The organism is Desulfonatronum lacustre DSM 10312 (assembly GCF_000519265.1).
Taxonomy (GTDB): Bacteria; Desulfobacterota; Desulfovibrionia; order Desulfovibrionales; family Desulfonatronaceae; genus Desulfonatronum; species Desulfonatronum lacustre.
On sequence record NZ_KI912608.1, the window covers coordinates 3,697,519 to 3,753,828 of the forward strand.

Here is a 56,310-nt window from a genome sequence, read left to right on the forward strand (position 1 = left end):
GCGCCCTGGTCAACGGGCAGTTGCCGGGCAAGCCGGACTATATCATTTCCGGCATTCCCTTTTCCTATCTCGACCAGCAAACCCGGCAGGAAATCATCCATCAAACCCACCAGATACTGGCCGAGAACGGCAAGTTCCTGGCCTACCAGACGTTCTACCAGAAGGACGACCACCTGTTCGTGCATCTGGAGCATTTTTTCCGGAACGTCAAATCCGAGTTCGAGCTGCTGAACATTCCCCCGATGCGGATTTATGAAGCCGTGAAATAACCCTGTCGAGCAAGGAGGGGCGTCGTGCGCAAGGTCCTGATGGTTGCAATCGGCGCGGTGGTCCTGGCCGCGGCGCTCTTGATCCTCTTCTGGCGTCCCGGAGATGAGCAAGCGCTCGTGGATGTTCCCCCCGCGCGGACGGCTTCTCCCGAGCCGCAAGCTCCCGTGGGCTCGCGGTACGTCGCGCCTCTTGTCGCTCCCGACTCTCCACCTGGTCCCGCAATACATCCGTCCGACGAGGCAACGGATGCTCCCGGCTTGCCGAAAACCCAGCCGGACGCCCAGTCAGAAGCCCAGCCAGACTCCCTGGAAGACTCCCTGGACGCCGGCCCTGACGAGCCCGAGCCGTCCGGCGTGTCGAACATCAGCGGCACTTTTTTCGATGACTTGGCCGGGCAGATCGTGGCTGGATACCATCCGCCCCGGTCCGAGTTCAATTCCGGGTCCCGGGGGCGGTTGCAATTCCATTTTTCGTCCCTGAACCGGCGCTATGGCATGGACTTGGTCGGCCTGGAGCACCAAAGTCCGTCGCTGATCCAGGGCAGGGAGGAGATTTTCCGGAACCTGCTTCAGCCCGAGGCTTTGGAAACCATATGGGCGCTGTTCATGCCGGTCTTCGAGCAGGCCTTGGATGAAGCGCTTCAGACGGGCCGGTGGTCCTTTCCGGCGGCGGGATCGTCGCCCGATGAGCGCGGCCTGACCATCCAGGAGCAGCAGGAGTTCTACCGCTTGTTGTCCGGTTCCGCCGCGGCCCTGGCCCAGGCTGTGCAAAGCTACGCGGACCATGAAGACGCTCCGGCCCTGACGGAGCGGTGGCTCCAAACCCAGACCAAGGCCGATGCCGCCCACTCCCGGTACCAGCAGGCCGATGCCGAACTCTTGGTCGCCCAGGAGGAAACCCCCGACGATGAGGTGCGGATTCTGGCCGAACGACTGGAACGGGACGCCGCGGCCCAGGGAATCATGCAGGCCATCGCCGCCAGGGAACAGGCCCGGCAAGACCTGCTGACCATTTACGTCACCGGGGCCTCCCGCCCCGAACTGAGTGAATCCGAACTGGTCTACCTCGCCGAATGGCTCTTCCGCCGCGTTCAAGCCCACCCCGAGCGCATCCAGGCCATCCGCTTCATGGCCGATAAATTCCGCGAACTGTCCCTGCGTCTGAGTCCGGGTTCCTGATTTCCGTCTTCCTCTCACCGGGAAAGGGCCAGGACGCTGTTGGTCCCGCCGAAGGCCAGGGATTGGGACAGGGCGTGGGGTTGGTCGCGGTTGGTCGTTATGGTGAGGGGAGACAGGGCGATGTCCTCGCCCGGTTCGGAGAATCCGGGACTCGCGGGAACCTTGCCCAGGCGCAGAAACGCCAGGCTGAGCACGGCTTCGATGGCCCCGGCGGCGCCGAGGGTATGCCCCGTGGCGCCTTTGGTGGACAGGAGCGGGACGGCGGGCAAGGCCTCGGCCAAGACTTTGCTTTCCACGGCGTCGTTGTCCTTGGTTCCCGTGCCGTGGGCATTGATGAAGGCGATGTCGTCCGCGCAAAGACCGGAGAGGCGCAGTGCCTCGGTCAGGGCGGTTTTCAGCCCCACCCCTTCGGGGTGCGGCGCGGTCAGGTGATGGGCGTCGCAGGCCGTCCCGTATCCGAGAATTCTCCCAAGTATTTCCCTCAGCACTCCCTTCCCCGCCTCTTTCCCCGACGGCTGGGCCTCCAGAATCATGATCCCCGCGCCCTCGCCCAGATTCAGCCCTCGGCGAGCCCGGTCAAAGGGGCGGCACGGCTCCGGGTCCATGATCTTCAGGGAAGCGAAGCCGTTGTAGGTTACCCGGCACAGCTCATCCGCGCCTCCGGCCACCACCACGTCACACAACCCCGCCCGGATCCACCCGGCCCCGATCCCGATGGCGTCCGTACCCGAGGAACAGGCGTTGGTCACGGTCTGACACGGCCCCCGGAATCCGAATTCCCGAGCGATGGCCGACGCGGGGTTGCCGCGCAGATAGCGCCGCACGGGCTCCATGTCCGGATGCAGGGACTGGAGATATTCGCGGTAAAATTCCTCACTGTTCAGCGTCCCGCCCACGGTGGTGCCGATGCAGACCCCGATGCGCAAATCTTGGCGACGATCCGTCGAGAGAACAGCCTGCTCAAGGGCCTCGCGGGCCGCGTGCAGGGCGAAGCGCACGGTCAGGGTCCGGCGGGTGTTCTGATCCTTCGCGAAGAACGCCTCGGGGACCTCAAAGACGGGGTAGGCCGTGGGATGGCTGCTCTGAAACCGTCGGGCCGGGGCCGGAGCGCGGCGGCCCGAAAAGATGGTTTCCAGGCTCTGCTCCAGGTTCAAACCGGCCGCGCAGATGCATCCCATTCCGGTTACGGCTACCGGCGCGGGGCTGTTCGCGGCATGGTTCGGACAAGATCCGCTCACTGGGGATTGCGCTCCTGGATGAAGTCGCACAGCGCGTTGACGGATTGAAAGGCCGTGCGCCCTTGCTCCATGTCCGCGATGACCACGCCGAAATGCTTCTGGATGATCACCACCAACTCCACCGCATCCAGGGAGTCCAGCCCCAGTCCCTCCCCGAAGAGCGGCGCGTCGTCGTCAATATCCTCGGGGGAGACATCCTCCAGATTCAGTTCCTCGACCAGGGTTTGTTTGACTTTATCCTTGAAGGTCATTGTGTCGTCCTTTGTTCGTCTTGAACGGCGTCTTATTCGTTATCGGGGTGTGTTCCACATGTCGTGAAAGTTGTAAAACTGGTAGGGATTGGCTTGAACATAGGTTTCCAGGGATTCCACGAATTCCAGGGCGAACGGTCGCAGGGCCTCCAGCCGACGATCCCGGATTCGGGGGACCCGGATCACCCGGGCCAGGTCCAGGGCATAGGCGTCGGGAGCGGTCTTGCGCGAGAAGAGCACGGCCACCGGGGCTCCGGTGGTGGCGGCGATTTTGTAGGCCCCTACCGGAAAGGCGGCTGGTTCGCCCAGAAACGGCAGCTCCAGATGGTTCTGGTCGTGGCCGAAGATCCGGTCGCCCATGACGCTGACGATTTCCCCGCGCCCCAAGGCCTGGACGATTTCCACGGCCCCGCCCAGAAATCCGTTGGGGTCGATGATCCGGTATGGTGATTCCAGACCCTTATGTTCATGATAGTGCCGGTCCACGTCGCCCTGGTCCCGCTGCATGAGCAGGTGCGTCGGAACCTGAAGTCTGTTCAGGCCGGACATGGCCGCCTGCCAGCAGCCCACGTGGGCGCCCATCAGGATCAGTCCCTTTCCGTGGTCCAGCAGCTCCCGGAGTATCTGGAACCCGTTGAAACGGACGGCCAGGCTTTCCGGGCCGAGGATGCCCGCCCGGGCCCTGTCCACCAGGGCCTGGGCAAAGCAGAGGCTGAGCCGGAAACTGTCCGTAAAGGCCCGGAAGCCGGTGCGGGTCGGGAATCGGCGGCGGAGATAATGCCGGGTTCTGGCCCGAAGCCGGGGCCGAAAGAGCAGGTAATACGCAACCACCGGGTAGGTCCAGGCATAGGCCAGACGACGCCCGCCCAGGCGAACGGCCAGATAGAAGAACTGGTGCTGCCATTTGGCGGCGATGCTCCGGCTGGACCAGGATGAGGAGGCGGAACTATTCAGCATAGAGTAATACCGTTGCCGGGGTCGGAATCGGTATCGGGATCGAAAACGCTGGGAAGCGTTCATAATTTTTCCTGTTCCGATTCCGATTCCGATAGCGACCCCGACTCCGATTGCCGGAGCAAGGGCGGACACAAAATGTGCTGAGAAGATACGAAGAGCCAGCGGGGCGGGTCATGACGGATCGCGTTCTTTGGCGTTTCGCCGGATGGAGAGGCGCAGGAAGTGGGCCGTCATGAACGTTGCTCCGGCCACCAGGGAAGCCAGGACCGGAGCCAGGACCAGGGAGCCGAGCACCCATTCCCAGAGCCGGGCCGGGGCCTGCTGGCCCAGGGTCTGGACGGTGAATTCCGTCAGCCATGAGCCGTGGCGCAGATAATGGCCGACCTCGATGCACAGCGCCGGTACCAGCGGCGGCATGCACAACTGGCTGGCGGTCAGGGCCACCACCCGGTTCTGGCCCAGATACCCGGCCGTGAGCAGGATGACCATGGTATGGATGCCCACCAGGGGCAAGGTGCCCAAGAACACGCCCAGGAAAGCGGCCCTGGCCAGGCCGCCCGGCGTGACCGTGTCGCGCAGCAGGATCTTCAGGGACTGGATTGGCCGGATGACGCTTATGGCCGCACTGTCGACCGCACTCCCTTGTGTCCGCTGGATGATCCGGCGATGGGGCCAGGGCAGCATGGAGCGCAGGGTCAGCCGGGTGTTCAGCCAGGATATCCGGACATTGTCCATGATCGCCCGAAAGTGGGAAACCCGCTGCGCGGCCGGGGGATAGTGGACCCTTATAGGCACGTCCAGCAGGTCCAGCCCGGCCCAGGCCGAGCGGACCAGCACCTCCACCTCGAAGGCGTAGCGGGTTTCGGTGAACTTCAGATGTTCGAACAGGGCCACGGGGTAGGCCCGGAAACCGCTTTGCGTGTCCAGGAGTTTGCGGCCGGTCTGGACGCGCAGCCAGAAATTGGAGAACCAGCGCCCGAACCTGGACGCCCGGGGCACGTTGGCCGCGGCGAAATCCCGTGCTCCAACGATGACGGCCAGGGGATGGTTGCGCACGGCGTCGAAAAACCGGGGCAGATCGGCGGGATCGTGCTGCCCGTCCGCGTCGATGGTCACGATGTGCGTCACGCCGAGGGCGGCGGCCTCCTGGGCCGCGGTGCGAATCGCCGCGCCCTTGCCCTGGTTCGTCCGGTGCGTCCGGATCTTGACGGGCAGGTCGGCGATCCGCGCCAGACCTTGGTCCGTGCTCCCGTCGTCCACCACCAGCACGTCCGGGTGCACCGCCAAAACGCCTTCCACCACCTGCCTGAGGGTGGCGCCGTGGTTGTACACGGGCACGACCACGAGGATTTGGACTTTTGGGTTACGCACCGTCGAACCTGTCCCTTCCGCGGGCAAAGCGGATGAATGTTCCGAGATTGGAGAGGAACCGACGCCAACTGTCCGGGGAGCGCCAGAGCATGGCGGCGTAGTCCAGGAGAACCCGCGGGCGCTGGTAATGCTGGCGGTAGAAGGAAACATGCAGATCTTCCAGACGTTGGCGGGTAAAGCCGCGGGGCACGAACAGGAAGTGCATGCAGTCCATGCGGCTCCAATCCTCGTCGAACTCTCCGTGGTCGCGGATGGTCGCGTAGGCCGGAGCGCCGGGGAAGGGGGTGAACTTGGTCAGGTTGAAGTCGTCCACGGGCAGGGAGAAGAGGAATCGGCGGGTTTTTTCCACGCTTTCCTCGGTCTCTCCGGGCAGGCCGATCATCAACAGCCCCTTGACGCGAATGCCGGCTTTCTTGATCAGCCGGACCCGCCCGGCCAGTTGTTCCAGGTCCACCTTGCGGTTCATGGCGTGCAGCAGGTCCTGGTCCCCGGTTTCGATGCCCAGGCTGACCATCCAGCACCCGGCGGCCTTGAGGCGGCGAAGCAAAGGCTCGGTGACGTGTTCGGCGCGCACCGCGCAGTTGAAGGTCATGTCCAGGGGCGCATCCGCAAGCAGGTCCGTGAGTTGTTCGATGCGCTGGAGATGAAACGTGAACTGGTCGTCGTAGAAATTGACGTGCCGGATGCCGAAGCGCTCCTTGAGATAGCGCATGTGGTCATACAGATAGGCGGCGGAGTTGAAGCGGTAGCTGCGCTCGAACACGGACCGGTCGCAATAGGCGCAGGCGTACGGACATCCGCGACTGGACAAGGCGCTGGCGTTGGGCGTCGTGGGGTAGTTGAACACGGGCAGCGTGTAGCGGCCAGGGTAGCCCGGCAGGCGCTCATAGGCCGGGTAGGGCAGGTCGTCCAGATTCGGGATTCGGGGCCGGGGCCCGGCAAAGACGATTTCGTCGGCGCAAGCGCCTCGGGAGATCACTCCGAGGACATCCTGACTCCGGCCTGCGGTCTGGATCAGTTCCGCCAGGCTCTGCTCGCCCTCGCCGATGACGATATGGTCGATCACCGGGTGGTCGCGGAGCATTCGGTCCCGCAAGGCCGAGACATGCACCCCGCCGAAGACCACGCGCACCCCGGGCAGCACCGCCTTGGCCAACTTCGCCAGCCGGACTCCGTCCAGAAAGGCGGAAGTGGTGCAGGAAAAACCGATGAATCCGGGCCGCTTTTCCAGCAGCAGGTCGCGCATCCGTCGTTCCGAGTCCGGCCAGGCGTAAAAATCCACGATGTCCGACGCGATGCCCAGCTTTTTCAGGTACGCGGCCATTGTGGCCAATCCCAGGGGCGGCATGATGTTGGCCACGCGGGAAATGTCCCCACCGGCCCGGCCGACGGCGTACCCCAGGGGATGGACCAGAAGAACGCGATTGTGGTCAAGAGTGGGCATGGTTGCGTGCAGTCGGGCGTCAGGCTTCGGAAGTTGAAATACTCGCGGGGTATTGCGTGGCGAGATCGGTCGCGGGCGGGAAGGGGATGGACCGGCCGCCTTCTGGGGAGCGATGTGCCGGTGCAGAGGGAAAAGCTTCTTTTGACGAGCCGCCGTTCGCCTTCCCGTTCGTCCTCCCGTTCGCCCTCCCGTTCGCCCGGCCGTTCGCCCGGCCGTTCCCATTTTTTCCCCGACGCTGCTTCTCCGCGCTGATCAACTGGTCCCAGACCAGGCCGCGGTACCCGAAGCGGCGCATCACGTTCATGCGGTCCTGGGCGTTTCGTGGCGGGAAAAAACGGTCGCGACGACCGCGCAGGGCCTGGCTCACGGTTGCGTGCATGGTTTCGCGGTCCAGCAGCGGACTGTGGTAATAGGCGGGATGAAGCAGCGAGGTTTGCCGGTCGATCAGGCCTTCGGCCACGGCGCGGCGGTGCAGCCTGGTTCGCGGAAGGATGCGCAAACCGGAATACAGGAAGGCCACGCAGTGTTCCATCTTCTCCAGGTTGGCCAGGGTTTCCTTGATGGTCGCCTCGGTTTCCTCCGGTCCGCCGATGATCAGGTAATGGGCCAGGGGAATGTTTCGGGCCGCGCAGACGGCATTGAACCGCAATACGTCCGAGCAGCAAAAGCCTTTGCCGAGTCCGGCCAGGGTCGATTCGGCCAGGGCGTCCGAACCGACCTCCATGCCCAGGAGGCCGGAGCGGAGCAACAGGTCCAGCTCCTCCTCCCGAATGCGTCCGGGACGAAAAAACGCGCTCCAGCGCACGGGCAGGTTACGCCTGAGCAATGCCTCGGCCACGGCCAGATAGTGGCCTTGATCGTCGTTGAACACGGAGTCGGTGAAAAAAACGTGGTCCACTCCGTGTTTCCGGGCCAGTTCGGCCATGTCGTCCGCCACGTGTTCCGGGTCCCGCGGACGGATGGTGCGGCCCTCGATGGCCGGATAGCTGCAATACACGCAGTCGTGCGGACATCCTCGCTTGGTGTGCACGCCGGGCAGGCCGCTTTCCCGCTGATAGTACTCCAGGATCACGGGGTCCATCCGGGGCGAATGCATCCTGGTCGCGTCCAGCGGGCTGCTTTTGACGATGAGCGGCCCGGTCTCTCCCCGCTCGATGCGGGAGAGCAGGTCCAGGACGGCCCGCTCACCTTCTCCGGCCACGCCGAAATCCGCGCCCAGGTACGCAAGGATGGCCTCGGGCATGATGGAAAACGCCGGACCGCCGACAATGATCGGGACGTCGTGGGTCGCGCGGAGCAGTTCCACGATTCGCCTGCTCCGGTCCAGAAACCACTGTTCCGGACCGCCGCAGGAGTCCACGTCGTCGATGTTGCGCAGCGAGAGGCCGACAACCCGGGGCTGAAATTCCAGCAAGGCCGTCCGCAGCGCATCGTCGGACTCGCCCATGGCCAGATAGTCGATCTGCCGGACTTCATGACCCGCGGCGCACAGTGCCTGGGCGACCACGGCCATGCCCAGGGGATACACCGGGTAGGGCTCGCGGTCCGTGTTCGTGGCAAGCAGGAGTATTTTCATCGGCACGAGGAAGGTACAAGATCAATCATGGCGGGAATGCTCCGTGTCCGGGTTCTTTTTGGGAAAGGCCCGTTTGCGTTTCAGGTCGTAGCGACGATAGGTGCCGTCGTCCATCTCCTTGGAAATGACCTTTTTGAACAAGTTGCCCATTCGCAACTGCGGCCCTCCCTCGGCGTAAAACGTGTCCCAGGCATAGTGAAAGAGTTCCTGCAGGGTGTCCGGAGGCATTTGCTTGGGCTGAAAAACCACTTTGTCGCAGGTGTACTCCAGCCAGTTGTTGCTCAGGATACGGTCTTGCTGCTCGAACATCTCCCGGATGGGGGTGTGCGGGAACGGGGTCAGGATCGTGAACTCGGCCATGTCCAATTCCACCTCCAGGAGGAAGTCTACCATCCGCTTGATGTAGGATTCGTCGTGATCGTCCAGACCCAGGAGGATGGTGCCTTCAATGCCGATGTCGTGGTCCTTGAGCATCCTGATCCGTTCCCGAATGGTTTTCGAATCGTCGATCACCGCCTGGTACACGTACCAGCAGCCGGCCTGGGCCGCGAGGTCCAGGATTTCCGGGTCGTACATGATGGGATGGGAAATCCACTTGCGCTTCAAGGGAATCATGGCCGTGAACAGGTCTTTCAGCCACTCCCGGTCCTGGGCCAGGGAATTGTCCACGAAGAACAGCCGGTTGTTGGCGATGGATTCCATCTCCGCGATGACCTTGTGGATGGGACGCGGCCGGAAGGACTTGCCGCCCAGATAGGCCACGCAGCAGGGCATGCAGTTGAACTTGCAGCCTCGGGAGGCGTGGAGCAGATCCACCATCTGGACGCCGCGATAGTTGTACAGGTCGCGCTTCAATATGCCGCGCCGCGCCGTTCCCGCCAGGGAGATGTCCGGAGGAGCGCCAAGATAGTCATAGACGGGGCGCAGGCGGTTTTCCTTCAGATCCTGGATCACCGCGGCGAAGCGGCCTTCCACTTCGCCCAGAAAGAGCGAGTCCGCGTGTCGGGCCGCTTCCTCGGCGTGAAGCATGGTCCCGATGCCGCCCATGATCACCGGCACGCCCAGTTCCCGGTAACGGTCCGCGATGGCCAGGGCCCTGGGCAGCTGGCAGGTGAGCATCACCGACAGGGCCGCCAGATTCGTGGAGGCGTCGAAGTCCAGGGGCTCCAGGTTCTCGTCCGTGAACGTGATCTCCACGTCCTCGGGGACTTCCGCCGCGAAGACCACCGGCCCGTGAGGCGGCAGGTGGAATTCGGTCTGGCGTTCGAGCTTGGGCCATTTGGGGTAGATCAGGTGCATGCGCATGGTTTGTCCCGTTTCCATCGGTCGCAGAAGGCTTCGAAAAAAGGAGGCAGGGCGATGAGCACGTTCATCTTCAGGTCCAGGAGCATTTGCACGGTATAGCCGGTGGTGGCGATTGTCCCCGCGACGTTGCGGACCACGTATTCGGTGTTGATCCGCGCGGACTCGGAAAAATGCTGGATCCCCTCCACGGTGAACTCTTCGTCGAAGCGCAGGGGCTGGTGGTAGTCCACGTGCATCATTTTAATGGGCGTGACCACGCCGTGCTCGTAGAAGGCCATGTAGCCGATGCCGTATTTGTCGCCCAGGGCCATACGCGCGTCCTCGAAAAAACTTGGGTATCGGCCATGCCAGACAATGCCCAGCGGGTCCACCTCCTCGAAGCGCACCCGTCGCGCACAGACGGCTCGCAAGGGCTCGGGGTGGCCATCCTGTTTTGGGAAATACGGTTTGCGCATGTTCATCCGTCAGCGGGGGCGCCTGGTTCAGAGGTGGAGGCCAAGGTGAATGTAAGGGTGTACGCCGCGGCCTGTTGCTGGTCCACGGTCAGCACAACGTTGCAAGCCCCGCCGCCGGGGCCGCATCGGGCGCAACGGGAGCATCGGGCCGTAATGGTTTCTCCGGGCTTCAGTTTCCGCAAGAATTTGGCCCGGGTTACGGTTTTCAGCCGCTGGTGACCGGTTTTCTCCGCAAGGAGGGCCTGGGACAAAACAACGCCGAGCCCGATCTGGACCACGGCCGGCAGAATCGCTTCTTCCGGAAAGTGTCCGGCGAATCCGACGAACTCGGGCGGGAAGGAGAAGTCCTGGCGGATGGTTTGACCGTCCTCCCGGATGGCCGGACCCAACCGGGCGGCCAGGATGCCGTCGCTGATCGTGTTCATGGCTCAAAGACCTCATGCAGGACAATGGTCAATGCGTATCCGGCCCGGTGGTCCTGGTAGACGATTCGTCCGGGACCCGTAAAGCCGTTCATGGGTTGGTAGGCGTCGAAGTCAACGCTCCAGCGCCGCTTTGGATCGTAGACACGGCGAACCTGCCCCTTGCGCGGGTCGCAGGTCTGAACCACCGGCGACCCTTGAGACCGGTCGATCAGCAGCAGATCTTCCGGCCCGAGATGGGCCTCGGCGTCGGCCATGTCCCGGTGGGACAAAAAAATCCGGCGCGTACTCAACGCGATCTGGTCGGCCAGCCGCTCTCCGTTGGCTCCCAGGGTGGGGGCCAGAGCAAGGATATCGTGACCTTCCGAGGTGACCTTCAGATCGAACAGCTTCATTCCCAGTTCGGAAAGGCCGACAATTCGCACCTCAGCCCGATCCACGTCAAGAATCATGAACCCCTGGAGCACATGGGTTTGTCCTTGGGTCTCCAAAAATACGGTTTGACGCAGATGGTACGGAGTTTCGCCCGCGGGCCACGGTGTCAGGCAGGAGTCGGTGGGAGGGATCACGTGTGGCAGGTAGCCGTCCGGTGGAAGGTACGGACGGGAACAACCCGTCAGGAGGATGGCGAGAAAGATGCCTTGCAAGATGCCGTGAATGATGCGTTGCGACATGGGCTTACCGGTGGGATTTTTTGCGCGGCTCCAGGCACGGCACCACGAACAGGGCCGCCGGGATCGCGGCGGCGATGCCGATGAGGACGGTCAGGCCGATGGAGTGCAGGGCTGGATGGTCGGCCAGGACCAGGGCTCCGAAGCCGAGCAGGGTTGTCAGGCCGGAGACCAGTACGGCCTTTTCAGTGTCCAGGTCAGTGCCCAGGCCAATGTCCAGGTTAGCGTCCAGATCCGTGCCCAATCCCGAGCCCAAGCTGTCCCGCCCCCGGTCGAGGCGCATGGTCATGAAGATGCCGTAGTCCACGCCCAGTCCCAGTATCAGAAACGTGGCCGCGATGGAGTAGAGATTAAAGGGAATGTTCAGAAGTGTCACGACAACGATCAAGGCGGACAGCCCGGCCAGGGCCGGGGTCAGGGACTGGAGCATGCGTCGCGGGTTGCGGAACAACACGGCGGTCATCAGGGTCACGAAGACTCCGGCGGCCAGGAGAAAGCGGGTCATGTCCCGGTGCAGGGCCGCGGCGATGTGCCGGCCCAGGAGAGACTGGGATACCAGCCGGGTTTCGGAAGGGAGGAGGGCGTGGAGTTCGGGCTTGTCGGGAAGCAGCGTGAGGATGGTCACGCCCGCGTTGTCCGGAACAACGAGCATGTCGATCAGCTCTTCCATACCGAGACGACGGAGGTGATCGATACGGACCTGTTCAGGCTCGGCCTGGAGGAAGTCAAAAAACGGGGCAAAGGCCTGGGGCGCGAAGCCCAGGCGCGCGCCTTCCCTGGCCATGATATCCCGAAGCCCGGCTCTTCGTTGCGTCCAGAAATCCGTCCATCGGCAGATGGATTCCTCTTGAACCGACGCGGGGGGCAACAGCGGGGCCAGGCTGGCGACGGGCGTGCCCGGGCCCGCTTTTTCCAGAAAGGCATGTTGGGCATGGGCCGTTTGCAACGCATTTTCCAGGGTATCGCCCTGGGCAACGAGCATGGCCAGGCTGCGCACCCCGCCCCAGGACTGCGCGACGACCCGCTCGGCCTGAGCCAGTTCTTCGGGGACCATGCTCAGGGCCTGAAGGCGTCCGTCGAAATGAATCGAGGGCCAGCAGAGCACGGCGGTCGCCAGCAGGGCGACGAACGCCGAGATCGCCGGCCTGCGGCGAGTCGGCCATGAGGCCAAATGCGCCAATGGTCGCTCTGGCGGATGAACTGGCGTGGACGGACGCCGCTTGTTTCGGCGCAGCAGCAAAACCGGCAGGACCGTCAGGGACAGAAGCATGGCCGCGCTCAGGCCGGAAACCGTGAACAGGGCCAATTGCCGCTGTCCCGGCAGGCTGGAGAACAGGAGCAGGCTGAACACCCCGGCGGAGGTCAGCCAGCAGAACAGGATCGGCTTGGCCAGCAGGGCCAGAGTCTGTGCCGGATCAGCGCCGCGTCGCAGCCCGTACCAGACATGCAGCCCGTAATCCACGGCCAGCCCCATGAGTACGGCCCCGAAGCCCAGCGTGATGCCGGAGAGAGGATTGCCGGTGGCGGCCACGGCCGCGACGCCAGCCAGCATGGCGACCAGGGGCGCGGCGTAGGCGAATGCAGCCCGCCAGGAACGCAGAAACAGAACGAACAGGGCCAGAATGCCCAGGGCCGAGACGGGAAGCACCAGGGCCAGATCCCGCTGGATGGCCTGGGCGTTGGCCGCGGTATAGGCGTGGCCGCTGATCACGAAGGCCCGTATCGGGCTCGAAAGATCATTCGAAAGGTCATCCGAAGACGCATCCGCCAGCGCCGCGGCCAGAATGTCATCCAGGGCCGCCAGCATGTCCCGGGAGCCCCGGGCGTCGGTCATGGCCACGGGAGTGTCCAGGACGAGCAGGGCTCCGGGATGATCCGGGTTCAGGAAAATGCCTTCACCGGGATTCGACATGGCGAGGCCGTCACCGATAATGTCAAGGGAAGACAGCTTACCCCAGATCAGATTCCGCAATCCCAGCGGGTCCGAGCTGATCAGTCCCTTCATCCCGATACCCTGCAATCCCAGGAGCGTCTCGCGGGCACCTTCCAGGGCGCGACGGACGGATTCCGGATGGAGCAGCGTCTCGATGCGCTCCAGGTCGGATGGCGTGGAAAGCGCCGGAAGCAGGGAAAGAAACTGATCCGCCATATCCTGAGCTTCCGGCTGGTCGGGGGCTGTGCTTGGTTCGGCGAACCAGGGCGGGCCGGCCGCTTCTCGAATATCTTGAGCCGCTTGCCTCAGAACTTCCAGATCGACAAGCCCGGACTGCCCAGGCACCGGTTCCAGGATCACGAGCACCTTGGACAGGAACGGGGCATGGCCCAGCAGACGGACATCCCCGGCCAGGCCGGAGCCGTCGTCGGGGAGCATGGCCTCGATGTCCTCCGCCAGGGTTGCCTGGCGCAGAAAAAAAAGTCCCATGGCCAGGCAGCCCGCGAGGAGCAGGAGAACTGTGGCTTTATGGGACAATAAAACGGTGAAAAGGCGCACCGTGGCTGGAGTTCGCGCCATGATCCTAGAACAGCCCCGGTGAAACATCCTCATTGACGCGGACGTTGAAGAAGCGGATGCGGGTGGTGTCGCCGTCGGGTTCGAAGAGCACGATCTCCTGAAGGTGGGTTTCGTCCCGGTCAAAGGAGACCTGGACGCGCTGGAGGACCGCCGCGAGTTGACGGGTTCTGGGCAGGAGTTCCAGGGTAAGCGGGGCTGTTTCCGGGGTCGATTCTGGGGTCGTCTTTGGCACGGCAAGGGTGAAAGAGGCTTCCAGTTTTTCGGCGTCCATGGTGGACCAGGCCAGCATCTGGTCCACGATCACCGAGAGGATTGGATCCCGGGCCAGCGGGGAGGGGGCGGACATCCCGGAATGTTCATTCCAGCGCCGGACCTGTTCCCCGTCCGAGGCGAATCCAAAAGCGGAGGGCTCCTGATAGGCCCAGTGAATTTTGCCGGGTTGCTTCACGGCGAAGACGCCCATGGAAACAAAGGTTCGGTCGAACATGCTCAGGCGCTTTTCCTGCTCAAAATCCCCTTGGACCGATCGGGTGCCTTGGTGAATGACCGCCAGGCGTTCCCGTAAGGCCGGCGTCAATTCCTTGAATTCGTCAGTCACGGCGGTTGGGGGAAGTCCGAGAGACAGGAAGAGGAGGAGAAAACAGGACAAGGCCAGGCGGTGAATCGTCATGCCGGGCCTCCTTGCTCATCGCCGTCCGAAGCGATCCAGATTTTCAGTTCTCCCTGGGCCAAAAGATCGTCGTGACGGCGGACCTCCGCGTCGATGATCACGAATCCTGCGAACTCTCCGGTGGGCCGGACTCCGACGGTCAGCCGGTCGCCGACCGAGACGCTCGGCTGGTTGGCTTCCGGTGTGGGAAACGAGACTTTTTTCACCCCCACCAGATACCCCGTCCGCCCCGGACGCCCGGCCTGGAGATCACTATAGCCGCTGACCGCGGCAAAGGTCTGGGCCATAAGTTCCACCATGGCCTCGGGGAGCAACGCGTCGTCCCGGTCCAGAAAAATATTGTCCGCCCGGATAACGGTCTCCGCCGTGCCCGAACCGTCCGGCTCCACGGACAGGACCGTGTCGATCAGGCGCATGGGAGGCTGGTGGGGCATCAGGTCGGCGGCGGAGTGGGGGAGTTGGATCATGGGTGCGTTCCTTTGAGATTAGCCGTGAATATATCCGGATTTGACATGCTCTCAAGCGCGACGTACTTCTTGGGGAAGAGTGTACGTCAAAGAGGAGGAAGCATGAACACGAAACTGACCTTGCGCTTGGATGACGAGCTGATCGATTCGGCCAAGCAACACGCCGCCCGGACGGGCAAATCCGTTTCACGCATTGTCGCGGATCTGTTTGAAATGATCCGAAATGAAAAGCAAGGCAGGGAGCTTCCACTGCCACCGGTCGTGAAAAGCCTCAAAGGGGCCCTGAAAGGCAGGCCTGTGGAGGAAAACGAGTACCGGAAACATCTGGAAGAAAAGTACCTGTGAACGTTCTTTTCGATACCAACGTGATCCTGGACGTCCTGCTGGACAGAGAGCCTTTTGCCGATGATGCCGCCCTGCTCCTGGCAATGGTGGAACGCTCCGAAATTAAGGGCTCCATTTGCGCCACGACGGTGACCACCATCCATTACCTCGCGGCCAAGGTGCTCGGCACCCAGGCTGCCATGGGCCATGTCCGTTCCCTGCTCGCCTTGTTCGTCGTCGCTCCCGTGAATCGCGTGGTGCTGGAGAGCGCTCTGGCTTCTGGTTTCGCCGACTTCGAAGACGCGGTCGTGCATGCGTCCGCCCGTCATGTCGGCGCGGAGTACATCGTGACCAGGAACGTTCCAGACTTCAAGAATGCCGCGCTCCCCGTGCTGACACCATCGGAATTGATCATGCACATGGCTTGTTTATGAGTTGATCCGCTCCGGATTTCTCCAGCAAAGAGGGTCCGCGGCCAGGTAGTCGCCGGTGTGCTGGTAGGCCATGCCTCGGCAGCCGTAGCAGGAATGGTGGAACTCGCAGGTTTTGCAGGCCCCTTTGATGGTTTCGCGGATGTTGCGCAGGTCGCGGATGACCGGGCTTTGGTGGAGGATCTCAGCGAGCCTGGCCGTGCGGATGTTGCCCACGGCGATGTCCACGCCCGGACAGGGGACGACGTCGCCGTGCACGGTTATCGTGCAGGTGTAGAAATGGCGGTTGCAGGTCAGGCCGGCCACCGGGGGGCGTGGGTCCCATTCCATGCCGAAGCGGGTTTTGTCCAGGTCGGCCAGGGTTTGAAACAAGGACCGGATTTCCTCGGGGCCGACGAGCAGTTCCGGGTAGTGGCGGGCTCGGCCCTGAAGGGTGATGGTCTCGAAGTACGGGACCATGCCCTGGTCGCGAATCCAGGCCCACATGGTCGGCAGTTCCGAGAGATTTTGGCGGCAGATCACGGTCTGCACGCCCAGCGGAAGCTCTGGCGCGGGGTATCCCGCGTCGCGCAGATGGTGCAGCCCCTGGCGGATTTTCGCGAAGGTCCCGGGCTTGTCCGCCAGCACGTCCTGCACCTCCTCGCGCATGCTGTTCATCTTGATCACCGGACTGACTCCCAGGGCCATGAATTCCTTGGCCAGCTCGGCGGTGATCCGCGTCCCGTTGGTGAACAGATCAATGGCCGCTCCGCGCCGGTGAATATGTCGCAGGATGGCCAGGATGTCTGGATAAACCAACGGCTCCCCGCCGCCCAGGACGATGATCCGCCTGGCCCCCAGTTCCACGGCCTGGTCCACGGCATCCAGAATCTCCGACAGGGACAACTCCGCGTCCAGGGCCGTCCCGGAATCCGCATAGCAGTAAATGCACCGCAGATTGCACGCCCTGGACAATTCCAGTTCCATGGACAATAAGCGTCCCGTTTGCTTGGCGTCTTCGATGTCTTCCGGCGAAAATTTGCAAGAAAGGTTATTTTTCATGACAAAATTTGTTCCACGCATCCATTGCGAGGCTCAGCGTGCGGCGGATTGCGCTTGATCGTTCCGATTATTTCATTTTGACCCGGGCTGTCGCGTTTGCCAAGCTCAAGGCGGTTCGCAACATTTCCGACGTGTTCGGTGATGAACTGCTCATCAGTCCGGACAGCGATTTTCAGGTGGAGCCGCTGAAGGCAACGCCGGATGAACTGGCCCAGGCCTCCGAACAGGTGGCCGGGTATTTCGGCCTGTCGGCGGAAAAGGCCGCGGTTTTGGCCGGGTTGCCGACTCTGGGACAATGGGCCGGATATCTTTTGGAACAGATCGGTCCGCGACCGGAACGCATCGCCTTTTCCACTTCCGGCAGCACCGGCGAACCGAAAACCGTTGTTCGCGACGTCTTTTTCCTGGAACAGGACGCCGTGCATCTGGCCGACTTGTTTCCTCACGTCAACCGTTTTTTGGCCCTGGTCCCGCCGCACCACATTTACGGGTTCATCCACGCGGTCCTGGTTCCCAAGTTGCTGGACGTCCCCTGCCAGGATCGGCGCTTCATAAATCCTTCCGCCTTGATCAACGAGCTGCGTCCGGGCGACGCGGTTCTTGGCTTTCCGCATGCCTGGCGGCTCTGCGTTGAAACCGGTGAAACGTTTCCCCCTGGAGTGCTCGGGGTCACCTCCACGGGGCCCTGTCCGACGGAAACCATCCGGGATCTCAAGCGCCGGGGATTGGAAACACTGCTTGAAATATACGGCTCATCGGAAAACGGAGCCATCGGTTATCGGACCGGACTGAACGATCCCTTGACCTTGCTGCCCACCTGGAAGCGGGTCGGCGAGGATCAATTGGCGCGTGTGTTGGAGCAGGGCGGATCGTCCGAGCCGTTCACCATCCAGGATATGTTGGACTGGGTGGATCACACCCGTTTTTTCGTCAAAAAGCGCCTGGACCATGCCGTCCAGGTCGCCGGGATCAATGTCTATCCTTCCCGGGTCCGCAATGTGTTGCTGGCCCATGAAGCCGTGGTCGACTGCGCCGTGCGGCTGATGCGCCCGGAAGAGGGCCATCGCCTGAAGGCCTTCGTGGTGCTTCAACCGGACCGGGAGGCCGATCCCGGCATCCGGGACGCCTTGCGCGTCCATTTGGCCCGCCACCTGTCCCACCTTGAACAGCCCGCCTCCATCATCTTCGGTCCCGAACTGCCCATAAACGAGATGGGCAAGGCGGCGGATTGGACTATTCATTCCGGCCCGGCCCTTCTTCTGGGGCAAGCGACGCGGGGATAGCGACAAACCTCCGTCGCCTCGATCCGGGCTCAGCGACCCGTTTTCTCACCGCTGTTTTTCAAGGGCCTCGGCCATGGCCGCCTTGACGGTCTTGCGCAGGGCCACGTGTCCGGATTCGCCGGTGAAGGTGGACGGATCAACTGCCGATAGTGCCTGGAGGCGGATGGTAGTCGGGGCCATGAGCAGGGCGCCCGGCGGCAGGAGGTGATCCGTGCCGGAAATGCAGACCGGCACGATGGGCGTGTTGGTTTCCACGGCCAGCTTGAACGCCCCGGAGTAGAACCTGCCGAGTCGTCCGTCCCGACTCCGGTGGCCTTCCGGGAAAAACATCAACGAAATACCTTCCGCCAGGAGTTCACGGCAGCGGAGCAAGCCTTCCTCCCGGCCCAGGGATTCCATGTCCACGTAACGGGCTAGGCGCATGAACGGGGCGTACCAGAACATCCGGAACGGCCAGGACCGCAGGGCGAACCCGCCGTTGCTGAAGGGCAGGGCCCCCATGCAGAAAATATCGAAAAGAGAGCGGTGGTTCAGGACGATGATACAGGGTTGGGGAAAGCGGTCCAGGGCCAAGTCGATTTTTTCAAAGCGCGTGAAAGGGGCGATGAGGACCATCCAGACCTGGCCGTAGAACCGGATGAAATACCGTACGATCCGGTCCATGGGTCGGCCGGTGGCGAGGCGGGCCAGGGGGAGGACTATCGGGGCCAGGAGAACGAAGGCCAGGGTTTGCAGGATCAGCAGAGGATAAACCACCGCGCTCATCACCAGCGCTGACGGCCCCAGGCGCCGTGAAGCCGCGGGCGGCGCGGCCTCCGGCGGGGGAACCTCGGTCATTCCAGTTCCTTGCGCTTGGTCTCAATGAAGGCGTACAGGTCGCCCAGGGTGCGGATTTCCCGGATGGCCTGCTCGTCCCGGAGCTTGCAGCCAAAGGCCTTCTCCAGGACGATGACCATGTCCACGGCATCCAGGCTGTCCAGCCCCAGTTCGTTGAACAGGTGCGCCTCGGGCTTCATGGCCTCCGCGTCCAGTTCGAATTCCTCGGCCAGGGCGGTGTTTACGGTATCAATAATGTCTTTCTGGATGTCTTGCTGCATGTTCGGCGAATTTCCTTACGATCAATGAGGCATTGACTCCGCCCAGGGCGAAGTTGTTTTTGACGGCGATATCCATAATGCGGGGTTCCGGTTCCCGGACATGGCGGACCATGGCGCATTCAGGGTCGGGTTGGTCCAGGTTCAAGGTCGGCAGGCACAGACCGTCCTGGAGCATGCGCACCACGGCGATCAATTCCAGGGCTCCGCTGGCGGCCAAGGTGTGCCCCAGGTGGCCCTTGAAACCGCTGACGGGCACGGCGTCGCCGAAGAGCCGGGCAATGGCCCGGCATTCCGCCGGGTCGCCCAGTTCCGTGGCCGTGGCGTGGGCGTTGACGTAGTCGACCTGACCGGGTTCCAGCCCGGCGTCGGCCAGGGCCAGGCGCATGCATTGCTCGATCCGACCGGGGTCCGGGGTGGAGATGTTCGTGGTGTCGGAGTTGGAGGCGAACCCGATGATTTCGGCCAGGATCGGGACACCCCGCTCCAGCGCGGAATCCAGGGATTCCAGAACGAGAACCCCGCCGCCCTCGGAACAAACCGTGCCGTCTCGCCGGGCGTCGAATGGTCGGGGCGATCTGCCCGGATCGGTATTGTATCCGGTGGAGGCCGCGTTGATAATATCGAAAATGCCCACGGTCAACGGATGCAGTTCCTCGGCACCGCCGCAGAGCATGATCCCTTGTCGGCCCAGGGCGATGGCTTCGTAGCCCAGGCCGATGGCCTGCACTCCGGTGGCGCAGGCGGCGGAGGGGGCCATGACCCGGCCGCCGATGCCCAGGGCCTGGGCCACGTTGGCCGCGCAGGTGTGGCCCATGATCTTGAAGAACAGGGACGACTTGACCTGCTCGATGGAAAATTCCCGCAAATACTCCGCGAAGAAATCCTGCAGGGTCTGAGGGCTGCCCACGGTGGTCCCGATGATCACGCCGGTCTGCTCGGAGCGGCGCAACGACTCGTCGACCCGGGCCGATTCCAGGGCCTCCATGGCGGCCAGCACGGCGAAGACGGACATCCGGGACATGGTGCGACGGTGTTTTCTGGGAATCTCCCTGGCATCCAGCTCCGGAACGAGCCCGGCGATGTGACAGCGCAAGCCCTTGATCGCTTTGAGGTCTGGATGCTCGGTTATTGCGCTTTGGCCGCGGGTCATGGCCGCGTACAGCGTCTCCACGCCCACGCCGTAGGGCGAGACCGCTCCCAGCCCCGTAATCACCACCCGGTTCAGCGACATTGCTGGACCTCCTTGCGCAGCGTTTCCGGCCCCAGGATGAATCCGCAGGTCAGAAAGGCGGAAATCGTCGCGCCCAGAACCCCTGGGCCGGTCAGGGCTTGGCCGGTCAGCAACAGGCCCTTGATCTTGGTCAGGGGAGACGGAGCGATCTGGCCGTGCTTCTGTTTGATCCCGTAGAGGCTGCCCGAGGGAATGTTGACCCAATCCCTGAACGTCAGGGGGGTGGCGCAGTCCAGCATGGTCATGGAGCCGATTTCCGGGACCATCCTCAATACATGGGCCTGAACCCGGTTCATCAGTTCCTGTTTCGTCGTCCGGTAGGATTCCGGACGATCTCGTGGGCCGGAGTTCAGCCAGGGCCGCATTTCCTCCATGGACGCCGGACAGAGCAGGATCATTCCTCGTGCGGAGGAGCCGTCGGCCGCTCCGGCGGCGGCCAGAAAAAACGGACGCTTCTCAATAGGCCGGTCGGGCCGGCAATATCCGTCCAGATCCAGATCCGGGCAGAGAAACAGATTCTTGCGATCCAGGATATTGGGAAATGTATCCACCGCGGCGGAAAACATGAAGCCCGACGAAGTTTCCTCGTAGGCCTGAAAGCGACGTCTGGTGGCGGGGCGAAAGGCCGCTTCATCAACCATGGACAGCAGGGAGCACGGGTGGATGGCGGCGATGCAGGCATCCGCCCGGACAACCTCGCCGTCTTCCAACGCCACGCCACGACAATGCCCAGAAGCAACTTCAATTCGCTTGACGTTGCGTCCGGTCAGCAGAACCACGCCCAACTCTTCCAGACGGCGGGTCAAGGCCGCGACCAGGCTTTTGCCGCCACCCTTGATCCCATGCACGGACTGATACAGGGAGCCGCAGACTTGGGCGTGCAGGGCCATGGAGGCCTGGCCCGGCTCCACGCCGTACAGCAGAAAGTGCAGGGACAGCAGGGCCCGCAGCCGTTCGTCCCGGAACAGCCCGCCCAGACAACTCGCGACGCTTTGCTCGTGCAGGGGATTGAACGCGCCGACGGCGTCAAAGGGCAGGTCCAGGTTCAGGTGCGGGGAACGGTCAAATTCCTCGGCCACGATCCGCAGATAGGCGTCAATTCCGGCCTTTTCCCCAGGATAATCCGCGTGCAGCCGCTGACGAAGCCGGTCATACCCCTGGGGAAAACCGAAGGAAAAATCGTCCAGAGGAAAGCGCGCCGCGTCAAAGCAGTCGGCGTCGTAGGGGACCTTGGTCAGCCCGTCCTCGATCCCCAGGCAGCGAAAATAGACGTCCAGAACCTCGCCCCGGCCATACGCGCCGGTGTAATGAAACCCGGTATCGAAATGCAGGCCCTTGCGCTCAAACCCCTTGAGCAGCGGGGCGGCCTGACCGGTCTTCTCCACCACGGCCACCCGGCGCCCCCTCTGGGCCAGGATGACGGCGCAGGCCAGCCCGGAAATTCCTGAGCCGATAACGATATGGTCGAACTTCATTCCGGAAAACCCAAAGCCAGACAGGCATTGGTCCCGCCGAAGCCGGCGGAGTTGCAGAGTACGTTGCGCAGCCGGGCGGAGCGGGTTTCGGTGACGATGTCCAGTTTGGCCGAGGCGGGGTCCGGGCGTTCGAAGTTGATGTTCGGGGCGATGAAGCCTTCCCGGGCCATGAGTACGCAGTAGACGGCCTGGGCCGCGCCGGACATCCAGAGTTCATGGCCGGTCATGGATTTCAGCGAGGAGACGGGAGGGGTGGGTGTTCCGAAAAGCCGGGCGATGCTTTCGGCTTCCACGGAGTCCCCGGCGGGCGTGGACGTGGCGTGGGCGCAGATATAGTCGACTTCCGGCGGGTTCCAGCACGCCTCGCTCAGGGCCATGCGCATGGCCCGTTCCAGGCCGTCGCCGCTGGGCACGGAGATATGCTCCCCGTCCGAGGAAAAGCCGTATCCGCGGACCAGACCGAGCACCTGAGCGCCGCGTTTGCGGGCCAGATCCAGCCGTTCCAGCAGCAGGGTCGCCGCGCCGCCCCCGGGTACCAGACCGTCCCGGTCCGCGTCGAATGGACGGCTGGCGGTCTGGGGTCGGTCCATGCGGGTGGAGAAGGCTCCCAGGCCGTCGAAGCTGCACACCGATTGCCAGTTGATTTCCTGAGCTCCGCCGCAGAGCACCCGGTCCTGACGGCCCGAGGCAATCAGGTCCGCGGCCTGGCCCACGGCGTGCCCGCCGCTGGAGCAGGCCGAGCTGATGGTCCAGCAGGCGCCCCGAGTGCCCAGCAGGGTGTTCAGGTTCATGGTGATGGTGGAGGTCATGGAGCGAAAGATATGCCCGCTGCCGATGGACCGCGTGTCCAGGCGTTCACGGAGCATGTCCACTTGTTCCACGCCGGCCAGGCAACTGGAGTCGCATCCGAACACCAGTCCGGTGCGGTCGTTGCGCAGATCATCCGGGTCCAGCCGGGCCATGGCCAGGGCTTCCATGGTCGCGGCATGGGCCTGGACCGCGAACTCGGGCATGGTCTTGCGCTGTTTGCGACTGAGGTGTCTGGCGGGGTCGAACCCGCGAATCAGGCCGGTCAAGGCGCTTCTGAAGCCCAACTTTATCCGTTCCAGATCTACGCTGATTCCGGACCTGCCCTCATACAGGGCCCGGGCCGCGGAATCCGCGTCGTTGCCCAAGGAAGAGACGATCCCTACGCCGGTGATGGCCGCTTGATGCATGCTTAGATTCAAGAGGAAATACAGGTTGAAGGCTGAAGGTTCAAGGTTGAAAGGGAAGTCAGGTGTTGCCTCATGCCGCGCTTTCCAAACCTTCAACCTTGTCCTTTTTCAACCAAAAAAAATCATGGATTTTGGCCGAATGGCGTTTACATGTATATCCCGCCATTGACCGCGATGGTCTGGCCGGTGATGTATGTGGCCTTGGCGGAACAGAGAAAGGAGACGACTTCGGCGACTTCCTCGGGCCGGCCGACTCGGCCCAGGGGAATCTTCGGCAGGATGGCGTCCCAGGGCAGGTCGGTGGTCATGTCGGTCTGGATGAAGCCCGGGGCCACGGCATTGACCAAAATGTTCCGTTTGCCCATCTCCTGGGCCAGGGCCTTGGTCGCGCCGATGAGTCCGGCCTTGGCCGCGGAATAGTTGACCTGGCCGGCCATGCCGGCCTGGCCGGACGTGGAGACGATGTTCACAACCCGGCCCCGGCGCTTGCGCAGCATTTTGGCCAGGACCAGTTTGGTGACCAGGAAAAAACCGTCCAGGTGCACGTTCAGCACCCGTTTCCACTCCCGTTCGAAGTCCATGGTCAGCATCAGGGTGTCCGCCGCGAATCCGGCGTTGTTGATCACGGCAAAAGGCGTGGCCTCGTCCAAAAGCGGTTCCAGGGCGGCGGTCGTCGCGTTTGCATCGGCCACGTCAAAGGGCAACAGCCGACAGTTCCGGCCCAGGGCGACGACGGCCTCGCGCACCGTCGCCGCCGCGTGATGGTCTCCGCGATAATTCAACCAGATGTCGAACCCGTCACGGGCCAGGACCAGGGCCGTGGCCGCGCCGATGCCCTTGCTCGCGCCGGTGATCAGGGCGATGGGAGTGATGTCCATAATATGAAGAGCCGAACGGATATCGACTAATCGGTTATGGAGACGACCCGTCCGTTGCCGTCAAACACCACGCCCATGGTCATGAAGCGGTTGCGCCAATAGATCCAGGTATTGCTTTCCAGAGAGGGCGTTCTGTGTTTGGCCGGATAGCCGAGGGCAGTGAGAACTCCCTCTTTGGTCATGCCGGTGTATACTTTACCGGTCTTGATTCCTTTCCTGTCCTGCTCCGAAAAGCGGTCCAGGGAGACGGGTGAACCGGACGTGATCAGTTCGATGTACTCGTGTTCGCCCATGCCCATCCGGCCTCGGTGAAATTCGAAAAACACCTTTTGTCCGGTGTCGGCCACGGTGAACCAGAAACCGTTCCTCCACCGCTGCCCCTTGCCGGGAAACATCACTTTGGATCCCGCAGGGATAACAAAATGTCCGTCCCCGGAGTCGACATATCCGGCATAGCTGGCTTTGATGTCCCGGCGGCTCTGTTGGGCGTGAATATTGTATTTGGTGTACCGGATTTCCGAAGTGGCGCTTGTCATCTGCCCTGATGAGCCGGTGGAGCGACAGGAGGAGAGCAAAACAAGGACGAAGCACAGTAAGAGCATCGCAGCGAGCCAACGGGCTTGAATGATGCGGTTAGCGGGTGCACGGTCCTGCATGGTCATGGGATGGTCCTCCTGTTGATTTTAGGGGTGAGATGAAGCGGTCATTTTTCGAGGCGGGGCGAAGCCTTGAAGGTCCGTATCGCCGTCGCCGCCACGATGTCCTCGGCCTTGTCGAGTGCCACAACCAGATCACCGGCGTCAATCCTGCCATGTCGAAACATGCAAAAGGCCCGAATCGCAATCTCTTGCCCAGAATCCCGTCATTGCATAAACTTCGCGGCAATCATGCGTGAAACGTCATTACACACGAATTTTCTTGCTTTCCCGCCGCCTCTTGCCGTTTCGGGCATCGGGGTTGTCGGCGGATTCGGGGTCGGGTTGGGTGAGTTGCGGCTGGCCGTGGAGGGGAAACGGTCACCGGTGGTCGGTGGGCCCGAATTCCAGGGGGGGCAGGGGATGGAAAGCGTCCCGGCATTTCAGGCCGATCTGACGGCCCTTGACGAGTTCGTTCCCAAGCGGTCCCTGCGCCGCGTGGATCGCCTCTCCCGTCTGGCTCTGCTGGGTGCGAGCCTGGCCTTGCGGGACGCGGGGCTTTCCGGGCCCGGATCATTGGATAGCCAAAATGAAAGGACCGGCGTCATCGTGGCCACGGGCTACGGCGCGGCGGCCACCACCTTCGCCTTCCTCGACTCCGTGATTCACGACGGCGACGCCTGCGCTTCGCCGACCCATTTTTCCAACTCCGTGCACAACGCCGCGGCGGCCCATATCTCCATTCTGCTGAAGATCACCGGTCCCTGCCTGACAGTCAGCCAGTTCGAGCTGTCCACGGTATCGGCTCTGCTCACGGCCGGGCAATGGCTGGCGGAAGGCCGGGTGGACAGGGTGCTTTTCGGGGCCGTGGATGAGCACTGCCCGGTGCGCGGATATTGCTGGTCGCGTTTTTTCGGGCCGCAAGCTGCCGGTCAGCCTGTCATGCCCCTGGAGCTTGACCGGCAAACCGCCGTCCTGGGCGAGGGGGCGGCCTTTTTCGTGCTTGAGCGATCAGAGCCCGGCCGTTCGGGCGCGTACGGTCATGTTGTGAATGTCGGCATGGGCCGTGAGGACCATCAAAACTTTGATGGTTTTTTCGATGGATCGCCAAGCAAGCCGGACTCTCCGGGGACACTCCTGCTTTTGGGGGCTGACGGACACAAGGCCACCGGGTTCCGGTACCGGCATGTTCTGGAAGCGGCAGGGCGAAACCCTTTGGCAATCGCGGCTTGCGCCCCGGCCTACGGCAGTCTGCCCATTGGCCAGGCTTTTGATCTCGCCGTCGCCGGCATGGCCATCCGGGAGGGATGCCTGTCCTTCGCGGACCACATGCGGCACGATAATCGGTATTCTGGAGCGCTTCGGGAAGTTTCCCGGGTCGCCTGCCTCAAGTATGGATCAGGAGGGGAATATGGGACGATTGTCCTGGCTGGTTTGTGATCCAAGGCCGCGGTCTTGGATGAAGACGGCGTTGGCCGTCGTTGCGATTGCCGTCCTGTTTTTGGGGGCCTCCGCGCTCACGGCTCGGGCCGAGTCCACGCTCGAAGGGGTCGGTCATTCTCCTCGTCTGGGTTTGGGCTTGGGATACGGCTTGGCTTATGGCCCTGGAGACGTCAAGGACTTCGCGCTGGTCACCGGGTTCATGCTGTTCGATTACGAGGACATCTGGCCGCATGCGGCGCCCGAGCCCTTGCGTTTTAAAATCGAGGCGAGCCTGGGCGGCACGACGGAAGGCTCTTCGCGAGGGCTGGCCTCGGTGGGCGGGTTGGCCCTCTATTACCTGGACGGTTTGGGCGGTTCCCTATTCCGTCCTTACGGAGAGGCCGGTGTCGGGGTGATGTACTCGGAGCACAAAGTCGCCGGGCAAGGCTCGCGGCTGAATTTCAACCCCCAAATCGGGATCGGCGTCGAATTCCCCGGCCATAACCAATCCCGAATCTGGGCGTCCCTGCGCCTGCACCACCTGTCCAACGCCGGACTGCATAAGGACAATCGAGGCGTGAATTCCCTGGTCTTGATGATGGGGTATTACTTCGATTGAATCTTTGATCCGCCATCGGCTCCCGAGATGCGGATTCTCCCTTTTCCTCCTCCTTTATTCTTCCCTTCGTTTTTTTCGTTCCCAGGTCGGACCGGGAACTTCGAGTCGTCGCGTTTCTTCGGACAAATGTCATCTTCCCGTCATATTGTTGTAACAATTCCCTCCTATGTTCACGGTCATGGAAAATGGCCTTGGACGGTTCGCCATGTCGGCGGGTCGAAATCGCCACAAATGAACAGGAGGAATCTCTTTTATGCGGAAGATTTTAGCAACTATCATGCTTTTTGGAATGCTGACCGCGGGCAATGTGTCGGCTCAAACCGGAGTTGACCCGGCCCTGCCCGAGTACACCCCGGTTTCCGGTATTTCCGGCAATCTGTCCAGCATGGGCTCGGACACTCTGAACAACCTGATGACCCTCTGGGCTGAAGCTTTCCAGGGCTACTACCCCAATGTGAACATCCAGATCCAGGGTGCCGGTTCGTCCACCGCCCCGCCGGCCCTGATCGAAGCCACGGCTAATTTCGGGCCCATGAGCCGGGAAATGCGGGCCACGGAAATCGAGCAGTTCGAACAGCGCTACGGTTACCAGCCCGTCAAGGTGACCACGGCCGTGGACACCATCGCCGTGTATCTGAACAAGGACAACCCCCTGGACTGCCTGTCCATCCCCGAGATTGACGCCATCTTCTCCGCCACCCGTCGCTGCGGTCACGGCGAAGACGTCACCCGTTGGGGGCAGGTCGGCCTGACCGGCGCCTGGGCCAATCGCGACTTCACCATCTACAGCCGTAACGCCGTGTCCGGCACCTACGGCTTCTTCAAGGACGTGGCCTTGTGCGGCGGCGACTACAAGCCGACCATCAACGAGCAACCCGGCTCCGCCTCCGTGGTCCAGGGCGTGACCGAGTCCATCAACGGTATCGGCTATTCCGGTATCGGCTACATCACCTCCGGGGTGAAGGCCGCGTCCATCAACATGGGCGGAACCTGTTACGAACCCAACGCGGAAAACGCCGCCTCCGGCAATTACCCGCTGGCTCGCGGTTTGTTTCTGTATGTGAACAAGAATCCCACCGAGCCGCTGGCTCCGGTGGAGCGGGAGTTCCTGCGCCTGGTACTCTCCAAGCAGGGCCAGGAAGTCGTGGTCCGCGACGGGTACATCCCGCTGCCCGAAACCGTCGCCGCCCAGGTCCGCGCCCAAATCGGACTGTAGGCCTTCCCGAACCATCCGCTTGACGCCGCTCCATGCTCCGGCATGGGGCGGCTTTTTCTCTCTCGACGAATCGTCATCGGAACCTCCATTCGGCTTTCGCATCGTGTACAGGAAGCGACGCATCATGAAAAACGGCTCATCTTCTTCAACTCCCACGCATGACCTGGACAAGCTGTTCGGGGCCATGCCCGACGCCACGGCCCGCGCCTCGTTGCGGAAATACCGGACGACCAAGGACGTTTCCGCCAAATATTTCATCAGTGCCGGTGGAATGGGCGTGGTTTTGGCCCTGGCCCTGATCTTCATCTTCTTGTTCATCGAACTGGTCCCGATTTTCGCTCCGGCCAAGATCGAGACGAATACCGCGTATGTCGTCCCCGGAGGGCCGGAGGAACGCACGTTGTTGCTGGATATGGATCGGTACCAGGAAGTCGGTGTCCGGTATCGCGGCAACGGCGAGGTGCTTTTTTTCGAGCTGGCCACCGGTATGCCCATGGAGAAGGTCGTTGTTCCGGTACCGGAAGGCGTTGAGATCCGTTCCTTCGGTGAGGGGGAACCGCGTTCCAATCTCGTTGTTTTGGGGCTTTCGGACGGCACGGCCATCCTGGTCCGCCATGAGTTCGAGCTGGACTGGACCGGCAATGTCCGGACCATTGTTCCCAAATTGAGCTTTCCATTCGGCAGCGAACCCGTCCCGGTGGATCCCTCGAATCGTCCACTGCGCCGCATTGCCGTGCAGCGGGCTGCCGCCGGAACGGCCGTGGCAACGGTGACGGACGACGACCGGGTGCTCCTGGTTCAGCTCGCCACCCGGACGTCCTTCCTGACCGGAGAGACCGTGGTCACCACCACCAAGCACGATCTGGGGCCGGCACCGGGCGAGGTCGTGGACGTGCTGATCTCCTCGAACATGATCAATTTGTTCCTGGCCGATGCGCACGGCAAGCTGCACTATTACGATCTGCGTCAACCGTCTCAGGCCGGACCGGCACACAGTCTGGAGGTGGTTCCGGACGCATCCGTGTCCATCACCGCCGTGGACTTCCTGCTTGGTACGGTTTCCCTCATCGTCGGCCGGTCCGACGGAACCTTGAGCCAATATTTTTTGGTCCGGAATGAACAGAACGAATACTTCATCACGCACGTTCGGGATTTTGACCGTCATGCCGCCCCGATCACCATCCTGGCCACGGAGTACACTCGCAAGGGGTTTGCCGCGGCGGACGCCACCGGGGTCGTGGGACTGCACTATCCCACCTCCCAGCGGACCCTGCTGCTGAAACCCGTGGCGGACTCGCCCATCCGGACTTTGGCCTTTTCCCCGACCAACGCGGCTCTGTTGGCCCTGGACGAGACTCAGAATTTGCACCTGCTGGATGTGGACAATCCGCACCCCGAGTACTCGTTCAGCGCCTTGTGGCAAAAAGTCTGGTATGAAGGCCGGGCCGCACCGGACTATGTCTGGCAGTCCTCGTCGGCTTCGGACGAGTTCGAGTCCAAGTTCAGCCAGATGCCCCTGACCCTGGGCACGCTCAAGGCCTCGTTCTACGCCATGCTCATCGCCATGCCCCTATCCGTGCTCGGGGCGATCTACGCGGCATATTTCATGAGCCCCAAGCTGCGGGCCGTTGTCAAACCGTCCATCGAAGTCATGGAGGCCCTGCCCACGGTCATTCTCGGTTTTTTGGCCGGGTTGTGGCTGGCGCCGTTCGTGGAGAGCAACCTGCCTGCCGTCTTTTCCATCGTGGTCTTCATGCCTCTGATGATGCTGCTGACCGCCTTTTCCTGGAGCAGGTTGCCCCTTCGCATCCGCCTGCTGGTTCCGGACGGCTGGGAAGCGGCCATGCTCGTACCCATAATTCTGGTCTTCGGGTGGGTCTGCGTCACGCTCAGCCCGCACATTGAAATCTGGTTCTTCGACGGCAGCGCCAGGCAATGGCTGACGGATGTGGGCATCACCTACGACCAACGCAACGCCCTGGTGGTTGGGCTGGCCATGGGTTTCGCGGTCATTCCGACCATTTTCTCCATAGCCGAGGACGCCATCTTCAATGTGCCCAAACATCTGACCCAGGGTTCCCTGGCCTTGGGGGCCACTCCCTGGCAGACCGTGACCCGTGTGGTCCTGCTCACCGCCAGTCCGGGAATATTTTCGGCGATCATGATCGGTTTCGGCCGGGCCGTGGGCGAGACCATGATCGTGCTCATGGCCACGGGCAACAGTCCAGTGATGAACTTCAATATCTTCGAGGGTATGCGCACCCTGTCCGCGAACATCGCCGTGGAACTGCCGGAAACAGCCGTGGGCAGCACGCACTACCGGATTCTGTTCTTGGCGGCCCTGGTGCTTTTTGTGCTCACGTTCATTGTGAACACGGCCGCGGAGATTGTCCGCCAGCGGCTGCGCAAGAAGTATAGTTCGCTGTAGATCCAAGTGCCGGTTGCCAATCGATTACAGTATCAACCGAAATCGAAATCGCAATCGAAATCGATTCGGTATCGCAAAAAGTTTTCGCCACGTCTGGAGTCAAGTTTGTTCGGAGTCGATTACGATCACGATTTCGATTCATGCGAGATACAATGTGAAACGTAGGATAACGGGATGAATACACGTCAATGGTTCAAAAGCGGCTCTCCCTGGATTTGGCTGACCGGGGGGATGATCAGCTTAAGCATGATCATGGTCTTCGGTCTGTTGGCCTTGATCGCGGTGCGCGGGCTGGGTCACTTCTGGCCGGCCCCGGTGGTGGAGTTCGAATATCATCCCGACCCGGAGACCACGATTCGCGTGCTGGGCAACCCGATGCGTTCCCAGAATGTTACCGGATTGGTCCTGCGGGAGTCCGGGCATCTGATTCCGGAAGACGTGGACCTGACCCAGCGTTTTCTGATCAAGCAAGGCAACCGGGATCTGACCGGCCGGGATTTTTACTGGTACCCGGAGCCGCTGGTTTCCGAGTGGACCACTCCTCGGGAGGCCATGGTCGTCGAGCGTCGGGAATGGGGTGATTTCATCGGGTTTCTCCACCAGGTCAAGCAGGACGGAGTGGTGATCGCCGAAGGCTACGCCGGCAAGGATAAGCTTTTACCTCTCGTTGACCGCGCCAACGAACTGGCCGGGGAAATCAACCAGATCGAACGCTACGAGATCGGCGGGTTGAATAGGCAGCTTGAGCGGATTCGATTGGCTGAACGCGGCTTGGAGCGGAACGTGGATCTGGAGTCCGCGGAAATCCAGCGACGACTGGCCGAATTGCAGGCAGAGCGGGACGAACTGGATCGCCAGTACGCGGGAATCAACGCCCGTCGGCTGGATCTGCTGGAACAGATGCGCCGGGACATTCTGGTGGCTGAGTCCATGGATGGTCGCCAGGTGGAAATTCCCCTGGCCAACGTTGTCCACGTGCACTGGCCCAACGACATGTCCCTGGTTCAGAAAATGGGCCATTACGTGACCATGGTCTGGGGATTTCTGAGCGGCTTTCCTCGGGAAGCGAACACCGAGGGCGGGATTTTTCCGGCCATTTTCGGCACCGTGCTGATGGTCATCCTGATGTCCATCGTGGTCACGCCCATGGGCGTGCTGGCGGCCATTTACCTGCGAGAGTACGCCAAGCAGGGGCCCATAGTCCGTCTGGTGCGCATCTCGGTGAACAATCTGGCCGGGGTGCCGTCCATTGTCTTCGGGGTGTTCGGCCTGGCCTTTTTCGTCTACTTCGTGGGCGGCAACCTGGACCGGATGTTCTACCAGGACTCCCTGCCCGCACCGACCTTCGGCACGCCGGGGCTGGTCTGGGCCTCCCTGACCCTGGCCCTGTTGACCCTGCCCGTGGTCATCGTATCCACGGAAGAAGGGCTGGCCCGGATACCCAGCACCATCCGCCACGGCTCCCTGGCCCTGGGCGCGACCAAGGCCGAAACGCTCTGGCGCACGGTCCTGCCCCTGGCCACCCCGGCGATGATGACCGGGTTGATCCTGGCCGTGGCCCGGGCCGCCGGGGAGGTGGCCCCGCTGATGCTGGTGGGCGTGGTCAAACTGGCCCCGAACTTGCCGGTGGACGGGTATTTCCCGTACCTGCACCTGGAGCGCAAGTTCATGCACCTGGGTTTCCACATTTACGACGTGGGGTTCCAGAGCCCCAACGTGGAGGCCTCCCGGCCTCTGGTCTACGCCACGGCCCTGGTCCTGGTGCTGATCATCATCACCCTGAACCTGACGGCCATCACCATCCGCAATTATCTGCGAGAGAAGTACCGCAGCGAAAGCGATTAGCAGTCCGTTGAAAAACTCCCAATTGCTGCGTCGCTGCAAAAAGTTCAAACTCTCACGTATCAATAAATACGCTTCGATCTTGAACTTTTCTTGCTTCTTGCACTTGAGGTTTTTGAACGGACTGCGGATAATTCTTCATTACAACGGCAAGTCGTGATCAACGCCCCGTCGTCGAACCGACATTGAACCGCAACCCCACCGTAACCACGCAGCTTATGGAAAGGTGATATGAGTACCACGAACAACACCCCGGCGCCCCACGGTGTCATGGCCAATTTTTTCGCCGACAATCCGCGAGAAAAAATGGATTTCAGAAAGGAAACGTTTTCCCTGGAAGTGGAGAACCTTCAGCTTTACTACGGCAAGGACCAAGCCCTGAAGGACATCTCCATGAAGATCCCCACCCGGCGGGTCACGGCCTTCATCGGTCCCAGCGGCTGCGGCAAGTCCACCTTGCTGCGCTGCTTCAACCGGATGAACGACCTGATCGATATCTGTCGCATCGAGGGCAGCATCAAGCTGGACGGCGAGAATATCTACGATCGGACCGTGGACGTGGCCGAACTGCGTCGGCGGGTGGGCATGGTCTTCCAGAAGCCCAATCCTTTTCCCAAGTCCATCTACGAGAACGTGGCCTACGGTCTGCGGCTGCAAGGGGTCAACGACAGGAAAAAACTGGACCAGGTGGTGGAATACGCCCTGCGCGGCGCGGCCCTGTGGGACGAGGTCAAGGATCGGCTGCACGAAAACGCCTTCGGCCTGTCCGGCGGGCAGCAGCAGCGCCTGGTCATCGCCCGGGCCGTGGCCATTGAGCCGGAAGTGATTCTTCTGGACGAGCCCTGCTCGGCCCTGGACCCCATTTCCACGGCCAAGGTCGAGGATCTGATCTTTAAGCTTAAGGAAAAATACACGATCATCATCGTCACCCACAACATGCAGCAGGCCGCCCGGGTTTCGGACTATACGGCCTACATGTACCTGGGCAACCTGGTGGAATACATGGACACCATCACCCTCTTCACCCAGCCCAAGCAACGGGCCACCGAGGATTATATCACCGGTCGGTTTGGATAATGTCGGAGGGGAGAGTGGGATGCGGTTGCGGTGTCATCGGCATTTGAGTAACTGGCGTTCTCACAGGCAAAAGTCGCGTTATCGCTTTGTCTGGAGCTACTCATGACCAACTCCCCGCATTCCACGCCGCACCGCGGCAACACCAAGGCCCTGATGCGTATGAATCAGGCACCCAGGCTTTCCCATGATCAAAACCACCCTGCTGCAAAAACTGACCGCCCGCCAAGCCACCATCGGGATCATCGGCCTGGGCTATGTGGGCCTGCCCCTGGCCTTGCGATATCTGGAAGCTGGATATCGCGTCCTGGGGTTGGACATCGACCAAGCCAAAGTCGACCAGCTTTTGGCCGGCCGGAGCTACATCAAGCACATTCCCTCGGCCCCGATTCAGGATGCCGTCCATGCCAAAGCCTTCGATGCGTCCACGGATTTCTCCCGGGCTCGGGAGGCTGACGCCCTGATCTTGTGCGTGCCCACCCCCCTGAACGCACACCGAGAGCCGGATCTTTCCTACGTGCTGGCCTCCCTGGAGGAGATTCTGCCGCACCTGCGATCCGGGCAGGCCGTGTCCCTGGAGTCCACCACCTATCCCGGAACCACGGAGGAGGAACTGCGGCCGCGCATTGAACAGGTCGGGCAGGTCGTGGGCCGGGACGTGTTCCTGGTTTACTCCCCGGAGCGCGAAGACCCGGGCAACCCGAACTTTCAGACCCGGACTATCCCCAAGATTTGCGGCGGCAGCACCCCGGCCTGTCTTGAGGTGGGCTTGGCCCTGTACGGACAGGTCATCGACCATGTCGTGCCGGTGTCCTCCACACGCACCGCAGAGGCCGTTAAGCTGATGGAGAACATCTTTCGCAGCGTGAACATCGCCCTGGTCAACGAACTGAAGACGGCCTTCATGAAAATGGGCATTGACATTTTCGAGGTCGTCCGGGCCGCCTCCACCAAGCCTTTCGGCTACATGCCCTTCTACCCCGGTCCCGGTCTCGGCGGGCATTGCATTCCCATCGATCCGTTCTACCTGACTTGGAAGGCTCGTGAGTACGACGTGGCCACCCGATTCATCGAATTGGCCGGGGAGATCAACACCTCCATGCCCTCCTTCGTGGTCCAACGGGCCGCGGACGTGCTCAACGACCGAGCCAAACCGCTTAAAAACTCTAAAATTCTTCTCCTGGGTCTGGCCTACAAGGCCGATGTGGACGACGACCGCGAGTCCCCCACCTATCGGATCATGGCCTTGCTGGAGCAAAAGGGCGCCTTGGTTCTCTATAACGACCCCCATGTACCGGTCATTCGTCCCAGCCGGGAATACGCCCAATACGCCGGACGTACGTCCAGTCCCGTGGACGGGGAGTACGATCTGATCATCCTGTGCACCGCCCACGCGGAGTACAGGACCCTCGCCCCGGCCGAACTGAAAGCCCCGGTCTTGGACACCAGGGGCTTTTTTCCGGATTTACCGGGAACGGTGTACCGGGGGTGATGTGTTGTCCTGAAGATGTCCATGGCAAGCCAAGGTTCTTTCTTTTGGATCATTGATTTTTTTGTATCGGAACGTTTCATTCGTTCTTGTCTCAATTCACCACACTGGTGCTTGCGGTGCAGCGAGGGCGAGTATCTAAACCGACGGCTGGTCCCTGATTGAAACAGGGAGGGGCCGGAGGGGGAAGCAGAGCGCGCTCTTCAAAAGCGGGAAAGATGCGGGACAAAATCGACAAGACAAAAAAAGGGTTTAGGCCGTTTGGCCTAAACCCTTTGATTTTTCCTGGTGCCGAGGGACAGAATTGAACTGCCGACACGGGGATTTTCAGTCCCCTGCTCTACCGACTGAGCTACCTCGGCGGCGAAAGATTGAGCTTCTATCCAAAACTCCAGGCCTTGGCAAGTGTTTTGGAGGTGTTTTTTATCCCGTCTCCAAGATGGCCGGGGAATGTCATGAGAAGGTTTGGTCAATGAGTTTGCGATGGCCGGCGGGGAAGGCGTATTGGTTGAGTTCCTCCGGGCGGACCCAGCGGTATTCCTGGGCCGCGGTGAGGATGGGCGGGGGCTTGGGTTGGTCGTCGTTCAGGCGGCAGTGGTAGCAGTGCAGGGCGACGCGGTATTTGGTGTAGCCGTGGCGGATCACGGCGAGTTTGCGTAGCTCGTTCACGGCGAAGCCGGTTTCTTCCATGTATTCGCGAATAAGTGTTTGCTCCGGGGTTTCCGCGCCTTCGATGGTCCCGCCGGGGAACTCCCACAGGCCGGCCCAGACCCCGGTTCCGAGTCGCTTCTGGATGTAGATCAGTCCCTGGGCCATGAGCACGCCCGTGGCCACGTCGATGGGGATGGTGGTCACGGCCTTGGACGGGACCGGGCGTTCCAGGACGATGTCCAGGCGGCGGGCCTCGCAGACGTCATGCAGGGGGCAGAAGGAGCAACGCGGTCGGCGGGGCAGGCAGATCAGGGCGCCCAGTTCCATCAAGGCTTGGCTGAAGTTCCGGGCTTGTCCCGGCGGGGTCAGGGTCAGGGCCTGTTCGGCGATGAACCTGGCCGTGGGCCGTTGCCGGACTGGGGTGTCCAGGTCGAACACACGGGCCAGAACCCGGCCCACGTTGGCGTCCACCACGGCATGGGGCTGGTTGTGGGCGATGGCGCAGACCGCGGCCGCAGTGTACGGGCCCACTCCGGGCAAGGCCAGCCAGTCGGCATGGTCCCGGGGCAGGATTCCGGAAAGATTTTCCACCACGTGCCGGGCCGCCCGGAGCAGGTTGCGCGCCCGGGTATAGTAGCCGAGCCCCTCCCAAGCCGCCATGACCTTGTCCTCCGGAGCCGCGGCCAGGGCGCGGACGTCCGGAAACCCGGCGGTCCAGCGCTGAAAATAGCCCACCACCCGATCCATCTGGGTCTGCTGGAGCATGACCTCGGAAATCCAGACCTGGTAGGGATCGTAGGTCCTTCTCCAGGGCAGATCCCGGGCATGGCCCGCGAACCAGTCCAGCAGCGGGCGGGAGAACGATTGCTGATCAACCACGGCGGGATGGATCGGGTTTTCGGGCGGTTTTCCGGCCGCTTTTCGGAGAATCTTTCGGGACGCTTGCCCGAGCTTTCTTTGGGGCTTTCTTTGGGGCTTTTGGGGGAGCTTTTTTCTGGTCTTCTTTTTGGACGCCTTTTCGGCTGGAGCCTTTGGCGGCCCGCTTGGACGCGGTTTCCTCCGGCGACTTCTCCGGCTTAAGGGTCAGGTTGATCTCCAGGCGGGAGAGACTGACGTCCTCCAGGATTACGGAAACCTTCTGTCCCATCCGGAAGGTCCGTCCGGTGCGCCGGCCCACCAGTTCATGGCGTTCCGGGAAAAAGGCGTAATAGTCGTCGGTCAGTGAGGACAGCCGGACCATGCCGTCGGCCAGGAGGTCGGACAACTCCACGAAAAAGCCGAAGTCGGTCAGGGAGGAGATCACTCCGGAGAGTTCCTCGCCCACCCGGTCCAGCAGAAACATCACCGTGACCCGCTTGAGTATCTCCCGCTCCGCGGCCATGGCCCGACGCTCCCGGATGCTCAGTTGATCGCCAAGTGCCTTGAGCTGTTTTAAGGAGATTTTCGGGCCAAGCCCGGAGAGGACGGCTTTCAGGGCCCGGTGCAGCTCCAGGTCGGCGTAGCGCCGGATGGGGGAGGTGAAGTGGGCGTAGCAGGTGGAGGCCAGGCCGAAGTGGCCGAGGTTTTCCGGGCTGTACTTGGCCTGCATCTGGCTGCGCAGGAGCAGCCGGTTGACCAGGAATTCCATGTCCGTGTCCTGGGCCGCGGCCAGAATGGCCTGCAAGGTTTTGGGGTCGGCCGGTTCGCCTTTCTTGGGCAAGCTCACGTCCAACTCGGTCCGTTCCAGGACCTTGGACAGAGCGCGCAGCTTGTCCGGGTCCGGCTGGTCGTGCACCCGGTAGAGCATCGGCCGCTTGCGCTTGGTCAGGAATTCGGCCACGGCCTCATTGGCCGCGATCATGAACTCCTCGATGATCTGGTGAGAAAAATGCCTGGGCCGGGACTGGATGTCCGCGGCTTCGCCCTGGACATCCAGGAGCACGGTCGGGTCCGGCAGATCGAAATCCAGGCTGCCCCGGCCATGTCGGCGCTGCTTCAAGGCCCGGGCCAGGGTCGCGGCCTGCTCCAGCATGGGCAGCAGCGAACCCATAACCCGGCGCACGGAATGGTCGTCTTCCTCCAGGGCTCCGTGGACCTGTTCGTAGGTCAGGCGGGCGTGACTCTGGATCACCGCCTCGTAAAAGTCGGACCGCAGGGTCTTGCCGTCCGGAGAAAAATCCATCTCCGCGACCATGGCCAGGCGGGGTTCGTCGGGGTTCAGGCTGCACAGGCCGTTGGACAAACGTTCCGGAAACATGGGTTCCACGGATTTGGGGAAGTAATAGGAATTGCCCCGCTCCCGGGCCTCATCGTCCAGAGGGGTGGAGGGCGCGACGTAATGGGCCACGTCCGCGATGGCCACCCAGAGGGTGAAACCTTGAGCGATTTTCTTGACGCAGACCGCGTCGTCGAAATCCTTGGCCGTCTCACCGTCAATGGTCACCAGGGGGAGCTCGCGCAGATCCTTGCGGTTTTTAAAGTCCTCCTGCGCCGGCTTCTCAGGCAGGGTTTCGGCCTGCTCCAGGGCGGCCTGTGGAAACTCGGCGGGCACGTGATGGTTGAACTTGACCAGTTGCTCCTGGACGTCCAGATTGATCTCAGAACCCAGCACGGACTTGATGGAGCCGGACCAGAGATGTTCCTCCAACCGCTCGCCGATCCGGGCCAGGACGATATCGTTTTTTCGCGGTTGCAGGTCCGGGTCGGAGGAGGTCAGGAGCAGGTGAAAGCCCAGTTTGGGGTCCGTGGCCTGAGCCAGCCACTGGCCCCGGCCTCTGGCGTCCAGGATGCGCACGGCGTAGATCTCGGTCCGCCGTTCCAGCACCCGGACTACCCGGCCCTCGGGATTGCGGTCGCGGCGTTTGGGCATCAGGGCCACGGCCACCTTGTCGCCGTGGCGGGCGTCTCCCAGGTCCCGGCTGCTCACGAAGACGTCCTTTCCGCGGCTGTCCTCCGGGAGCACGAACCCTACCCCGGAGCGCTGGACTTCCAACTCTCCGGTGATGATCCGCATGGTCTCGGCCAGGCCGTAGGCGTCGCGCATCCGGATGATCCGACCTTCCCGGATCAGTTGGTTCAACATTTCGTCCAGATCGTCGCGATGCCGCTTTTCCACTCCCAGGAGTTGGGACAATTCGGCGTAGGCCAGGGGTGTGCGGGCCTTGCGAAAGGTCTGCAACACGCTTTCCGGGGTCAAGGCGTCTGATCGATTTTTTCGGGCCATGGCGGTCACGTCCTTTTGCAAGTAGTTAAGCGGAGCATGCCTCCGCCCGCAACATCTGATCATCCCCGACCAGGGCCAAAATGTCCAGAAAGGCCGGTTCAAAGCTGCCGGGGCCGGTGGATTTCTGGGCCGCCAGCTCTCCGGCCACATTGTAGAGAGCCATGGCGCCCACGGTCCCGGCCAGGGCCTCGCCCCCCGCGCCGACGAACGCGGCCACGGTGGAGCTCAGGGCGCAGCCCATGCCGGTGATCTTGGTCATCAGGGGGGAGCCTCCGGACAGACGGACGATGCATCGGCCGTCCGTGACCAGGTCGCGTTGCCCGGAAACCGCCACCACGCAGTTCAGTTTGGCTGCCAACTCCCGGGCCGTATCGGTGATTTCCTCCACGCCATGCACCGCGTCCACCCCCCGCGCGCCGCCCTGGCCCCCGGAAACGGCCAGGATTTCGGACGGATTGCCGCGCAGCACGGAAATACTCACGGCGTCCAGAATCCGGTTCACGGTTTCGGTCCGATACCGTGTCGCCCCGGCCCCAACCGGGTCCAGGACCACCGGTTTGTTCAGCTCATTGGCCTTTTTTCCGGCCAGGATCATGGCCTCCACCCAGGGGCCGCTCAAGGTGCCGATGTTCAGGGCCAGGGCGCTGGCCAGCCCGGTCATTTCTTCCACTTCCTCCGGCGCATGCGCCATCACCGGATACGCCCCCTGGGCCAGCAGGACGTTTGCGGTCACACCCATGACCACGAAGTTGGTGATGTTGTGCACCAGCGGCCCGGTCCGGCGCATGGTCCGGAGCTGGTTTGCCGCGATTTCCGGCCATTGTTTCTCGGTGTCGTGCATAGTTTTTTCCTCGTCATCCTGTTTCAGCCTGTTGCATCACATTGTCGCAACACTTGTTTGCCAAATTCGACTTGCCAATGCAAAGCGCAATCCTTACCTTCTTTGTCCGAAATAAGGTCAAACCTCATCCATGTGCGTCCCTGGAGGTCCCAATGACGTCAGACACCCCCAAGCAACCCTCGTCAAAGAACAATCTCACCGCCAAAAGGGCCGCTGTGCTGGGCTCGTCGCCAACCGGCGCACCGCCTTCGGCGTCGCGAAAAATCATCCTCGCCGCCTGCGCCCTGATCTTGATGATAATTGTCTTCCTGCTTTTCACCCATTCCGGACCAGGGGACAAGAGCGTTGAAGCGACCATCGTCACGCCGGTCAACGGCGAGTTGGTCCACTCGGCCGCCCTGTTTGCCGACGGCCAGGCCCGGCATTTTGTGCTGCGCACGGAGGACGGGGTGGGCATCAGGTATTTTGCCCTGCGAACGCCGGACGGCGTGCTCCGCACGGCCTTCGACGCCTGCGACGTCTGCTGGCAGGCCGATATGGGCTATGTCCAGGACGGGGACGCGATGATCTGTCGCAATTGCAATATGCGCTTCCCGTCCCGGATTATCGGCGAGGTCCGCGGGGGCTGCAACCCCACGCCCCTGGCCAGCCGACTGCGTGAAGGCGATCTGGTGATCCGGGCCGGGGACGTACTGGAAGGACGGCGGTATTTCGACTTCGGACCAGGGAGCGGACGCGGATGAACCTCAACTCCATCGCCATCGCCAACATCAAGCGCAGGAAGGCCAAGGCCGCCTTCGTGCTCACCGGCCTGCTCATCGCCGTGGCCACGGTGGTCGCCCTGCTCGGCCTGCGGCAAGCCGTCTCATCGAACATGCTGCTGCAAATGGAGCAGTACGGGGCGAACATCGTCATCCTGCCGCAAAGCGACAGTCTGGCCCTGAGCTACGGAGGGATCTCCCTGGGCGGCGTGTCCTTCGACGTGCGCAAGATACACGAGGAGGAACTGCAAAAAGTCTATACCATTCCCTACAGCCAGAATATCGCCGCCCTGGGGCCGGTGGTCCTGGGCGTGGTACAGGCCCAAGGACACAACGTGCTGCTGGCCGGGCTGGATTTCAACGCCGCGACGGTGCTCAAACCGTGGTGGCGTGTCGTGGGAACGGTTCCCGACCTGGAAAACCACATTCTCCTCGGCGCGGAAGCGGCGCGCCTCCTGTCCCTCGGTCCCGGCGACGTCCTGCGGGTAGAGGCGGGTGAAGTCGCGAACGAATTGACGGTCTCCGGAGTCCTGGAACCTTCCGGATCCCAGGACGATCACCTGCTGTTCACCCCGTTGCGCACGGCCCAGCGCATCTTGGACAAGGAAGGCCTGGTGTCCATGGCCGAAGTGGCGGCCCTGTGTCACGGTTGTCCCATCGAGGACATGGTGGAGTACATCGCCATGGCCCTGCCGAACACCCAGGTCATGGCCATCCAGCAGGTGGTGGAAAGCCGGATGCAGGCCATGGATCACTTCGAGAAGTTCGCCTACGGCGTCTGCGGCGTGGTCATCGTGGTTTCCGGCTTGATGGTCCTGGTCTCCATGATGGGCAACGTCCGCGAACGGGCGTCGGAAATCGGCGTGTTCCGGGCCATCGGCTACCGTCGCGGGCACGTAATGCGGATCATTTTTTTGGAGGCCGGGATACTCTCCCTGGTGGGCGGGGCTCTGGGCTACCTCCTGGGGCAGGCAGCGGTGCGCCTGGCCTTGCCGTTGTTCACCATCGGCGAAATGGACCAATCCCTGTCGCACCACGCCATCCACGGCGATCCGCTGCTGCCCGTGCTGGCCATCGGACTGGCCGTGCTGGTGGGCCTGACGGCCAGCGTCTACCCGGCCCTGATGGCTTCGCGGATGGATCCCAACGAGGCGTTGCGGGCAATCTGATTCCGACGCGAGTATCGCCAGTAGCGAAGACCATAAGACTACAGCGGAACTTCTTTTTTTCGTCGGGGCAATTCGTTTCAACCACAGGGCACACGGGGATCACGGGGAAAGGAATCCCAGCTTTTGGCAACAAGATGGAGAACCTGTTGCGGATACAGCGGTCCTGACGCACACGCGCCCAAAAAAATCCGTGTTTTTCCGTGTGTTCCGTGGGCTGCCCTGGACATATTCTCGAAGGAAAAACAAAGTTTCGCTAAAGTGAGAAGGAGACTCCCGTGAGCGACATCATCGCCATTGATTTAAGCAAACAATACGGCCAGGGCGAGGCCGCCGTGATCGCCCTGGACAAGGTCAGTCTGCGCATCACCAGCGGAGAATTCGTGGCCGTCATGGGCCAGTCCGGCTCGGGCAAGTCCACGCTGTTGTCCATTCTGGGCGCGCTGAACACGCCCACGTCCGGGACCCTCACCGTGGACGACCTGAACATCTACGATCTGAATCAGGATCAGCGGGCGGACTTTCGCCGGGAGTACCTGGGCTTCGTGTTCCAGAGCTTCCACCTGCTGCCCTATCTGAACGTCCTGGAAAACGTGATGATTCCCCTGGCCGTGATCGCCGAGCCCCGCAAGCGCAAGGAGGAGCGGGCCCTGGCGGCCCTGGCTGAAATGGGGTTGGACAAGAAAGCCCGGCGGTTGCCCAGCGAGATATCCGGCGGCGAACAGGAGCGGGTGGCCATTGCCCGGGCCGTGGTCAACGACCCGCCGATCCTCCTGGCCGACGAACCCACCGGCAATCTGGACAGCAAGACCGGGAGCGAAGTCATGGACCTGCTCGGCCGCCTCCACGCCAAGGGCCGGACCATCGTCATGGTCACCCACAGCGAGGACAACGCCCGGCATGCGGGGCGCACTTTGCGTTTGGCGGACGGGCGGTTGCCGGGCGGGGCAGATTGACGTCAGAAGATCAGCCTTGCCCCCCGCTCCAGCGCGAAAAACGCCAGCGGGACGCCCCTGTTTCGCGCCCTTCCAGTCGGCTAGAACAACGGCGGGCTGTGGTGGATAAGCAGTCGCAGCGGCTCCCGGCCGATATTCCGCACTCCATGCTCCACGCCCACCGGGGCCAGGAGATAATCCTCCGAACCGACTCGCCGCCACTCACCGTTGATAAACACTTCCGCCTCACCGGACAGCACGAAAATGGAGTCCAGTTGGGGATCATGGGTATGGATCGGCACCTCGACTCCGGGCTCGATCTCCAACTGAGACACGCTGACCCTGTCCGAATCCGCCCCCCGCACCAAAACCGCGATCCTGACCCCTGCGAATTTCGGGTGATCCGTAAAAACACGCTCTGCCTGGGGTAAAAACATTCCGTTCATACGTCCTCCTGGGTGCTGGGAAGTGATGAAAAAACACGCCAACCGCGTTACCGAAGAGACCAAGCCGTACGGTGTAGGCGGGTTCCCGCTCGTGTTACACACCCGGAGGTCCAGATATATCAGTTTCAGCGCGTTCCTCGTTCCAGCGCGAAAAGCGCCAGCGAGGCTCGCATGTTCGGCCAGAAGCGAACAGGTCGGGGGAGGTCCTGGCGGTCCAGGTTGACGAACAGCTCTTTAATCACCTGCCAGTGCTTTTCCTGGCACAGGGCCCGGAAGTCCTTGACCGTGGCCAGGCGGATGTTCGGGGTGTCGTACCATTGGTAGGGCAGGGTCGGGTTCACGGGCAGGCGGCCTTTGAACACGATCTGGGAGCGGATCCGCCAGTAGGTGAAGTTGGGGAAACTGACCAGGACCCGCCGTCCCACCCGCAGGGCTTCGGTCAACAGGTGCAGGGGCCTGGCCGTGGCCAGGAGCACCTGGTTGAGCACCACCACGTCGAAGGCCCCTTCCCGCAGATCAGCCAGACTTGCCTCCAGATCGGCCTGGATCACGGACAGGCCGCGGCTCAGACACTCGGCCACGGCCCCCGGCTCCAGCTCCACTCCGCGTTCTTCCACCTTCCGATCCGCCTTCAGACGCAACAACAGGTCCCCGTTGCCGCAGCCCAGGTCCAGCACCTTGGCTCTCTGGGGCACCAGGCTGACGATGAACGTGTCCAGAGCCCGGTCCCGAGGACGGCTGCGGCTCCAGTCCACCTGTTGAGCGGTGACGCAGTGGGCGATCATGACGCAGTCATCCTGGTCAGACGATCCAGAAAACCGGCCACCACGTCGCCCATGCGATGGCCGGGCAGCAGGAAGGCGTCATGGCCTTGGTCGCTTTCGATATTGCAGTAGGACACGTCCAGGCCGACCCGGCGCAGGGCCTGGACCAGTTCCCGGGACTGCTCCGGAGGGAAGAGCCAGTCGCTGGTGAAGGAAACGACCAGGAACGGACAGCGGCAGCCGGAAAAGGCCGTGGACAGCCGTCCGTAGGCCGCTTCCAGGTCGAAATAGTCCATGGCCCTGGTGATGTAGAGATAGGTGTTGGCGTCGAAGCGGCGTACGAAGCTCGATCCCTGATGATGCAGGTAGCTTTCCACCTGAAAGTCCTTGGTCAGGCAGAAGGAGCGGCCCTGGCCGTTGATGAAGCGGCGGGAGAACTTGTGGAGCATGGCCTGCTCGGAAAGATAGGTGATGTGCCCGATCATCCGGGCCAGTCCCAGCCCCCGTTCCGGCTGGGCGTCCAGGGTGTAGTCGCCCCCGTTCCAGTCCGGATCGCTCATGATCGCCTGTCGGGCCACCTCGTTGAAGGCGATGGCCTGGGGCGAGAGCCGGGCCGTGGTGGCGATGGGAATGGCCCCGCGGACCATTTCCGGGAAGCTGATGGCCCACTGCAAGACCTGCATCCCGCCCAGGGACCCGCCGATCACGGCCAGCAGCCGGGGCACGCCCAGGTGCTTGAGCAGCCGACGCTGGACCTGGACCATGTCCTTGACCGTATAAAAGGGGAAATCCAGGCCATACGGCTTGCCCGTAGCCGGATTGATGCTGGAGGGTCCGGTTGAGCCCTTGCATCCGCCAAGGAAATTACTGGAAATCACGAAGTATTTATCCGTATCCAACGGCTTGCCCGGTCCGATCAGGACGTCCCACCAACCCGGCTTTTCATCCTTTTCCAGACCGTAGTACCCAGCGGCATGAGCGTCACCGGACAAGGCGTGGCAGACCAGCACGGCGTTGTCCCGTCCTTCATTCAAGCGACCATAGGTTTCATAGGCCACGGTGACGGGGTGCAGGGTCTGCCCGGACTCCAGGTGCAGGGTTTCTCCGGGGCCTTCGAAGATGACCGTTTGCGTCCGGACCGGTTCCAGCCGCCGAATCTTCGGCGGTCGAATTTCCGGCAGGGTTTCCGGACGTTTGACAATCTGCGTCATGATGACTCCAATATCAGGCTCGTGGCCGAGGTCACGGTTGGGTTCACAGTTTAGGGCGCACCGGATAAACTCGGATCAAGCCCCGGGCGGTTCCAGCGCTCCGAAACCTCGGTTCGCGGTTCATGTCGTCTTTTTTGCGAACGAAGCCGCTTGGATTGGGGAAGGGGCCGAGCGAAGCGGGATCAACACCAGGGGGATGGGCCTGAACGCGACGAGCGCCTTCAGGCCCCGGCCATGCACCATAATAATGATGGTGCATCCGTAAGGGCATCCCGTTGCGGCGGATGGGCGAGGAGTGAAAAATGGATGATCTGCATGCTGCGACTTCCTGGAAAACATGGGATGAGGAGAAATTAGCGCTTTTCAGATGCAAGTCAAGAATCGCCGTTGACTCGTGGGCTCGTTCGATTTCGATCCCTAATTCGACTTTGATTGCGGCATTGGAGAGCGCGTGGATGGGGGAAATTATGCCGGGTTTGACGGCATTTGTGTCGCCCCGGGCCATGTCAAGATGCCATGCTGCGGATGTTGTGAGCTTTTTTGCCAAGGAGGAGGAGCTGATGAGAACGAGATCCGGCCCTGGCCGCTTTGGTCGCCATGCTCATGACGCTTGCCGCCACATTGGCAATGGGCGGTGAAATGCAATGGGTAGATTCCAGGGGATTAGTGTTCAACCTATTTTGGAGATGATCCATCTCGGCTCTGATACGCCTAACATCGAACCGTTTTCTCCGGAGTTTGTGGTTCCGAGCGACTGCCATGGCTTGCGTCTGGATCAAGCCCTGGCACGGTTGATGCCGGGGTTGGGAAGGCGGGGGGCGAGGCGGATTTTTGAGGAATACCCGGTTGATGTGGATGGGCGGGCTCGGGCGGCGGGGTTTCGGGTGTCCGGGGGGCAGCGGGTTCGGATAACGGATCACGTGGGCGGTCAAGAGTGCGACCTGACGCGACAAGGAGACGTTTGGACGCCTTTGGAGGCCGAGGCCCCGGTAATTCATGTGGCGGGTCGGGATGCCGATTTCGCGGCTCTGGTCAAGCCTGCCGGGATGCACTGTGAACGGCTTCCCGAAAGACTTCCCGAGGGGCCTTGCTTGGATTTGATCGGCAGGCCCCGGAACCGGGGCGTGGACGGGGTAAGGCTGACTCTGGAGGAGACCTTGTCTGATCTGTTCCCCGGGGCTTCAGCGATCCTCCTGAATCGTCTGGATCAGCCGGTTTCCGGGCTGGTCCTGGCGGCCTTGCATCAGCGGGCGGCCCGGGATTATGCCGTATGGCAGGATCAGGGTCGGGTGCGCAAGGAGTATCTGGCCGTGGTGCATGGACGGCTGAACCGGTCCCTGGTGATCCGGTCGGCCCTGGACACGGCCAAGCGGCGCAAGGTGCGGGCTTTAGGCGTGGATGAGCCGGATGCGTTGCGCTGGACACGGGTGACGCCTCTGGTCGCGACCAAGACAGAGTGCCTGGAAGTCGCGGAGGTTTTGGGGCGCTCGGCGCGCTTGGGGGGAGAAGGCGTCCCAAAAGTTCCTTGGGGGCCCGTTTGGGAAAACACCGGGGAGATCACCGCGGTCAGGGTGGAAATTCATAAAGGCCGTCGCCATCAGATTCGGGCGCACCTGGCCTCCATCGGCCTTCCGGTGTTGTTCGACCCACTGTATGGTTCGGGGCCGGACGTGGGGTGGATCGGTCTGCATCATCGCGAGATACTCCTTCCGAAATTTCGAGCCGATTCAGGTAAGGAATTCAAGTTGATCCAGGGGAAACGATGATACCGACGGCTTTGATTCGAAAAAATGTCGCCCGAGAGCTTGCATTTTTTTTCAGCCCCATGTAAATGCCTCTCTCTTTGTGGCTGGCGTAGCTCAACGGTAGAGCAGCTGACTTGTAATCAGCAGGTTGCGGGTTCAAATCCCATCGCCAGCTCCATGAAGTCGACCAGATGGTTGATCGGAGGGGTTCCCGAGTGGCCAAAGGGAACAGACTGTAAATCTGTCAGCGTAAGCTTTCGGAGGTTCAAATCCTCCCCCCTCCACCATATTTGAAATTGCTGTAGGAGACAGGACGTTTCGAGGGCCTGTTGCTGGACTACACGAACATAAATGTGTCAGCGTCCGTGCGGGAATAGCTCAATTGGCTAGAGCATCAGCCTTCCAAGCTGAGGGTTGCGGGTTCAAGTCCCGTTTCCCGCTCCACATCGGCCTCCCTATTTGCTCCACGCAGCATACGAGCCCACATAGCTCAGTCGGTAGAGCACTTCCTTGGTAAGGAAGAGGTCACCGGTTCAAATCCGGTTGTGGGCTCCATCTCTTTTGACGACTCAGTCGGGAGCGCTTTTTGTTGCATTTTTGCGCCGTCGTTGTTCATCGGCAACATTTTCACTCAAAATTCACGTTAGGGGGATCGTATGGCCAAGGCAAAATTTGAGCGGACCAAACCGCACGTAAATGTTGGCACCATCGGCCACATTGACCACGGCAAGACGACGTTGACCGCCGCGATCACCAAGATGCTGAGCATCAAGGGCGGCGCGAACTTCGTCCCGTTCGACCAGATCGACAAGGCGCCCGAGGAAAAGGAGCGCGGAATCACCATCGCCACGGCGCACGTGGAATACGAGACCGCGAATCGGCACTACGCCCACGTGGACTGCCCTGGTCACGCCGACTACATCAAGAACATGATCACCGGCGCGGCCCAAATGGACGGCGCGATTCTGGTGGTCGCGGCCACGGACGGCCCGATGCCCCAGACCCGTGAGCACATTCTCCTGGCTCGCCAGGTCGGCGTTCCCTGTCTGGTGGTTTTCATGAACAAGGTCGACCTGGTGGACGACCCGGAACTGCTGGAGCTGGTTGAGTTGGAAGTCCGCGAACTGCTGTCCAAGTACGGTTTTCCCGGCGACGATGTTCCGGTGATCCAGGGCAGCGCCTTGAAGGCCCTGGAGGCCGATGGCGTGGACAGCCCGGACGCCAAGTGCATCTTCGACCTGATGGACGCCCTGGACAGCTACGTTCCGGAGCCGGTGCGCGACATCGATAAGCCGTTCTTGATGCCCATTGAGGACGTGTTCAGTATTTCCGGTCGCGGCACGGTTGTCACGGGCCGGGTTGAGCGCGGCGTGGTCAAGGTCGGCGAGGAAGTGGAGATCGTGGGGATCAACGAAACCCGCAAGACGGTCTGCACGGGCGTCGAGATGTTCCGCAAGCTGCTGGACCAGGGTCAGGCCGGCGACAACATCGGCGCGCTTTTGCGCGGCGTGAAGCGTGAGGATGTGGAACGCGGACAGGTTTTGGCCGCTCCCAAGTCCATCACCCCGCACCGGAGGTTCGTGGCCGAGGTATACGTCTTGTCCAAAGAAGAAGGCGGGCGTCACACCCCGTTCTTCAGCGGATATCGCCCGCAGTTCTACTTCCGGACCACGGACATCACCGGCGTGGTGACCCTGGCCGAGGGCGTGGAAATGGTCATGCCCGGGGACAATGCGACCTTCAACGTGGAGCTGATCGCCCCCATCGCCATGGAACTTGGCGTGCGCTTCGCCATCCGCGAAGGCGGCCGGACCGTCGGCGCCGGCGTCATCTCCGAAATCGTCGAATAGCCCGGTTTCGGCATCCTGAACTAAAGGAAGCGTTATGCGAATCAATGTTTTGCTGGCTTGCCTCGACTGCAAGCGACGCAATTACGCCACGGAGAAAAACAAGAAAAACTCCACGGGGCGGATCGAAATGAAGAAGTTTTGTCCGTTCTGCGGAGGGCATCGGGTCCATCGGGAAACGAAGTAAGCGACGTTTTCTCTGTATCGCAGGCCAGTAGCTCTAACGGTTAGAGCACCGGACTCCAAATCCGGGGGCTGGGGGTTCGAATCCCTCCTGGCCTGCCAACTTCTTAACGGATGGGATATGGCGAAACTACAATCTGGCGACGATAAAAAGGCTCCGGCCAAACGCTTCGACATCAAGGAAAAAGCGCTTCAGTTCAAGGATTTTTTTGAAAAATCCAAGCTGGAGTTGAAGAAAGTGACCTGGCCGACACGCAAGGAGACGACGGCCACCTGTATGGCCGTCGTCGTTCTTGTAGTCATCATGTCGCTCTTTCTTGGTCTCGTTGATCTGGCCCTGGCCAAAATCGTTGAAGTGATACTCTACTAGGCTCAAATTCACTCGTCCAAATCCTTCTGTTGAGCCTCACGCGCTCACGACGGGCAACCCCCTTGATATCCATGGAAACGACAACAGCGAAACCGCAATGGTACATCGTCCACACGCATACGGGATTTGAACAGCGTGTTGAACGAACCATCAAAGAAATGATCCGGACCAGCAGAGCGCTTGGTCTGATCGAGGAAGTCGTCGTTCCGACGGAGAAGGTGGTGGAGCTTGTAAAGGGGGAGAAAAAGACCTCTACGCGCAAGTTTTACCCCGGATACATCATGGTCAAGATGGTTCTGACCGACGAGTCCTGGCATCTGGTCCAATCCCTGCCCCGGGTGACCGGTTTTTTGGGGGGAAAGAACAGACCGTTGCCCATGCCGGAGCGGGAGGCGTTGAAAATTTTGGAAATGATGGAAACGCGTCAGGAGCAGCCCCGTCCCAAATTTTCCTTTGAACGTGGCGACGAGGTGCGTGTCATCGACGGACCGTTCGCCAATTTCAACGCCGTTGTGGAAGAGGTCAACTACGATAAGGGCAAGTTGAAGGTGACGGTCTCCATTTTCGGGAGGCAGACGCCGGTGGAACTGGAATTCGTCCAGGTGAGCAAAACATAATTCCGTATTGTCGCGGATCATTGAGCAGGTATATTCATGGCCAAGAAAATCAAAGCGAAAATCAAGCTCCAGGTTCCGGCCGGAGCTGCCAACCCTTCTCCTCCCGTCGGCCCCGCGTTGGGGCAGCACGGGGTGAACATCATGGAGTTCTGCAAGAGCTTCAACGCCAAGACGCAGGACCAAAAAGGCATGATCACTCCCGTGATCATCACGGTGTACGCGGACAGAACCTTCACCTTCGTCACCAAGACCCCTCCGGCCTCGGTGTTGCTGCTGAAAGCCGCCAAGCTGGACAAGGGATCCGGTGAACCGAATAAGACCAAGGTCGGCAAGGTCTCCAAGGCCCAGGTGGAGGAGATCGCCAAGTTGAAGATGCCGGATTTGACTGCGGGGAGCCTCGATGCAGCTATGCTGACCGTCATGGGAACAGCGCGGAGCATGGGACTTGAGGTTGAAATTTAGGGGAAAGGAAGAAAGATCATGCCCATACATGGAAAAAAATATCGCAATGCCGTCCAGGATCTGGACCTGAAGAACAAGTTTCCGGTCAAGGACGGCTTGGATTTGGCCTTGAAGCTTGCTTACGCGAAGTTCGACGAAACCGTCGACGTCGCTGTCTGTCTCGGAGTTGATCCCAAGTACTCGGATCAAATGGTCCGAGGTGCGGTGACCTTGCCGCACGGCCTGGGCAAGGAAGTCCGGGTCGCCGCGTTCTGCAAAGGAGACAAGGAGGCTGAGGCCAGGGAAGCCGGAGCCGATTTCGTCGGCGGCGACGATCTGATCGAGAAAATCAAGGAAGGCTGGCTTGAATTCGATCAGGCCGTGGCCACTCCTGACATGATGGCCCAGATCGGAAAGATCGGGCGGATTCTCGGACCGCGCGGCCTGATGCCCAATGCCAAGACCGGAACCGTAACCTTCGACATCGGCAAGGCGGTCAAGGAAATGAAGGCCGGTCGCGTCGAGTTCAAGGTGGACAAGGCCGGAGTGATTCACTCTCCCTTGGGCAAGGTTTCTTTCGGTGCGGACAAGCTCGTGGACAATCTGCGCACCGTCGTCGACACTCTCACCCGTCTCAAGCCCGCCTCGGCCAAGGGCACGTATTTCCGTTCCATGGCCGTTTCCACGACCATGGGGCCCGGCATCAAGCTCGATATGCAGAGCATGCCGCGAGACTGACGTCCCGCCGCACGAATCCGTCGAGCCCGTGTTCAGCGGGCTCGATGTTTCATTTTTCGGATGGCAAATCCGGAGTCAAAGACAGCAGGTGGAGCGATCTCCTTAATTTCCTGCCGAGACCCACTTTGGCTCTTCTTTGCCGTACCATGCCGCAAAGGAGGTGAGAACACGTGAATAGAACGCAAAAAGGCGAAGTCATTGAGAAATTGCGAGGCAAGGCTTCCACGGCCAACATCGCCATCGTGACGGACTTCAAAGGTCTGAAGGTTGAGGAAGTGACGCCGTTGCGCGTCAAGCTTCGGGAATCCGGAGTGGATTATCATGTCGTCAAGAACACTCTGGCTCGCATTGCTCTGGACGGTACGCCGCACGCGGTCTTGAACGACTCGCTCAAGGATTGCTGCGCCATTGCCTTTACCGCCGGGGACCCGGTCGCCGCGGCCAAGATTCTTGTCGAATTCGAAAAAGGCGCCAAGAATTTCAGCACTCGGTTCGCGAGCCTTGAAGGCAAATTTTTGTCCTCCGCTCAGATCGACGAGTTGGCCAAGCTGCCCGGAAGGGAAGTGTTGCTGGCCAGGGCCCTGGGGACCATGAATGCGGTGCCGACCAATTTTGTCGGGTTGTTCGCCAATATTTTGCGGAACTTCCTGTACGCCTTGAACGCGATCAAGGACCAGAAAGAACAGACGCAATCAGTTTAATCTTACGAGCCAAAGCTTAAGCCATCAGGAGAATACCATCATGAGCGTTACCAAAGAACAAGTTGTTGAATTCATCTCCAACATGACCGTCCTGGAACTCGCCGAGTTCATCAAGGAACTGGAAGAGAAGTTCGGCGTCTCCGCCGCTGCTCCGGTGGCCGCCGTGGCCGCTGCTCCGGTTGCCGGTGGGGATGCCCCTGCCGCCGAGGAAAAGACAGAGTTCGACGTCGTCCTGGCCGGCGCCGGCGGCAACAAGATCAACGTGATCAAGGTCGTTCGCGCCTTGACGGGTTTGGGGCTGAAGGAAGCCAAGGCCAAGGTCGACGAAGCTCCTTCCGTGATAAAGGAAGCGGTTGCCAAGGCCGACGCCGAAGACGCGAAGAAGCAGTTGGAAGAGGCCGGCGCGACGGTCGAATTGAAGTAGTCGAGAACCGGGTATGCATTTCAGGAAGCGCGGGATTCCCGCGCTTCCTGTTTCCTTTTGTGATTATCAGTTCGTACCGAACCCGTCTTTTTCCTGCACGCCCATGGTCAATGGGGAATATGGAAAAAAACGTATCACCGCGTCAAGGTGAGTGATAGGATATTTTCCTTTCGTAATGCTCGACAACCCGCACGTCGATCCACGGCAAGATGAACGCCGAATGCCCAAAGGGCGAATGGATTCGTGATCACCGGCACGTACCGGCGAATTCGCGAAGTTGGACATCGAACCGTCATGGCGTTCCGCATGTGCTCCATCGGTCGGCACTTCGCTTCGCGGCTGTGTCTTTATTAAGAGATCGCGCGCCAGTGATCATGCACCGTGGATATACTCCGCGCTTCAGGCACATAGGGCATTAACCGTCAACATCTCCTCGGATTCCGAATCCGCCGTTCAGAATCTTTCACCTCACAATATTAGCTGGCATGATCCGATCCTCACACCTTTTATCTGATTCAGGGCGATGAATCAATATCTCCGAAGATCGAGATTGTCGTGATGACGACCGTCGATTTGTCGTCACATGCCGTTGCAATTACACGCTCATGCGCCCGGACGCGCATTTATCATAGAAACTTTTTACACGCATTACGTTGAGGGTGACGATGACACAACTTGTTAAAAAGTTTGGTAAAATCCAAAGTGTTCTCAATACTCCCCATCTTCTCGAACTACAAATTCAATCCTATCACCACTTTCTTCAAAAGGATATCGCGACGGCCGCGAGAGCAGATGTTGGACTTGAAGGCGTTTTTCGCTCTGTTTTTCCCATTCACGACTTCAATAAGACCGCGACGCTGGAGTTCGTCAGCTACGAAATTGGTCAACCCAAATTCGACGTCGCGGAATGCCTGGCCAAAGGGTTGCATCACGAAGCCCCCGTCCGCATTCGCGTCCGGCTCGTGGTCTTTGACGTGGATGAGGAAACAGGGAACAGGTCCATCCGGGACATCAAGGAACAGGACATCTATTTCGGCACGATTCCCTTGATGACGGAAAAGGGCACTTTCATCATCAACGGAACCGAACGGGTGATCGTCAATCAGTTGCAGCGTTCTCCGGGAATTATTTTCGAGCACGACTTCGGCAAGACCCACACCAGCAGGAAGGTGCTTTATTCCTCGCGGATCATTCCCATGCGCGGATCCTGGTTGGATTTTGAATTCGACCACAAGGATATTTTTTATGTGCGCATCGACCGGCGTCGCAAGATGCCGGTGACCATCCTGCTCAAGGCCATGGGGATGACCAATGAAGACATTCTGAACTATTTTTACAAGACCGAATACTACCAACTCGAAGGCGACAAGGTCTATCGCGAGATTCAGGAATCCCTGGTCCGCAAGGAGCAACTCTACGCGGACGTGGCGGATTCTTCCGGCGAGGTTCTGGCTTCTGCCGGAACCATGGTCAAGGCTCGGATCTGGAAGAAGATCATCAAGGCCGGGATCACCAAACTGGAGATCGACCCCGACCAACTGCCCGGTCAGTTTCTGGCCCAGGACGTCGTCCATCCTCAAACCGGAGAAGTGTTGGCCCAGGTGGGCGACGAAATCACCGAAGCGTTCCTGGAGCAGTGCAAGGAAGCCAATCTGCTGCGCCTCCCGGTGCTGTACATCACCGGGGTTGAAGTTTCGGCCACGGTTCGCGAGACCATGCAGTTGGACAAGACCACGGACATCGAGTCCGCTCAGGTGGAAATTTTCCGCCGGTTGCGACCCAGTTCTCCTCCCACGGCCGAGGTTGCCGCGACCTTTTTTGACAATTTGTTCCGCAACCCGGACTATTACGACCTTTCTCCGGTGGGCCGCTATAAGCTGAATTCCAGGCTGGGCCTGGATGTGCCCCTGGACCAGCGGACCCTGACCAACGACGACATCCTCAAGGCCCTGAAGCATCTGGTGGAGTTGAAGGACTCGCATGGGCCGTCCGACGACATCGACCATCTGGGCAATCGGCGTGTCCGGCCCGTGGGCGAGCTGGTGGAGAACCAGTACCGGATCGGCTTGGTGCGCATGGAGCGGGCCATCAAGGAGCGGATGAGCCTCCAGGACGTGGCCACGCTGATGCCCCACGATCTGATCAATCCCAAGCCGGTGGTGGCCGCGATCAAGGAATTTTTCGGCACTTCCCAGCTTTCCCAGTTCATGGACCAGACCAACCCGCTTTCCGAGGTGACTCACAAGCGGCGTCTTTCCGCGTTGGGTCCCGGCGGTCTGACCCGCGACCGCGCCGGGTTCGAGGTTCGGGACGTGCATACCAGCCACTACGGGCGGATTTGTCCCATTGAAACGCCGGAAGGGCCGAATATCGGCTTGATCGTCTCCATGACCACATTTGGTCAGGTCAACGCCTTCGGCTTCATCGAAAGTCCGTACCGGATCGTCAAAAACGCTCAGGCCTCCCAAGAAGTGTTGTACATGGACGCCTCCCGCGAGGCCGGGGAGGTCATCGCCCAGGCCAACGCCGAGCTGGACCAGGACGGCCGTTTCGTCAACGAGATCGTCACGGCCCGGGTCAAGGGCGACTTCGCCCTGGTCAACCGGGACGAGGTGACCTTGATGGACATCTCTCCAAGCCAGATTGTTTCGGTTTCCGCGTCCTTGATCCCCTTTTTGGAACATGACGACGCCAACCGGGCCTTAATGGGATCGAACATGCAGCGTCAGGCTGTTCCTTTGCTGCGTTGTGAACGGCCCATCGTCGGCACGGGCATGGAGAGCATCGTGGCCCAGGATTCCGGAAGCTGCGTTCTGGCCGCCGGGGACGGCGTGGTGCGCTACGCCGACGCCGAACGGATCGTGGTTAGCTATGAGGGCGACCTGTTCCCGGAAACCGGAGGCTTGAAGGTTTATGAACTGCTCAAGTTTCACAAGTCCAACCAGAACACCTGTTTTGGGCAAAAGCCGCTGGTCATGGAAGGCCAGGCCATTACCAAAGGGCAGGTGCTTGCCGACGGCCCCGGCATTCAGCAGGGCGAACTCGCCTTGGGCAAGAACCTGCTCGTGGCTTTCATGCCCTGGTGCGGTTACAACTTCGAGGACTCCATCCTGATTTCCGAGCGGGTGGTCAAGGAAGACGTCTTCACCTCCATGCACATCGAGGAATTCGAGTTGGTGGCTCGGGATACCAAGCTGGGTCCGGAAGAGGTGACCAAGGATATTCCCAATGTCGGTGAGGAGATGCTGCGCAACCTGGACGAAAGCGGGATCATCCGTATCGGCGCGCCGGTTCAGCCCGACGACATCCTGGTGGGTAAGATCACGCCCAAGGGAGAAACCCAGCTTACGCCCGAGGAAAAATTGCTCCGGGCCATTTTCGGGGACAAGGCCCGGGACGTGAAGAATTCCTCGCTCAAAGTCCCGCCGGGCATCGAGGGCACGGTCATCGACGTAAGGGTTTTCAACCGGCGGATGGGCGACAAGGATGATCGTTCCAAGGCCATTGAAAAGGACAAGTTGATCCGGCTGGAGGCCAAGGAGCGGCAGATCATTTCCGGGCTGACCGAGGCCATGCGTGAAAAGATCTGGCGGGTGGTGGACGGAAAGCGGCTCGGCCAGACCCTGATGGGCAAGCGCAAGGGCGAAGTGCTCGTGGAAGCGAACATGTTCATGACCCGCGACGTTCTGGATCAGGTGCCGTTGAAAAAACTGACCGGATTGTTCGCGGCCAAGGCCGTGAACGACCAGCTTCAGGAATTGATTCAGGACTATGAACGGCAGATCAGCTTTGTTCAGGAATCCTACAAGGTCAAAAGCGAGCGGATCACCGAGGGCGACGATTTGCCCCCGGGCGTGATCAAGATGGTCAAGGTCTACGTGGCCGTGAAGCGTAAACTGTCCGTGGGCGACAAGATGGCCGGCCGTCATGGCAACAAGGGCGTGGTTTCCTGTATTTTGCCCGAGGAAGACATGCCGTTCTTCGCCGACGGAACCCCGGTGGATATCGTCCTGAACCCGTTGGGCGTGCCCTCTCGAATGAACATCGGGCAGATCATGGAAACCCACCTGGGCTGGGGCGCGTTGGAACTGGGCAAACAGGTGGCCCGGATGGTCGAACAAGGCGACGATGTGGCCCATCTGCGCCGGGAGATCAAGGACGTCTTCGACTCGGAGGCCATCTCCTCCTTGGTCGACGAACAGGACGACGAGGAATTCGTCACCGCCGTGCGGGAACTGCGTAACGGAATCATCACCAAGAGTCCGGTTTTTGACGGCGCCCACGAGGAAGAAATCTGGAAGTGGCTGCGCAAGGCCGGATTGCCGGATGACGGCAAGAGCGTCCTCTTTGACGGCCGCACCGGCGAGGCCTTCCACAACCGGGTGACCGTGGGCAGCATGTACATCCTGAAGCTGCACCACTTGGTGGACGAAAAAATTCACGCTCGCTCCACGGGGCCTTACTCCCTGGTCACCCAGCAGCCGCTGGGCGGCAAGGCGCAGTTCGGCGGACAGCGGCTGGGCGAGATGGAAGTCTGGGCCATGGAAGCCTACGGCGCGGCCCATGTGCTCCAGGAGTTCCTGACCGTCAAGTCCGACGACGTCACCGGTCGGGTGCACATGTACGAGAAGATCGTCAAGGGCGACAACTTTCTCGAGGCCGGTCTGCCGGAATCCTTCAATGTGTTGATCAAGGAATTGATGTCCCTGGGGTTGGACGTCACGTTGCTCCAGGAAGAGAAAAAGAAACGCCGCGGTTCCGCCTAACAGGACGTTGGA

At 61.2% G+C, this 56,310-nt stretch carries 53 protein-coding genes and 6 tRNA genes (1 of these 59 only partly in view); 31 read left to right on the forward strand and 28 right to left on the reverse strand.

Going from position 1 to position 56,310, the window contains the following annotated elements; all coding sequences use genetic code 11:
• Together DESLA_RS21270 and DESLA_RS0117480 are read left to right on the forward strand one after the other, a co-directional pair.
• On the forward strand, window positions 1-269 hold the 3' portion of the coding sequence (locus tag DESLA_RS21270) for a class I SAM-dependent methyltransferase (RefSeq protein WP_051434814.1). It extends 295 nt beyond the left edge of the window; 269 of the gene's 564 nt are visible here — the last part of the coding sequence; the start codon falls outside the window, past its left edge; the stop codon is at window positions 267-269.
• Window positions 270-293: 24 nt separating this feature from the next.
• The gene (locus tag DESLA_RS0117480; RefSeq protein WP_028573472.1) at window positions 294-1,448 is read left to right on the forward strand and encodes a hypothetical protein; all 1,155 of its coding nucleotides are present in this window, start codon (window positions 294-296) and stop codon (window positions 1,446-1,448) included.
• A 14-nt stretch (window positions 1,449-1,462) separates the two neighbouring features.
• On the opposite strand, the gene DESLA_RS0117485 is transcribed toward DESLA_RS0117480, so the two are convergent.
• The 13 genes from DESLA_RS0117485 to DESLA_RS21295 all read right to left on the reverse strand — a co-directional run bounded on the left by DESLA_RS0117485 (window position 1,463) and on the right by DESLA_RS21295 (window position 14,787).
• Window positions 1,463-2,686 carry a beta-ketoacyl-[acyl-carrier-protein] synthase family protein gene (locus DESLA_RS0117485; protein WP_245590092.1) on the reverse strand — a complete coding sequence of 408 codons (1,224 nt, stop codon included), beginning with the start codon at window positions 2,684-2,686 and terminating at the stop codon, window positions 1,463-1,465.
• A complete protein-coding gene (locus DESLA_RS0117490) occupies window positions 2,683-2,937 on the reverse strand; it encodes a phosphopantetheine-binding protein (protein ID WP_028573474.1) in 255 nt (84 codons plus the stop codon). Before DESLA_RS0117490 ends, DESLA_RS0117485 begins: the two co-directional genes overlap by 4 nt.
• 39 nt (window positions 2,938-2,976) lie before the next feature.
• Window positions 2,977-3,894 (reverse strand): lysophospholipid acyltransferase family protein, encoded by a 918-nt coding sequence (locus DESLA_RS0117495; RefSeq protein ID WP_028573475.1) that lies wholly within the window; start codon window positions 3,892-3,894, stop codon window positions 2,977-2,979.
• Window positions 3,895-4,065: 171 nt separating this feature from the next.
• Window positions 4,066-5,265: a DUF2062 domain-containing protein gene (locus DESLA_RS0117500; RefSeq protein WP_028573476.1), complete on the reverse strand. Its 1,200-nt coding sequence runs from the start codon at window positions 5,263-5,265 to the stop codon at window positions 4,066-4,068.
• Window positions 5,258-6,709, reverse strand: coding sequence for a B12-binding domain-containing radical SAM protein (locus DESLA_RS23510; RefSeq protein WP_028573477.1), 1,452 nt, complete (start codon window positions 6,707-6,709; stop codon window positions 5,258-5,260). The genes DESLA_RS0117500 and DESLA_RS23510 overlap by 8 nt, the downstream gene beginning before the upstream one ends.
• Window positions 6,710-6,728: 19 nt before the next feature.
• On the reverse strand, window positions 6,729-8,285 hold the full coding sequence (locus DESLA_RS21275) for a lipid biosynthesis B12-binding/radical SAM protein (protein ID WP_084032236.1): 1,557 nt from the start codon (window positions 8,283-8,285) through the stop codon (window positions 6,729-6,731).
• 21 nt (window positions 8,286-8,306) lie between these two features.
• Complete coding sequence (locus tag DESLA_RS0117515) at window positions 8,307-9,590, reverse strand: B12-binding domain-containing radical SAM protein (RefSeq protein ID WP_028573478.1); 1,284 nt, start codon at window positions 9,588-9,590, stop codon at window positions 8,307-8,309.
• On the reverse strand, window positions 9,575-10,051 hold the full coding sequence (locus DESLA_RS0117520) for an acyl-CoA thioesterase (RefSeq protein ID WP_245590093.1): 477 nt from the start codon (window positions 10,049-10,051) through the stop codon (window positions 9,575-9,577). The genes DESLA_RS0117515 and DESLA_RS0117520 overlap by 16 nt, the downstream gene beginning before the upstream one ends.
• Window positions 10,048-10,470, reverse strand: a complete 423-nt coding sequence (locus DESLA_RS21280; protein ID WP_051434815.1) for an ApeI family dehydratase — start codon at window positions 10,468-10,470, stop codon at window positions 10,048-10,050. The genes DESLA_RS0117520 and DESLA_RS21280 overlap by 4 nt, the downstream gene beginning before the upstream one ends.
• Window positions 10,467-11,141 (reverse strand): DUF3261 domain-containing protein, encoded by a 675-nt coding sequence (locus DESLA_RS0117530; RefSeq protein WP_028573480.1) that lies wholly within the window; start codon window positions 11,139-11,141, stop codon window positions 10,467-10,469. Before DESLA_RS0117530 ends, DESLA_RS21280 begins: the two co-directional genes overlap by 4 nt.
• 4 nt (window positions 11,142-11,145) lie before the next feature.
• Window positions 11,146-13,650 carry an MMPL family transporter gene (locus DESLA_RS0117535; protein ID WP_028573481.1) on the reverse strand — a complete coding sequence of 835 codons (2,505 nt, stop codon included), beginning with the start codon at window positions 13,648-13,650 and terminating at the stop codon, window positions 11,146-11,148.
• Between the two features lie 4 nt (window positions 13,651-13,654).
• Window positions 13,655-14,320: an outer membrane lipoprotein carrier protein LolA gene (locus DESLA_RS22040; RefSeq protein ID WP_028573482.1), complete on the reverse strand. Its 666-nt coding sequence runs from the start codon at window positions 14,318-14,320 to the stop codon at window positions 13,655-13,657.
• Window positions 14,317-14,787, reverse strand: a complete 471-nt coding sequence (locus DESLA_RS21295; RefSeq protein WP_051434816.1) for a hotdog family protein — start codon at window positions 14,785-14,787, stop codon at window positions 14,317-14,319. Before DESLA_RS21295 ends, DESLA_RS22040 begins: the two co-directional genes overlap by 4 nt.
• Window positions 14,788-14,889: 102 nt before the next feature.
• Between DESLA_RS21295 and DESLA_RS0117550 the strand changes: the two genes are divergently transcribed.
• Complete coding sequence (locus DESLA_RS0117550; protein ID WP_028573483.1) at window positions 14,890-15,132, forward strand: DUF6364 family protein; 243 nt, start codon at window positions 14,890-14,892, stop codon at window positions 15,130-15,132.
• Window positions 15,129-15,545, forward strand: a complete 417-nt coding sequence (locus DESLA_RS0117555; protein WP_028573484.1) for a PIN domain-containing protein — start codon at window positions 15,129-15,131, stop codon at window positions 15,543-15,545. The genes DESLA_RS0117550 and DESLA_RS0117555 overlap by 4 nt, the downstream gene beginning before the upstream one ends.
• Here DESLA_RS0117555 and DESLA_RS0117560 read toward each other — a convergent pair.
• The gene (locus DESLA_RS0117560; RefSeq protein WP_028573485.1) at window positions 15,540-16,583 is read right to left on the reverse strand and encodes a radical SAM/SPASM domain-containing protein; all 1,044 of its coding nucleotides are present in this window, start codon (window positions 16,581-16,583) and stop codon (window positions 15,540-15,542) included. The genes DESLA_RS0117555 and DESLA_RS0117560 overlap by 6 nt on opposite strands.
• Before the next feature lie 38 nt (window positions 16,584-16,621).
• Between DESLA_RS0117560 and DESLA_RS21300 the strand changes: the two genes are divergently transcribed.
• Window positions 16,622-17,866: an AMP-binding enzyme gene (locus DESLA_RS21300; RefSeq protein ID WP_051434818.1), complete on the forward strand. Its 1,245-nt coding sequence runs from the start codon at window positions 16,622-16,624 to the stop codon at window positions 17,864-17,866.
• Between the two features lie 45 nt (window positions 17,867-17,911).
• Here DESLA_RS21300 and DESLA_RS0117570 read toward each other — a convergent pair whose 3' ends face one another.
• The 7 genes from DESLA_RS0117570 to DESLA_RS0117600 all read right to left on the reverse strand — a co-directional run bounded on the left by DESLA_RS0117570 (window position 17,912) and on the right by DESLA_RS0117600 (window position 24,426).
• Window positions 17,912-18,703, reverse strand: coding sequence for a lysophospholipid acyltransferase family protein (locus DESLA_RS0117570; protein WP_084032159.1), 792 nt, complete (start codon window positions 18,701-18,703; stop codon window positions 17,912-17,914).
• Entirely contained in the window at window positions 18,700-18,963 is a 264-nt protein-coding gene (locus DESLA_RS0117575; RefSeq protein ID WP_028573487.1) for an acyl carrier protein, read from the reverse strand. The genes DESLA_RS0117570 and DESLA_RS0117575 overlap by 4 nt, the downstream gene beginning before the upstream one ends.
• Complete coding sequence (locus tag DESLA_RS0117580; protein WP_028573488.1) at window positions 18,932-20,194, reverse strand: beta-ketoacyl-[acyl-carrier-protein] synthase family protein; 1,263 nt, start codon at window positions 20,192-20,194, stop codon at window positions 18,932-18,934. Before DESLA_RS0117580 ends, DESLA_RS0117575 begins: the two co-directional genes overlap by 32 nt.
• Window positions 20,185-21,669: a phytoene desaturase family protein gene (locus DESLA_RS0117585; RefSeq protein ID WP_028573489.1), complete on the reverse strand. Its 1,485-nt coding sequence runs from the start codon at window positions 21,667-21,669 to the stop codon at window positions 20,185-20,187. Before DESLA_RS0117585 ends, DESLA_RS0117580 begins: the two co-directional genes overlap by 10 nt.
• Entirely contained in the window at window positions 21,666-22,886 is a 1,221-nt protein-coding gene (locus DESLA_RS0117590; protein ID WP_028573490.1) for a beta-ketoacyl-[acyl-carrier-protein] synthase family protein, read from the reverse strand. The genes DESLA_RS0117585 and DESLA_RS0117590 overlap by 4 nt, the downstream gene beginning before the upstream one ends.
• Window positions 22,887-23,032: 146 nt before the next feature.
• A complete protein-coding gene (fabG, locus tag DESLA_RS0117595; RefSeq protein ID WP_028573491.1) occupies window positions 23,033-23,764 on the reverse strand; it encodes a 3-oxoacyl-ACP reductase FabG in 732 nt (243 codons plus the stop codon).
• A gap of 26 nt (window positions 23,765-23,790) precedes the next feature.
• Window positions 23,791-24,426: a hypothetical protein gene (locus tag DESLA_RS0117600; protein WP_051434819.1), complete on the reverse strand. Its 636-nt coding sequence runs from the start codon at window positions 24,424-24,426 to the stop codon at window positions 23,791-23,793.
• A 225-nt stretch (window positions 24,427-24,651) separates the two neighbouring features.
• On the opposite strand from DESLA_RS0117600, the gene DESLA_RS21305 reads away from it, so the two are divergent.
• The 7 genes from DESLA_RS21305 (at window position 24,652) to DESLA_RS0117640 (ending at window position 34,492) form a co-directional block, all read left to right on the forward strand.
• Complete coding sequence (locus tag DESLA_RS21305) at window positions 24,652-25,839, forward strand: beta-ketoacyl synthase N-terminal-like domain-containing protein (RefSeq protein WP_169732643.1); 1,188 nt, start codon at window positions 24,652-24,654, stop codon at window positions 25,837-25,839.
• Between the two features lie 19 nt (window positions 25,840-25,858).
• On the forward strand, window positions 25,859-26,440 hold the full coding sequence (locus DESLA_RS23255) for an acyloxyacyl hydrolase (RefSeq protein ID WP_051434821.1): 582 nt from the start codon (window positions 25,859-25,861) through the stop codon (window positions 26,438-26,440).
• Between the two features lie 253 nt (window positions 26,441-26,693).
• Window positions 26,694-27,656 carry a PstS family phosphate ABC transporter substrate-binding protein gene (locus DESLA_RS0117620; protein ID WP_084032161.1) on the forward strand — a complete coding sequence of 321 codons (963 nt, stop codon included), beginning with the start codon at window positions 26,694-26,696 and terminating at the stop codon, window positions 27,654-27,656.
• Between the two features lie 124 nt (window positions 27,657-27,780).
• Entirely contained in the window at window positions 27,781-30,084 is a 2,304-nt protein-coding gene (locus DESLA_RS0117625; protein ID WP_211239074.1) for an ABC transporter permease subunit, read from the forward strand.
• A gap of 174 nt (window positions 30,085-30,258) precedes the next feature.
• Window positions 30,259-31,929 (forward strand): phosphate ABC transporter permease PstA, encoded by a 1,671-nt coding sequence (gene pstA, locus DESLA_RS0117630; protein WP_028573496.1) that lies wholly within the window; start codon window positions 30,259-30,261, stop codon window positions 31,927-31,929.
• 303 nt (window positions 31,930-32,232) lie between these two features.
• On the forward strand, window positions 32,233-33,003 hold the full coding sequence (gene pstB / locus DESLA_RS0117635) for a phosphate ABC transporter ATP-binding protein PstB (RefSeq protein ID WP_245590115.1): 771 nt from the start codon (window positions 32,233-32,235) through the stop codon (window positions 33,001-33,003).
• 184 nt (window positions 33,004-33,187) lie between these two features.
• Window positions 33,188-34,492, forward strand: coding sequence for a nucleotide sugar dehydrogenase (locus tag DESLA_RS0117640; RefSeq protein WP_035262039.1), 1,305 nt, complete (start codon window positions 33,188-33,190; stop codon window positions 34,490-34,492).
• A gap of 283 nt (window positions 34,493-34,775) precedes the next feature.
• Here the strand turns inward: DESLA_RS0117640 and DESLA_RS0117645 are convergent.
• The 4 genes from DESLA_RS0117645 to thiM form a co-directional block, all read right to left on the reverse strand.
• Window positions 34,776-34,851: transfer RNA gene (locus DESLA_RS0117645), tRNA-Phe, on the reverse strand.
• Between the two features lie 91 nt (window positions 34,852-34,942).
• Window positions 34,943-36,019: an A/G-specific adenine glycosylase gene (mutY, locus tag DESLA_RS0117650; RefSeq protein ID WP_028573499.1), complete on the reverse strand. Its 1,077-nt coding sequence runs from the start codon at window positions 36,017-36,019 to the stop codon at window positions 34,943-34,945.
• The gene (rnr, locus tag DESLA_RS0117655) at window positions 36,012-38,342 is read right to left on the reverse strand and encodes a ribonuclease R (RefSeq protein WP_245590094.1); all 2,331 of its coding nucleotides are present in this window, start codon (window positions 38,340-38,342) and stop codon (window positions 36,012-36,014) included. The genes mutY and rnr overlap by 8 nt, the downstream gene beginning before the upstream one ends.
• A gap of 25 nt (window positions 38,343-38,367) precedes the next feature.
• Window positions 38,368-39,183 (reverse strand): hydroxyethylthiazole kinase, encoded by an 816-nt coding sequence (gene thiM, locus DESLA_RS0117660; protein ID WP_028573501.1) that lies wholly within the window; start codon window positions 39,181-39,183, stop codon window positions 38,368-38,370.
• Between the two features lie 152 nt (window positions 39,184-39,335).
• On the opposite strand from thiM, the gene DESLA_RS0117665 reads away from it, so the two are divergent.
• The 3 genes from DESLA_RS0117665 to DESLA_RS0117675 all read left to right on the forward strand — a co-directional run bounded on the left by DESLA_RS0117665 (window position 39,336) and on the right by DESLA_RS0117675 (window position 42,066).
• Entirely contained in the window at window positions 39,336-39,926 is a 591-nt protein-coding gene (locus DESLA_RS0117665; RefSeq protein WP_051434822.1) for a DUF2318 domain-containing protein, read from the forward strand.
• Complete coding sequence (locus DESLA_RS0117670) at window positions 39,923-41,113, forward strand: ABC transporter permease (RefSeq protein WP_028573503.1); 1,191 nt, start codon at window positions 39,923-39,925, stop codon at window positions 41,111-41,113. Before DESLA_RS0117665 ends, DESLA_RS0117670 begins: the two co-directional genes overlap by 4 nt.
• Before the next feature lie 275 nt (window positions 41,114-41,388).
• The gene (locus DESLA_RS0117675) at window positions 41,389-42,066 is read left to right on the forward strand and encodes an ABC transporter ATP-binding protein (RefSeq protein WP_028573504.1); all 678 of its coding nucleotides are present in this window, start codon (window positions 41,389-41,391) and stop codon (window positions 42,064-42,066) included.
• 80 nt (window positions 42,067-42,146) lie between these two features.
• Here DESLA_RS0117675 and DESLA_RS0117680 read toward each other — a convergent pair whose 3' ends face one another.
• The 3 genes from DESLA_RS0117680 to metX form a co-directional block, all read right to left on the reverse strand.
• The gene (locus tag DESLA_RS0117680) at window positions 42,147-42,491 is read right to left on the reverse strand and encodes a cupin domain-containing protein (RefSeq protein ID WP_028573505.1); all 345 of its coding nucleotides are present in this window, start codon (window positions 42,489-42,491) and stop codon (window positions 42,147-42,149) included.
• Window positions 42,492-42,616: 125 nt separating this feature from the next.
• Window positions 42,617-43,276 carry a methionine biosynthesis protein MetW gene (gene metW, locus DESLA_RS0117685; protein WP_051434823.1) on the reverse strand — a complete coding sequence of 220 codons (660 nt, stop codon included), beginning with the start codon at window positions 43,274-43,276 and terminating at the stop codon, window positions 42,617-42,619.
• The gene (metX, locus tag DESLA_RS21310) at window positions 43,273-44,466 is read right to left on the reverse strand and encodes a homoserine O-acetyltransferase MetX (protein ID WP_084032163.1); all 1,194 of its coding nucleotides are present in this window, start codon (window positions 44,464-44,466) and stop codon (window positions 43,273-43,275) included. The genes metW and metX overlap by 4 nt, the downstream gene beginning before the upstream one ends.
• Window positions 44,467-44,768: 302 nt before the next feature.
• Between metX and DESLA_RS0117695 the strand changes: the two genes are divergently transcribed.
• From DESLA_RS0117695 to rpoB, 16 genes are all read left to right on the forward strand, one after another.
• The gene (locus DESLA_RS0117695; RefSeq protein ID WP_028573507.1) at window positions 44,769-45,104 is read left to right on the forward strand and encodes a hypothetical protein; all 336 of its coding nucleotides are present in this window, start codon (window positions 44,769-44,771) and stop codon (window positions 45,102-45,104) included.
• A gap of 6 nt (window positions 45,105-45,110) precedes the next feature.
• Entirely contained in the window at window positions 45,111-46,232 is a 1,122-nt protein-coding gene (locus DESLA_RS0117700) for a pseudouridine synthase (RefSeq protein WP_084032164.1), read from the forward strand.
• 82 nt (window positions 46,233-46,314) lie between these two features.
• Window positions 46,315-46,389: transfer RNA gene (locus DESLA_RS0117705), tRNA-Thr, on the forward strand.
• Window positions 46,390-46,412: 23 nt separating this feature from the next.
• Window positions 46,413-46,498 (forward strand) — tRNA-Tyr (locus tag DESLA_RS0117710).
• 80 nt (window positions 46,499-46,578) lie between these two features.
• Window positions 46,579-46,655, forward strand: a tRNA-Gly gene (locus tag DESLA_RS0117715).
• Window positions 46,656-46,690: 35 nt separating this feature from the next.
• A tRNA-Thr gene (locus tag DESLA_RS0117720) sits at window positions 46,691-46,766 on the forward strand.
• 101 nt (window positions 46,767-46,867) lie between these two features.
• Window positions 46,868-48,061 (forward strand): elongation factor Tu, encoded by a 1,194-nt coding sequence (gene tuf, locus DESLA_RS0117725; RefSeq protein ID WP_028573509.1) that lies wholly within the window; start codon window positions 46,868-46,870, stop codon window positions 48,059-48,061.
• Between the two features lie 34 nt (window positions 48,062-48,095).
• Complete coding sequence (gene rpmG / locus DESLA_RS0117730; protein WP_028573510.1) at window positions 48,096-48,245, forward strand: 50S ribosomal protein L33; 150 nt, start codon at window positions 48,096-48,098, stop codon at window positions 48,243-48,245.
• A gap of 21 nt (window positions 48,246-48,266) precedes the next feature.
• A tRNA-Trp gene (locus DESLA_RS0117735) sits at window positions 48,267-48,343 on the forward strand.
• A gap of 19 nt (window positions 48,344-48,362) precedes the next feature.
• The gene (gene secE / locus DESLA_RS0117740) at window positions 48,363-48,611 is read left to right on the forward strand and encodes a preprotein translocase subunit SecE (RefSeq protein ID WP_028573511.1); all 249 of its coding nucleotides are present in this window, start codon (window positions 48,363-48,365) and stop codon (window positions 48,609-48,611) included.
• Between the two features lie 71 nt (window positions 48,612-48,682).
• Complete coding sequence (gene nusG, locus DESLA_RS0117745) at window positions 48,683-49,228, forward strand: transcription termination/antitermination protein NusG (protein ID WP_028573512.1); 546 nt, start codon at window positions 48,683-48,685, stop codon at window positions 49,226-49,228.
• 36 nt (window positions 49,229-49,264) lie between these two features.
• Window positions 49,265-49,690 (forward strand): 50S ribosomal protein L11, encoded by a 426-nt coding sequence (rplK, locus tag DESLA_RS0117750; RefSeq protein WP_028573513.1) that lies wholly within the window; start codon window positions 49,265-49,267, stop codon window positions 49,688-49,690.
• 18 nt (window positions 49,691-49,708) lie between these two features.
• Window positions 49,709-50,407, forward strand: a complete 699-nt coding sequence (gene rplA / locus DESLA_RS0117755) for a 50S ribosomal protein L1 (protein ID WP_028573514.1) — start codon at window positions 49,709-49,711, stop codon at window positions 50,405-50,407.
• 170 nt (window positions 50,408-50,577) lie between these two features.
• Window positions 50,578-51,108 (forward strand): 50S ribosomal protein L10, encoded by a 531-nt coding sequence (rplJ, locus tag DESLA_RS0117760; protein ID WP_028573515.1) that lies wholly within the window; start codon window positions 50,578-50,580, stop codon window positions 51,106-51,108.
• Between the two features lie 40 nt (window positions 51,109-51,148).
• Window positions 51,149-51,532, forward strand: coding sequence for a 50S ribosomal protein L7/L12 (gene rplL / locus DESLA_RS0117765; protein WP_028573516.1), 384 nt, complete (start codon window positions 51,149-51,151; stop codon window positions 51,530-51,532).
• 665 nt (window positions 51,533-52,197) lie between these two features.
• A complete protein-coding gene (gene rpoB, locus DESLA_RS0117770; RefSeq protein ID WP_028573517.1) occupies window positions 52,198-56,298 on the forward strand; it encodes a DNA-directed RNA polymerase subunit beta in 4,101 nt (1,366 codons plus the stop codon).
• The last annotated feature ends 12 nt before the right edge of the window (window positions 56,299-56,310 follow it).

Bases quoted from the DNA above. Each gene is read 5' to 3' on its own strand.
- DESLA_RS0117695 (WP_028573507.1), top strand. From the start codon at position 44,769: ATGGATGATCTGCATGCTGCGACTTCCTGGAAAACATGGGATGAGGAG.
- DESLA_RS0117670 (WP_028573503.1), top strand. From the start codon at position 39,923: ATGAACCTCAACTCCATCGCCATCGCCAACATCAAGCGCAGGAAGGCC.
- DESLA_RS0117600 (WP_051434819.1), bottom strand. From the start codon at position 24,426: ATGACCATGCAGGACCGTGCACCCGCTAACCGCATCATTCAAGCCCGT.
- secE (WP_028573511.1), top strand. From the start codon at position 48,363: ATGGCGAAACTACAATCTGGCGACGATAAAAAGGCTCCGGCCAAACGC.
- DESLA_RS23510 (WP_028573477.1), bottom strand. From the start codon at position 6,709: ATGCCCACTCTTGACCACAATCGCGTTCTTCTGGTCCATCCCCTGGGG.
- DESLA_RS0117570 (WP_084032159.1), bottom strand. From the start codon at position 18,703: ATGACCGAGGTTCCCCCGCCGGAGGCCGCGCCGCCCGCGGCTTCACGG.
- DESLA_RS0117515 (WP_028573478.1), bottom strand. From the start codon at position 9,590: ATGCGCATGCACCTGATCTACCCCAAATGGCCCAAGCTCGAACGCCAG.
- tuf (WP_028573509.1), top strand. From the start codon at position 46,868: ATGGCCAAGGCAAAATTTGAGCGGACCAAACCGCACGTAAATGTTGGC.
- metX (WP_084032163.1), bottom strand. From the start codon at position 44,466: ATGACGCAGATTGTCAAACGTCCGGAAACCCTGCCGGAAATTCGACCG.
- pstA (WP_028573496.1), top strand. From the start codon at position 30,259: ATGAATACACGTCAATGGTTCAAAAGCGGCTCTCCCTGGATTTGGCTG.
- DESLA_RS0117575 (WP_028573487.1), bottom strand. From the start codon at position 18,963: ATGCAGCAAGACATCCAGAAAGACATTATTGATACCGTAAACACCGCC.
- DESLA_RS22040 (WP_028573482.1), bottom strand. From the start codon at position 14,320: ATGACGATTCACCGCCTGGCCTTGTCCTGTTTTCTCCTCCTCTTCCTG.
- rplK (WP_028573513.1), top strand. From the start codon at position 49,265: ATGGCCAAGAAAATCAAAGCGAAAATCAAGCTCCAGGTTCCGGCCGGA.
- DESLA_RS0117590 (WP_028573490.1), bottom strand. From the start codon at position 22,886: ATGCATCAAGCGGCCATCACCGGCGTAGGGATCGTCTCTTCCTTGGGC.
- DESLA_RS0117620 (WP_084032161.1), top strand. From the start codon at position 26,694: ATGCGGAAGATTTTAGCAACTATCATGCTTTTTGGAATGCTGACCGCG.
- DESLA_RS0117625 (WP_211239074.1), top strand. From the start codon at position 27,781: ATGAAAAACGGCTCATCTTCTTCAACTCCCACGCATGACCTGGACAAG.
- metW (WP_051434823.1), bottom strand. From the start codon at position 43,276: ATGATCGCCCACTGCGTCACCGCTCAACAGGTGGACTGGAGCCGCAGC.
- rplL (WP_028573516.1), top strand. From the start codon at position 51,149: ATGAGCGTTACCAAAGAACAAGTTGTTGAATTCATCTCCAACATGACC.
- rpmG (WP_028573510.1), top strand. From the start codon at position 48,096: ATGCGAATCAATGTTTTGCTGGCTTGCCTCGACTGCAAGCGACGCAAT.
- DESLA_RS21275 (WP_084032236.1), bottom strand. From the start codon at position 8,285: ATGAAAATACTCCTGCTTGCCACGAACACGGACCGCGAGCCCTACCCG.
- DESLA_RS0117560 (WP_028573485.1), bottom strand. From the start codon at position 16,583: ATGAAAAATAACCTTTCTTGCAAATTTTCGCCGGAAGACATCGAAGAC.
- DESLA_RS0117700 (WP_084032164.1), top strand. From the start codon at position 45,111: ATGGGTAGATTCCAGGGGATTAGTGTTCAACCTATTTTGGAGATGATC.
- DESLA_RS0117580 (WP_028573488.1), bottom strand. From the start codon at position 20,194: ATGTCGCTGAACCGGGTGGTGATTACGGGGCTGGGAGCGGTCTCGCCC.
- DESLA_RS0117665 (WP_051434822.1), top strand. From the start codon at position 39,336: ATGACGTCAGACACCCCCAAGCAACCCTCGTCAAAGAACAATCTCACC.
- rpoB (WP_028573517.1), top strand. From the start codon at position 52,198: ATGACACAACTTGTTAAAAAGTTTGGTAAAATCCAAAGTGTTCTCAAT.
- pstB (WP_245590115.1), top strand. From the start codon at position 32,233: ATGGATTTCAGAAAGGAAACGTTTTCCCTGGAAGTGGAGAACCTTCAG.
- DESLA_RS23255 (WP_051434821.1), top strand. From the start codon at position 25,859: ATGAAGACGGCGTTGGCCGTCGTTGCGATTGCCGTCCTGTTTTTGGGG.
- DESLA_RS0117495 (WP_028573475.1), bottom strand. From the start codon at position 3,894: ATGCTGAATAGTTCCGCCTCCTCATCCTGGTCCAGCCGGAGCATCGCC.
- DESLA_RS0117550 (WP_028573483.1), top strand. From the start codon at position 14,890: ATGAACACGAAACTGACCTTGCGCTTGGATGACGAGCTGATCGATTCG.
- DESLA_RS0117535 (WP_028573481.1), bottom strand. From the start codon at position 13,650: ATGGCGCGAACTCCAGCCACGGTGCGCCTTTTCACCGTTTTATTGTCC.
- rnr (WP_245590094.1), bottom strand. From the start codon at position 38,342: ATGGCCCGAAAAAATCGATCAGACGCCTTGACCCCGGAAAGCGTGTTG.
- DESLA_RS0117680 (WP_028573505.1), bottom strand. From the start codon at position 42,491: ATGAACGGAATGTTTTTACCCCAGGCAGAGCGTGTTTTTACGGATCAC.
- thiM (WP_028573501.1), bottom strand. From the start codon at position 39,183: ATGCACGACACCGAGAAACAATGGCCGGAAATCGCGGCAAACCAGCTC.
- DESLA_RS0117640 (WP_035262039.1), top strand. From the start codon at position 33,188: ATGATCAAAACCACCCTGCTGCAAAAACTGACCGCCCGCCAAGCCACC.
- DESLA_RS0117520 (WP_245590093.1), bottom strand. From the start codon at position 10,051: ATGAACATGCGCAAACCGTATTTCCCAAAACAGGATGGCCACCCCGAG.
- DESLA_RS0117585 (WP_028573489.1), bottom strand. From the start codon at position 21,669: ATGAAGTTCGACCATATCGTTATCGGCTCAGGAATTTCCGGGCTGGCC.
- DESLA_RS21295 (WP_051434816.1), bottom strand. From the start codon at position 14,787: ATGATCCAACTCCCCCACTCCGCCGCCGACCTGATGCCCCACCAGCCT.
- nusG (WP_028573512.1), top strand. From the start codon at position 48,683: ATGGAAACGACAACAGCGAAACCGCAATGGTACATCGTCCACACGCAT.
- DESLA_RS0117530 (WP_028573480.1), bottom strand. From the start codon at position 11,141: ATGTCGCAACGCATCATTCACGGCATCTTGCAAGGCATCTTTCTCGCC.
- DESLA_RS0117490 (WP_028573474.1), bottom strand. From the start codon at position 2,937: ATGACCTTCAAGGATAAAGTCAAACAAACCCTGGTCGAGGAACTGAAT.
- rplA (WP_028573514.1), top strand. From the start codon at position 49,709: ATGCCCATACATGGAAAAAAATATCGCAATGCCGTCCAGGATCTGGAC.
- DESLA_RS21305 (WP_169732643.1), top strand. From the start codon at position 24,652: ATGCGTGAAACGTCATTACACACGAATTTTCTTGCTTTCCCGCCGCCT.
- DESLA_RS21280 (WP_051434815.1), bottom strand. From the start codon at position 10,470: ATGAACACGATCAGCGACGGCATCCTGGCCGCCCGGTTGGGTCCGGCC.
- fabG (WP_028573491.1), bottom strand. From the start codon at position 23,764: ATGGACATCACTCCCATCGCCCTGATCACCGGCGCGAGCAAGGGCATC.